Genomic DNA, 56324 nt, shown 5'->3' on the forward strand with positions numbered 1-56324 from the left:
CGCGCCGCGCCGGTTGAGGCGAGATCGCCGGAGACCACGACGGCGTGCCCCCTTGCGTATTTATGACCGTCGATCCGTGGCACCGGAAACGACCATCGCCAGGCCTCCGGGGCATTCTCCGCGGTCAGCGGCTTGATCTCGTCGAGCACCTGCGCGTCGATGCCGATATCCGCAACGCGGACCCGGCCGCAATAGATCCGGCCCGGCAGCAACAGATGCGCGGGCTTCTTGCGGAAGAAGGTAACGGTTTCGGTCGCCTGCACCGCCGCGCCCATCACGGCTCCCGTGGTGCCATTGATGCCGCTCGGCAGGTCGACCGCCAGCACCGGCGTACCGTTGGCGTTGACGGCCGCGATCATCTCCAGCGGATCGCCCTTCACCGGGCGATTGAGGCCTGCGCCAAACAGCGCGTCGATGATCAGCGCCGGCTTGCCGAGCGCCTGCGGGTTGAACGGCAGCACGGGATATTTCCAGCCCTTCGCTGCCAGCGCAGCATCGCCTTGCAGGCTGTCGCGCTCGCAGAGCAGGATCACCGAGACCTCACGGCCGCGCGCGGCGAGCTCGGCGGCGGCGACAAAGCCATCGCCGCCATTGTTGCCACGGCCGGCGACCACGACGATCGGCCCCTCCTCGACCAGGTCCATCGCGGCCTCGGCGACAGCCTGGCCGGCGCTCATCATCAGCGCGAAGCCCGGCGTGCCTGCTGCGATGGTCAGCCGGTCGGCACGCTCCATCTCGGTGGTGGTCAGAACGTCCATGCCGAATCCTCAATCGCTTCGCCTTTTCGAGAGGCAATTCCTGTGACGTTCGCGGGGTTTCTACTGGCCACCTGCATACGGATTGATCTATTTGCCTATTTGTTAGGCTTGGATATCATAGCCCATGTGGTTCGATATCAACCGACTGCCTGTTAAAAGGCTGATAACATTCCAAAATCGGGGACCTTAACAACTTGGCATAGACCCTGCTTTTGAGGAAGCCGCGTACAGGCCGCTCGATGCGACCATTGCGCGTGTTTCCGGCCACCGGCCGGAAGGCTTAACACCAACCAGACTGCGCCCCACGCGCATCGAACTCGACCCTGCAATCTGCAATGCCCGGGAGGCGCTCAGTGAAGAAGATTGAAGCCATCATCAAGCCCTTCAAGCTCGACGAGGTGAAAGAAGCGCTCCAGGAAGTCGGACTGCAAGGCATCACCGTGACCGAGGCCAAGGGATTTGGCCGCCAGAAGGGCCATGCCGAGCTGTATCGCGGTGCGGAATACATCGTCGACTTCCTGCCCAAGGTGAAGATCGAGATCGTGATCGGCGACGACCTGGTCGAGAAGGCAATCGACGCGATCCGCCGCGCGGCCCAGACCGGACGGATCGGCGACGGCAAGATCTTCGTCTCCAATATCGAGGAAGCCATCCGCATCCGGACCGGCGAATCCGGGCTGGACGCTATTTAAGGGCGGTGCTATCCGGAATTTCTGACGCAAAAGAGAAAAAAGGCTGCTTCGGCAGCCTGATTTCGTTTGAGTAGTCACACGAACCCGCCAAAAGCGGGAATAACGTCGCCCACCGCCGGAAACACACCCGCACATCCATAAGGGGTATTCATGAAGACCGCCAAAGACGTCCTGAAATCGATCAAGGACAACGACGTCAAATACGTCGACCTGCGCTTCACCGATCCGCGCGGCAAGTGGCAGCACGTCACCTTCGACGTCAGCATGATCGATGACGATATCTTCGCCGAGGGCACCATGTTCGACGGCTCGTCGATCGCCGGCTGGAAGGCGATTAATGAATCCGACATGTGCCTGATGCCCGACCCGGTGACCGCGACGATCGACCCGTTCTTCGCCGAGACCACCATGGTCATCACCTGCGACGTGCTCGAGCCGACCACCGGCGAGCCCTACAACCGCGATCCCCGCGGCATCGCCAAGAAGGCCGAGGCCATGGTGAAGTCTATGGGCGTGGGCGACACCGTGTTCGTCGGCCCCGAGGCCGAGTTCTTCGTGTTCGATGACGTGCGCTATTCGGCCGATCCCTACAACACCGGCTTCCGCCTCGACTCCTCCGAGCTGCCGATCAACTCGGCCACCGAATATGAGGGCGGCAACCTCGGCCACCGCATCCGCACCAAGGCCGGCTACTTCCCGGTGCCGCCGCAGGACTCCGTGCAGGACATGCGCTCCGAGATGCTCGGCGCGATGGCCAAGATGGGCGTCAAGGTCGAGAAGCACCACCATGAAGTCGCTTCGGCCCAGCACGAGCTCGGCATGAAGTTCGACACGCTGACCCTGATGGCCGACCAGATGCAGGTCTACAAGTACTGCATCCACCAGGTCGCCCACATCTACGGCAAGACCGCCACCTTCATGCCGAAGCCGGTCTACGGCGACAACGGCTCGGGCATGCACGTCCACCAGTCGATCTGGAAGGACGGCAAGCCGACCTTCGCCGGCAACAAGTACGCCGACCTGTCGGAGACCTGCCTGCACTACATCGGCGGCATCATCAAGCACGCCAAGGCGATCAACGCCTTCACCAACCCGTCGACCAACTCCTACAAGCGTCTGGTCCCGGGCTACGAGGCGCCGGTGCTGCTCGCCTACTCCGCGCGCAACCGTTCGGCATCCTGCCGCATCCCCTACACCGCGAACCCGAAGGCCAAGCGCGTCGAGGTGCGTTTCCCCGACCCGATGGCCAACCCGTATCTCGGCTTCGCCGCGATGCTGATGGCCGGCCTCGACGGCATCAAGAACAAGATCGATCCGGGTCCGGCGATGGACAAGGACCTCTACGATCTGCCGAAGGAAGAGCTGAAGCAGATCCCGACCGTCTGCGGTTCGCTGCGCGAAGCGCTGGAGAGCCTCGACAAGGATCGCGCGTTCCTCAAGAACGGCGGCGTGTTCGATGACGACTTCATCGACGCCTATATCGAGCTGAAGATGACCGAGGTCGCCCGTTTCGAAATGACCCCGCACCCGGTCGAGTTCGAGATGTACTACTCGCTGTAAGCTTGCAGCACTGAACGCATGCGAAAGGCGCTTCCACCGGAAGCGCCTTTTGTTTTTGGGGTAGACGTCCGTAGGATGGATGGAGCGAAGCGATACCCGTCCTGCGTCTTGACTGTGTCCCTGCGATTCCTGGTGTCAGCCCATGACCGAAGCCATCGTCCGCTCTGCGGTAGAGCACGAACTGCCCGCGGTGTTGAACCTCTACCGACATCTTCATCCGCACGACCCCGAGCTGGAGACAACCACTGCCGAGCGGGTCTGGTCGACGCTGCTTGCATCCAGCTTCATGACCGTGATTGTCGCACAGGCGGCGGACCTGCTGGTCGCTTCGTGCACGCTCGCGATCGTGCCCAACCTGTCTCGAGGCGGCAGGTCATATGGCGTGATCGAGAATGTCGTCACTCACGCCGACTACCGTCGGCTCGGACTCGGCCGGCGGGTCCTTGCTCATGCACTCGATCTTGCCTGGCAGGCCGACTGCTACAAGGTCCTGCTGGCGACGGGCTCGAAGCGGGAGAGCACCCTCCGCTTCTACGAGGAAGCGGGCTTTCTGCGCGGAGGCAAAACCTACTTCGAGGTACGTCGTCCCTAGCCGCGGTCGCGTGCTTGTCAGACGCATCGAGCTGACGTGTGCAAAAGGCGCCTCTACCGGAAGCGCCTTTTGTCCTGTTCGGCGATTACGCCTTCACTTTCGCAACCCGCCGGCCGCCGGCATCGAGCGCGCCGAATTTGCCCGCGATCAGGTCCGGCGTCGGCATCATGCCGCCGAGCGACCAGCTCGCCGGCTCGCCCTCCTCGATCTTGACCCAGACGTTGCGGCGGAAGTCCGGGTCGCCCTGCCCCTCGACCTCGACCATGAGATCGGTGACGCGCTCAAGCAGCGCCTTCTTCTGGGCGACATCGAAGTTGCCGCGGACGGTGGAAATGGTGACGTAAGGCATGGTCTCTCTCCATTGTAGAGGTGGTGACAACGCAGCGAAGATGGACCGGCACGGCGCGATCAGGCAGTGGCCGATCAGACGGAGATCGGGCAATATCTGCCACCGCCTGATCGCGCCGATCGGGTAGGATGACGGCATCGCCTGGAGGTCCCATGAAGCTTGCGATCCTCGCGCTGGAAGGCTGCATGCAATCGGCGGTCGCCGGCATCGCCGACATCCTCACGCTCGGCAACCATGTGATGGCGCTGCGCGGCGGCAAGGCGCGCTTCAGCTGGCAGACGCTCTCGCTCGACGGCAAGGCGGTGCGTGCCGGCGGCGGCAAGCTGCTCGCCGTCGACGGCGCAGTCAGCAAGCGGGCGGCATTCGACGCGATCATCGTGCCCGGCAGCCTGGTCGATCATCTCACCGCCGAGCGCCTGCAGCCGCAATATGACCGCGCCGGCGCCTGGCTGCGCCAGCAACATGCCAGCGGCCGGCTGATCGGCGCCTTCTGCAGCGGCGTGCTGCTGCTCGCCAATGCCGGCTTGCTCGATGGCCGCCGCGCCACCATCACCTGGTGGCTGCAGAGCGAGCTGCGCCGCCGCCATCCCCGGATCGATCTCGCCAGCGATGCCGTCATCACGCAGGCCGACCGCCTGGTCTGTGCCGCCGGGCCGATGTCGTGGGTCGATCTGCTGCTGCGGTTGATCGAACTGGTCGAGGGCGCTGAGGTCGCGAAAATCTGCGCCGACTATGCCGTGATCGACACCGCGCAGCGCACCCAGGCGATCTTCATGCCGCTCGGCTACATGCTCGGACAAGACCCGCTGCTGATCAAGGCGGACATGCTGGTGCGCCGCACCGGCAAGGCGCCGATCACGGTGCGGGGCCTCGCACAGGCGCTGGGCCTGAGCGAACGCACGCTGAACCGGCGCTTCCGCGAGCTGACCCACGAGCCACCGCAGGCCTTCATCACGCGCCGCCGCGTCGAGCACGCCCGCACGCTGCTGGAGACCACGGCGCAACCGATCAAGGCAATCGCCCGCGCCACCGGCTACGAGGACGAGAGCAGTTTTCGCAAGGCTTTTCGAAAGCTGACGCTGACATTGCCGCAAGCCTACCGCGCGCAGCGATCAATGCGAGCGGCCTAGCCGCGTCGGACGAGGAGCGTGCAGGACGGATAGAGCGTAGCGAGACCCGTCAATTTCGAACCACGCAAAGATGGGTTTCGCTGCGCTCTACCCATCCTAACGACCGCGGCCCGCGCTACACCCTGAACAGCTTCGCGTACCTCGCCTTGATCTCCTCGCTCTGCGCCTGCACCTGGGCCGGATCGGCCTTCAGCATCTTCAGCTTGTCGAGCGGCACGTGCCCGGCCTTCTCCTTCACCCCGGCGTGGAACGAGCGGTGCGCGAATTCGTCGGCCAGCATCTGCTGGGTTTCGGCGCTGAAGAAATAGCTCTGGAACAGCCGCGCCGCGTTCGGGTTCGGCGCGCTCTTGAAGATGCCGCTCGGCACGATGATCAGCGGCGCGCCCTCGGCCGGGTAGACCACCTCGACCGGCTTGCCCTGGTCCTTGGCCAGCACGAGGTTGTAGTCGTTGCCGTCGGCCATGACGGCGCGCTCGCCGAGCAGGATCTTCTTCGGTGGATCGGCGGCCGACTGCACCTGCATCACCCGCTGCTGCGACAGCTTCTCCAGGTACGGCCAGCCGAGATCGCGCGCCAGCACGAAGGTCGCGGTCAGGATCGCACCGGAGTAGCCCGGGTGAGCCTTGACGATCTTGCCGCGCCACCGGGGATCAAGCAGATCGGCATAGCTCTTCGGCGCCTCCTCGCGCTTCACCTGTTCGGTGTTGTAGCCGATCACCTCGAACCAGGCGCATGAGGTCGCCGAGGTGCCGTCGGGATCGATCTGGTCAGCCGGAAAATGTTTTGCGACGGCTTCCGGCATGTAGGCCGCGAGCCAGTCGTTCTTCTTCCAGTCGAGGTAATGCGCGGGATCGGTCGAGTTGGCGACATCGACGGCGTGGATGCCGCTGCCCTGCTCCTGGGCGATGCGCTGGAAAATCCGCTCGGCGCCGGAGCGTTCGACGCGGACGCTGATGCCCGGATATTTCTGCTCGAAGTCGCGCGCCAAGCGCTCGGCCGTGTTCAGCTCCAGCGCGCTGTAGAACGAGATCTTGCCTTCCTTCTTGGCCGCGGCAACCAGTTCCGGCGTCACGGCCTCAGCCGGCGGCGCCGCCGCCCGCAGTGGTTCGGCGAACACCATGCCGGCGGCGGTGGCCGCCGTCACCTTGAGCCAGTCGCGTCTCGACCATTTGCGGTCCTGCATTCCCATGCTCCCTGAGATCGGGCCGTTGACCGGCCGCTCGATTGTCGAGGGAGCATAGCGCGTAGGATGGGTGGAGCGAAACGGTACCCATCATCTCTCCTTGCGACCGAAAGCTGGTGGGTTTCGCTTCGCTCTACCCATCCTACGGACTACAGGCGACCGGTCATCGCCAACTTTGGCGCAACACCCGCATCCAATTGTCAAAGGCGATCTTGCCCAGCGTGGCGTCATCGAAGCCGTGCCCGCGCAATGCCTGGATCAGGCTCTGGAGATGGCTTGCATCCCTGAGCGGACGCGGCATCACCGCACCGTCGAAGTCGGACCCCAGCGCCACGTGATCGTCACCCATCCGCTCGACCAGATAGCCGAGATGGTTGGCGACCGTCTCGATCGGTGCGTCGGGATCGCTGTGCCCGTCCGGGCGCACCTCGGACACACTGAAATTGAAACCAACGACGCCGCCTGACGCCTTGACGGCATCGAGTTGCCGGTCGGTCAGGTTGCGGGTCGCGGGGCAGATCGCGTGCGCGCAAGCGTGGGTGACCACGATCGGCGCCGTGCTGATCGCCGCCAGATCCCAGAAACCGCGCTCGTTGAGGTGGGCTGCATCGACCATGATTCCAAGTTCATTGCAGGCCCTCACCAGCGCCTTCCCGGCGTCGGTCAGACCGGGCCCGGTGTCCGGCGAACGCGGATAGGCGAACGGCACGCCGTGACCGAAGATATTGGGCCGGCTCCAGACAGGGCCGAGCGACCGCAGGCCGCGCGCGTACAGCCTCGCCAGCCCGTCGAGATCGGCGTCGATCGCCTCGGCGCCCTCGAGATGCAGCACGATCGAAAACGCCGCATCCCGCCGCGCCGCCTCGATCTCATCCACGGTGGTCGCCCAACGGATTTTTCCGTCGGCGCGGGCCACCATGGCATCCAGCGCGCTCAGCTGGGCATCGATGGTGCGGCGCGCATAGGCCGCATCGAGCGGCTCGGCAAGACGCACCTCGTACCCGTCGGCGGTTCGCGTGAAATCGCCTTGTCGCGGATGCTCCGCCTTGGCGTACATCGCGAACAGGCCGCCAACCATGCCGCCTTCCCGCGCGCGCGGCAGATCGAGATGCCCCTCCTCGGAGCGCACGAGAAAGTCCCGACCGCCTTCCCGGTACTCGGCGAGGTGTTGAGCCGCATCATTGTGGCCATCGAAGATCGCGATCATGGTGTGGTCCTGCACCGTGCATTCCTCGCGTCGAACTTGCGCCAAGTAGGGTCAGCCCGCGACTTGCGGATTATTGACCGCCAACTGAGCTGCAAAAGCCCGCTTGTAAGCGGGCCGCGCTTCGCCGCGGGCGACATACGCCGCAAGCTTCGGATGTCCGTCGAGCATGCCCGAAGGTTTGAGCCGGAGCAGCACCGACACCATCATCAGGTCGCCCGCGCTGAACGCGCCGTCGAGCCAGTCGGCATCGCGCAGACGAGCCGACAGCTGGTCCAGCCGCTGACGGACACGATCCTCGACCAGCGGCAGCCGTTCCGCATGCCACGGCTTGTCGCGCTCGAACAGCCTTGCGGTCGCGAACTCGAGGATCGGCGGCTCCACCGTGTTGAGCGCGGCGAACATCCAGGCAATTGCGCGCGCCCGGGCATTGGCGTCACCGGGCAGCAGGCCAGCATGGCGCTCGGCGAGGTGGAGCACGATCGCCCCCGTCTCGAACAAGACGAGATCGTCCTCCTCATATGTCGGTATCTGGCCGAACGGGTGAACCGCCAGATGCGCGGGCTCTTTCATCGCAGCAAATGAAACGAACCGGACCGCGTAAGGTTGCCCCACCTCTTCAAGCGCCCAGCGAACCCGCGTATCCCGCGCCAGTCCCTTGCCGCCGTCGGGCGACCGCTCAAAGGCGGTAATCGTCATGGTCACTGCAGGCTTCTCCCCGGCGAACGCGGTGGTTGCGCAGCTGGTTGCGGATCCCGGTGCGCGATGTTCGCGCGGCCGCCGCGCTCGTCAGCGCGTCCGCATCCTAGCTCTTTTCCGGCGGATTCTCGCGCAGGAAGCGTTCGAGATCGGGCTGCACCGAGTAAGGCTGCGGAACCGGATCGCCCTGGAAGTCGACCTGAAGATCAAGGCAGCGTCGCAGCACCCGCGCCAGTTCGCTGCGCCGATAGGGCTTGGTCAGCAGCGGAATGCCATGGCCGCCGCGCCCCTGTTGCGCCGGCAGGACGCCATCGCTGTAGCCCGAGGTGAACAGCACCCGCAGCGCCGGGCGACCGGCCATCAGCGCTTCCGCCAGTTGCCGGCCGTTCATGCTGCCGGGCATCACGATGTCGGTGAACAGGAGATCGAACGCGGTGCCGCGGTTGACGATCTCGAGCGCGGCATCCGCGTTCGCCGCCGCCAGCACCTTGTAGCCGAGGCTCTCGAGCTGGCCGGTGACATAGTCGCGGATCGTGGGGTCGTCCTCGACGCACAGGATGGTCTCGTCGCCGCCCCTGACCGGCAGATCATCCTCCTCGGTCGCGCGTTGCGCGCTGCGTTCCGCCTTGGGCAGATAGATCCGGAAGACGGTGCCGCGGCCCTGCTCGCTCGTGACCTCGATCCCGCCGCCGCTCTGCTTGACGAAGCCGAACACCATGCTCAGGCCAAGCCCGGTGCCCTGGCCGACCTCCTTTGTGGAGAAGAACGGATCGAAGATCTTCTCCAGATGCGACGGCGAAATCCCGGTGCCGGTGTCGGCGACCTCGATCACGAGGTGGTCGCCGGCGCGCTCGACACCGTGCGCCACGGCGTCGGGAATGCCGAGCTGGATGTTGCGGGTCGCAAACGTCAGCGTGCCGCCCTCAGGCATCGCATCGCGCGCGTGATGGCGAGATTGACCAGCGCGGCGCCGAGCTGGCTGCGATCGACGAAGGCGAGCCAGGCGTTGCGGTTGAGCTCCGTCCTGATCTCGGTCTGCGACCCCAGCGTCTGCGACAACAGGCGGACTACTTCGCCGATCAGGTCGTTGACGTCGGTCTCGGCGGGCTGCAGCGGCTGCTTGCGCGCGAAGGCCAGCAGGCTCGAGGTGAGCTGCGCGCCGCGATCGGCGGCATCGCTTATCAGCTTGGCGATCGCGGCAAGCTGCGGGTTGTCCTTGACCCCATCGGCCAGGATCTCGACCGTGCCCGTGATCACCGTCAGCATGTTGTTGAAGTCGTGCGCGATGCCGCCGGTCAGCCGCCCGAGCGATTCCGTCTTCTGCGCCTGGATCAACTGCTCCTCGGCGATGCGGCGCTGGGTGACGTCCCTGACAAAGGAATTGATGATCCAGCCATCGCCGCGGCGCAGCGCATTGAGCGACACTTCGACATGGAAGCGGTGACCGTCGCGGTGCACGGACGCGGTCTCATAGCGCATGCCAATGCCGCCGCCCGCGGCCTCCTGCAGGAAGCGGGTGATGCGCTGCCGGTGCGCAACGCGAAGCTCCTCCGGAAACACCAGTTCGACGACGCGACAACCGACCGCCTCGGAGCGCGTCCAGCCGGTGAGCGCTTCGGCCTGCGGGCTCCAATCGAGGATGATGCCGTCCTGGTCTGTCTGCACGAAGGCGTCGAGCGCGGTCCTGACGATGGCCTGCGCCATCTGCTCGCTCTCCACCAGCGCCTGATGCGCCTGACGCTGCGCGGTGACATCGTGCAGCACGATGACGGCCCCGCGCAGGTTGCCGGCATCGTCGCGCAACGGCCTGGCGTTGACGACAAGATAGACGGCCGGTTCGGGCCGCAAGGGTTTGACGATCAGTTCGCAATCGTCGATGTCCTCGCCGCGCAGCGCGCGCGCCATCGGCGTGTCCGCGATCGGCATCTCGGTGGTGCCGTCGGCATAATAGTTCTGAAAAGTGCGAACGCCGGTCAGGGTGTCAAAACCGGGCTCGACACCGTACAGCCGCCGCGCCGCCGCGTTGACGATCACGATCATCGCGTGCTCATCGGCGACCACCACCGGATCGCGGATGCTCTCGACAGTCTTCTCCAGCAGGTGCTGCCGGCTGCCCAATTGCGCCGAGAGCTCGGCAAGTGTCGCGGCGAGCTGGGCGGCCTCGTCATTGCCGACTGCCCCGCTCGGGACCGGCTGGCCGCGCGACAGCGCGTCCGCCGCCCGCACCAACTGGGCGGGCGTCCTGGCCAGCGATCTCGCAATCAGCTCAGCAGTCATCAACACCACCGCAACCGCGCCACCGGCGAGCGCCATGCCCGGCCAGGTCACGCCATGGATGAAGCCCAGTGTGAGCAGGAGTGTGACGACGGGAAGCATCATCCCGACCGCCAGACGGCCCGACAAATTCATCCCGACCAACTCATCGTGAGCAGTTGCACCGGAAAATGGAAAAGGAAAACAGGAGCAGGAAAGGTATTGTCGGCGCCGGGGCAATATCGGGTGGCTTGCACCCACTTGCTTAGCCGAGTCCGCCGCCGCAATCCGCCACTTTCGTGTCCGTATAAGTACGGAGATATTGTCATTCCCCGACGCCGGTTGTCCGGACCCGGCACCAGAACGCAAGGCGCGGACGGATGACGTCGCGAAGATGCGGATGCATGACCACTGACGACGACACAAACTCGGTGTCGTCCCTGCGAAGCCAGGGACCCATAACCACCGATGCTGCTTGTCGCACGATGGCGGAGCGACGAGTCCCATTCACAACAACCGCCGCGGCCTATGGGTCCCTGCTTTCGCAGGGACAGTGGAGCTTGGGCCCCTACGCCGCCCGCCGCCGCTCGCGCAGCGCGTCGCCGAAGGCCTCGAACAGCGCGCGATTGATCGGGTTGCGCTGCGGATCGTATTCGGCGTGCCACTGCACGCCGAGCGCAAAGCCTGTGGCATCCGCGATGCGGATCGCCTCGATGGTGCCGTCCTCGGCGATGCCTTCGATCACGACGCGCTTGCCGGGCTCGAGGATGCCCTGGCCGTGTAGCGAATTGACGCGAATGGTCTCGCGGCCGAGGATCTTCGCGAAGGCGCCGCCCGGCGTCAGCGCAACGTCGTGACGGTCGGCGAACACCACGGTCGGATCAGGATGGATCTCGCCGTTCTCCAGCCGCGGCATCCGGTGGTTCATGCGGCCGGGAATCTCGCGGATCTCCGGATGCAGCGAGCCGCCGAACGCGACATTCATTTCCTGCAGGCCGCGGCAGATGCCGAAGATCGGCACGCCGCGCGCGACGCAGGCCTCCGACAGCGCCAGCGCGACATCGTCGCGGTGGATGTCATAGGGCTCGTGCGCGGCACAGGGCTCGGTGTTGAAACGGGTCGGATGGACATTGGCGCGGGCCCCGGTCAGCACGACGCCATCGACCACGTCGAGCAAGGCGCCGACCTCGGTGATTTCGGGGCTGCCAGCAAACATCAGCGGCACGGCACCCGAGACCTCGGCAACCGCGCGAAGGTTGCGCTCTCCGACCATCTGGACTGTGAAACGATTTTCAATGCGATGGGCGTTTCCGATCACGCCGACCACGGGCCGTCTCATTATTGAAGTCTCGCGCAATGATTCTTCTAGGTTTGCGACGTTGCGGAGACAATCATGCCTTCGAGTTCCCCAGGGATCAACCGCCTAGTTCTGCACAGGGGGGCTTGCAGTCCTGCACAGGCCAGGTCCGGCGATGCCCAAACGGCCGCCAGGAGCCCGGAAACGCCCCAGCCGGCGGCCTCGCCGCCACAACCGCCGGTCGGCGGCAAACCGGCACAGCGCTCGCAGCTTGATCCCGGCGGAGTTTTCGCCAAAGACTGCTCCGGACACCGTCGCGAAGGGGGAATCACCCGTGACAGACTCGGCTGACAATCGCCTGCAGGCGCGAAACGACATGGCGTGGGCGATCGCCGTCGGCGGTATCGGCATCGTGCTGTTCGCGGCCCTGTTGCTGTTCGCCTGGCAGTTCGCCGCCACCCTGTTCCTGCTGTTCTCGGGCATGCTGCTCGGCGTCGGTCTGAACGCGATGACCACCCTGCTCGGCCGGCTGTTTCCGCTGCCGCATGCGCTGCGGCTTGCAATCGTCTGCCTGGCGCTGGCGGGACTGCTGTCCGGCATCGTGTTCCTCGGCGGCGCCACCATCGCGCAGCAGGCCACGGTGCTGAGCAACACGATCAAATCGCAGCTTGGCAGCGTCAAGGAGTTCCTCGAGCAGCACGGTGTCGACACCAGCTATCTTGATTTCGCCAATGCCGCCGGCGAGGCGAAGCCGGACGGCACCGCCGTGGCGACCACGACGACCACCACGCCGGCAACGTCGCAGTCCCATGGCATCCCCGGCGCCGGCGCGCTGGCCTCCAGCGGCGGCGCCATCATCAGCCAGACGTTGAAGGTGCTGCTCGGCACCGTCAGCGTCGTCGGCAACTTCTTCATCGTGCTGTTCCTCGGGCTCGCCTTCGCGGCCCAGCCGAGCATCTACCGCGCCGGGCTGCTGTTCATGGCGCCGGCAAAATACCGCGCGCAAGCGACCATCATCGTCGACCGCATCGGCGAGACGCTGGAGCGCTGGCTGATCGCGCAGATCATCACCATGACCGCGGTGTTCCTCGTCACCTGGATCGGGCTTGCCATCATCGGCATTCCAAGCTCGTTCATCCTCGGCATCCAGGCCGGCCTGCTCGCCTTCATCCCGACGGTCGGCGCGATCCTCGGCGGGCTGATCGTGGTACTGGCGAGCCTCGCGACGGGGTGGATCGCGGCACTGTCGGCCTTCGTCCTGTTCCTCGGCGTCCATGCGCTGGAGAGCTACATCCTGACCCCGATCATCCAGCGCCAGGCGCTGGACATCCCGCCGGCAACGCTGTTCGCGTTCCAGATCCTGCTCGGCGTCGTGTTCGGCATCTGGGGACTGGCGCTGGCGCTGCCGCTGATGGCGATCGCCAAGGTGATGATCGATCACTTCAAGGCGGAGGACCAGGCGCCGGCGAAAGCAGCCTGATCTCACTGAGGATGACGATGATGGGCTGCGCGATGCTTGATCCCCGTCATTGCGAGCGAAGAATCCAACGCGCGGCGTAGTCGGAAGCATGGATTGCTTCGTCGCTGTTGCTGCTCGCAATGACGGCAGGATTTAGGAGAACAGCAGCACCGTTCCCAGGACCATCAGCATCACGCCGAGCAGCATCGCGATCGGCCAGTGATGCTTCCGCTGCTCGTACCGCCCCTGCGCGCGCCGTTCGGCGATCAGCGCAGTCTCGTACTCCTCGGAATCCGAGAACAGGCAGGCGAACCCGCTGCGCGCCGAAACCGCGTCGGCTTCGAGCGACATCAGGGCTGACTGCGGATTGCGGGTGCGGATCGACTCCATGCCCGAAAGCATGGGATCGAATGGTTAACCAGTCGTTACCACGCTCACGCGCCGACGTTCGCCGGTTTTTGCCGCGCCGATGCCGGCAGGCCCGCGGTCTTGCGCCGCCAATTCTCCAGCGACAGCGGCAATTCCTCCGCCGCCTCGACGCGGTTGCGACCGCCGCGCTTGGCCTGGTAGAGCGCGGTATCGGCCGCGGCCAGCAGCACCTCGAGCTCGGTCCCGGCGGGTCCGCCGGCGACGCCGATGCTGACCGTGGTCTCGACCGCGCCTTCCTCGCAGCTGATGTTGCTGTTCTCGAACGCCTCGCGCACACGCTCGGCGACCAGCACGCCCTCCTCCAGCGAGCACGGCAGCAGTGCCGCGAACTCCTCGCCGCCGATCCGGCCCGACAGATCGCTGATCCTGAGACTGTTGACGACCACGGCGGAGAACAGCTTCAGGATCTCGTCACCCGCCGGATGGCCGAAGCGATCGTTGATCGATTTGAAGTGATCGATGTCGAAGATCATCACCGTCACCGGCCGGCCGCCATCGGCTTCGCGCTCGATCACCCGGGTACAGGCTTCGGTGAATCCGCGGCGGTTGAGCATGCCGCTCAACGGATCGATCGAGGCAGCCGTTTTGTGCACGGCCACCGCGCGGTCCGACACCATCATGAAGATCACGAACACCGTGCCGATCGCGTACAGCACGAGTTCGATCGAGAACAGCGTGACCCAGAAGTTGCTGACGAAGTTCTGGCCGTTCAGCCGCAGCACGTCGCCGACCAGGATCGGCAGCATCAGGACGCAGCCATGGGCGACCGGGATCACGATCGCGATCCAGCGCCGCTGCATCGCACGGCGGCGCTCGCTCCAGAGTTCGGAGGCGGTCAACGCGGCGTAGATCGCCACGATTCCGGCGCCGATGGTCAGGCGCAGCGCCGGATCGGCGACCGTCGTCACCGCGCCGATCCATGCGATCGGGCCGAGCACGAGTCCCGGCAGGTTGGCCTTGCGGCCATGGAAGATGCGCGCAGCATTCCAGACCATGCCGCAGGCGCCGAAGCCGATCGCGTTGAGGCCCAGCAGAACCATCGGATCGAGCGTCGTACTGCCGACCGTCCAGAGCGCGACCGAGGCCGCGCCGAGCAGATAGGCGGTGCCCCACCATTTCAGCGCGGCAATGTTCTCCTGCCTGCCGAACAACCAGAGCATGGCGCCGAGCATGCCCGCGACCATGGTGGCGAACAGATAAAGCGTCGATGGATCGAACGACATAAGTCACCCCAGCCCGGTGTGATGCAACGTCCGCAGGCGCAATTAATACGGTGATGCAGCGCCAGTGCGAGATCGCACGCTAGAAGGCCCGAGTTCCAATTTCGTTTGCACGCACACGCAAGTTTTCATGAAAAACTGCGCTAATTCACGTCGAAGCGCGCGCCGTTGGGCGCAGCAAAAAGGGCGCCTCGCGGCGCCCTCTGCAACTCGATGCACGCGGCAATTGCCGCGAATTTTACAACTCGAATTAGCGCTTCGAGAACTGGAAGGACTTGCGGGCCTTCGCCTTGCCGTACTTCTTACGCTCGACCGAGCGGCTGTCGCGGGTCAGGAAGCCGCCCTTCTTGAGGACGCCGCGCAGCTCGGGCTCGAAGTTCGTCAGCGCCTTCGAGATGCCGTGGCGAACAGCACCGGCCTGGCCCGAGAGACCGCCGCCGGCGACGGTGCAGATCACGTCGTACTGGCCGTTGCGGGCGGCAGCGACCAGCGGCTGCTGGATCATCATGCGCAGCACCGGGCGGGCGAAGTAGACTTCGAACTCGCGGGTGTTGACCGAGATCTTGCCCGAGCCGGGCTTGACCCAGACGCGGGCGACCGCGTCCTTGCGCTTGCCGGTGGCGTAAGCGCGATTGTACTTGTCGACCTTCTTGACGTACTTCGGCGCGTCGGGAGCCGCCGGCTTGACCTGCGAGAGCTGGTCGAGGGACTGCAACGTATCGGACATTATGCGGCCCTCGTGTTCTTGCGGTTCAGGGATGCGATATCGACCTTCTCGGGGCTCTGGGCCTCATGCGGATGCTCGGCACCCGGATAGACGCGCAGATTGCCCATCTGCATGCGGCCAAGCGGACCGCGCGGGATCATGCGCTCGATCGCCTTCTCGACGACGCGCTCAGGGAAACGACCCTCGAGGATCTGCTTCGCAGTGCGCTCCTTGATGCCACCGATGAAGCCGGTGTGCTTGTAGTAGGTCTTCTGGTCGCGCTTGCGGCCGGTCAGCACCACATGCGCGGCGTTGACGATGATGACGTTGTCGCCACAATCGACATGCGGGGTGTAGGTGGGCAGGTGTTTGCCGCGCAGGCGCATCGCGACGAGGGTGGCGAGACGACCGACGACCAGACCCTTGGCGTCGATCACGACCCACTTCTTCGTCACTTCGGCGGGCTTGGCCGAGAACGTGCTCATGTGTGAAATCCGTGAAAAAGAAATCGGCGCCGTATGCGCTGAACTGGCGGCTTTCTAGAGAAGCCGCGAGCGCGCGTCAACGTCGTTGCACGAGAATTAGATCAGCAAAAACATCCACTTATAAATATGGTGCAATAATACCGCGAGAAAGCCTATTGATTTGGAATGGAATAGGTCGCCGTGACATGGGCGATCGGATCCGGCGAGGTGCCGGACAGCAGGTTCACCTCCCCGACTGCCAGCCGCTTGCCGAGCTTGAGCAGCTTGGCGACCGCGAGCACGTCCTGGCTCGGCTGGCCCTTGCGCAGGAAGTTGATGTTGAGATTGGTGGTGACGGCCAGGCCGATCGGCCCGATCGCCGACAGCAGCACCACATACATGGCGAAATCCGCGAGCCCCATCAGGGTCGGTCCCGACACCGTGCCGCCCGGGCGCAACATGCGCTCGCTGAAGCGCTGGCGCAGCAGGGCCGTCTCGCCATCGGCGCTTTCGATCCGGATGTCGTCGTGGGTGAACGCCTGCGGAAATTCCTCGCGCAGGAACTCTTCCAGCTCAGCCACGCTCATTTTCGCAATCGCCATGCGGTCCCTGCCCTCGCTTCAGCCTGCCTGTTACATTAAATTGTCACAGGCACGATAGAGGAATTTCGTCATGTTCGCCCAAGCCGCCCGCGCGGAAGCGCCGCAACATCAGCCGATCCTGCTGCGCGAGACCGTCGGCAGTATCGCGCTACTGACGCTCAATCGCCCGGCGGCGCGCAATAGCCTCTCCGAAGGCCTGATCGGCGAGCTGCACGCTGCGCTGAACGATATCGGCGGTGACAAGAGCATCCGTGCCGTCGTGCTCGCTGCCAACGGCCCGGCGTTCTGCGCCGGCCACGACCTCAAGGAGCTCACCGCGCGCCGTACCGACGCCGACCGCGGCCGCGGCTATTTCGCTGAGATCATGAACGCCTGCAGCGCGATGATGCAGGCGATCGTGCATTTGCCGAAGCCGGTGGTCGCATCCGTCCAGGGCATCGCCACTGCAGCCGGCTGCCAGCTCGTCGCAAGCTGCGACCTCGCCGTCGCCTCCGACGCGGCGGCGTTTGCGACGCCGGGCGTCGACATCGGGCTATTCTGCTCGACGCCGATGGTGGCGCTGTCGCGGAACGTGCCGCGCAAGCAGGCGATGGAGATGCTGCTGACCGGCGAGCCGGTCTCCGCAGCGACGGCGCAGAGCATCGGTCTTGTCAACCGCGTGGTGCCGGCAGGCACCGAACGCGACGCCGCGATCGCGCTGGCCGAGAAGGTCGCGCTGAAATCGGCCTACACCGTCAAGCTCGGCAAGGAGGCGTTCTATCGCCAGGCCGAGATGAACCTCAGCGACGCCTATCGCTTCGCCGCCGAAGTGATGACGGAGAACATGATGGCACGCGATGCCGAGGAAGGCATCGGCGCCTTCATCGAGAAACGCGACCCGAAGTGGCAAGACAAGTAAGAGCAAAATGAACCACGACGCGTACGACGACAACTACATCCGCAGCATCCTGAACAACGTCAAATCGATCGCGATGGTCGGCGCCTCGCCGGTCAACGTGCGGCCGAGCTATTTCGCCTTCAAATACCTGGCGCAGCGCGGCTACGACATGATCCCGGTCAATCCCGGCCACGTCGGCAAGGCGCTGATGGGCAAGCCGTTTGTCGCCTCGCTTGCGGACATCGATCGTCCGATCGACATGATCGACATCTTCCGCAATTCGAGCCACATCATGCCCGTCGTCGAGGAGGCGCTGAAATTGTCGCCGCTGCCGAAGGTGATCTGGATGCAGCTCGGCGCGCGCGACGATGCCGCGGCCGAGAAGGCGGAGTCCGCGGGCCTCAAGGTGGTGATGAACCGCTGCCCCAAGATCGAGTATGGCCGGCTGTCGTCGGAGATCTCCTGGATGGGCGTCAACTCGCGCACGCTGAGCTCCAAGCGCGCGCCGATCCCGACCCAGGGCATGCGGCTGTCGCTCAACCGCACCAGCTTCGGCGGCGGCCAGACTGCGGCATCCGACCGCGCCGCGAAGAACAAGACCGAGACGACCTGACGTTTCGGCGGAATAATCGTCGCGATCATCCGATCAAGCGCAGCATGCCCGTTTCAAACCACGCGCGCGCGCCAACGCGGCTTGACGGCGGGCGCCGCCACCATCAGCATGCCGCGCATTTCGACCAGGCCACAACAGGACACAAAGAATGACCGATCGCCTCCCGGGATTTTCCACCCTCGCCGTGCACGCCGGCGCACAGCCTGATCCCACCACCGGCGCGCGGGCGACGCCGATCTACCAGACCACGTCATTCGTCTTCAACGATGCCGACCACGCCGCCTCGCTGTTCGGCCTGCAGGCGTTCGGCAACATCTATACCCGGATCGGCAGCCCGACCAACGCCGTGCTCGAGGAGCGCGTCGCAGCGCTCGAGGGCGGCACCGCGGCGCTCGCGGTTGCCTCCGGCCACGCCGCGCAGCTCGTCGTGCTGCAACAGCTGTTGAAGCCCGGCGACGAGATCATCGCCGCGCGCAAGCTCTATGGCGGCTCGATCAACCAGTTCACCCACGCCTTCAAGGCATTCGGCTGGAACGTGGCCTGGGCCGATCCCGACGAGATCGAAAGCTTCGAACGCGCGGTGACACCGCACACCAAGGCGATCTTCATCGAATCGATCGCCAACCCCGCCGGTAGCATCACCGACATCGAGGCGATCGCCGCCGTTGCACGCAAGGCCGGCGTGCCGCTGATCGTCGACAACACGCTGGCCTCACCCTACCTGATCAAGCCGATCGACCACGGCGCCGACATCGTCGTGCACTCGCTGACCAAGTTCCTCGGTGGCCACGGCAACTCGCTCGGCGGCATCATCGTCGACGCCGGCACCTTCGACTGGTCGAAGGACAACAAATATCCGATGCTGAGCGAGCCGCGCCCGGAATATCACGGCATCCGGATCCAGGAGACCTTCGGCAATTTCGCCTTCGCGATCGCCTGCCGCGTGCTCGGCCTGCGCGACCTCGGCCCGGCGCTGTCGCCGTTCAACGCCTTCATGATCCTGACCGGCATCGAGACGCTTCCGCTGCGTATGCAGAAGCACTGCGACAACGCCAAGGCGGTGGCGGAATTCCTCTCCACCCACCCGGCCGTGTCCGCGGTCAACTACGCCGGCCTGCCCGGCGACAAATACAACGCCCTGCAGCGCAAATATGCGCCGAAGGGTGCCGGTGCGGTGTTCACCTTCAGCCTCAAGGGCGGCTATGACGCCGGCGTCAATCTGGTGTCGAACCTGAAGCTGTTCTCGCATCTTGCCAATGTCGGCGACACCCGCTCGCTCGTGATCCACCCGGCCTCCACCACCCACAGCCAGCTCGACGACGCCGCCAAGGTGAAGTCGGGCGCGGCGCCCGAGGTGGTGCGGCTCTCGATCGGCATCGAGGACAAGGAAGACCTGATCGCCGACCTCGACCAGGCGCTGCGCGCCTGACCCCATCTAAAGCGCGATGAGATCGCGCTTTAGATTCTTGTTTACGCATGATCTTTTCGGAAAACCGCTCCGCACTTTTCCGGATCATGCACATTGGTTCCGGAGCGGTGCGCCCGCATCGCTCCGGCAATTTCCCCAAACCACGGTCGCGTTAACGCTTAATTCCGACGAGTCTCTCGTTAACGTTCAATCCGGCTTAAAGTGGCAGTGATAGGCTCCGGATGATTCGGGAGACCATTGATGCTGCGCTGGATATTGCCGCTCGCGATTGCACTGTCTGCGATGTCGCCTGCTGACGCCGCCGACGGCCCCGTCCCCCCGAAGAGTGCCGCCGTGAAAGCTGCGCGCCAGCTGCCGGCGGGACTGCCGCGCCGGCACTACGCCTACCGCACCACCATCACAGGACCGACCTATGTGCGGCGGGGACGCCAGCTCGTGGTCGTCGAGCCCAAGGTGATCCCGCTCAATTCAGAGCCGTACATCGTGTTCCCGCCCGGCGAACCGCTGCTCCCTGGATCGGCGGCGCTGCCGGGCTATTACGGCGACCACCGCTCCTACAGCTATCTCGGCCCGTATTACGGCGGCGCCTATGTGACTTATTGGGACCGCCTGCCCTACGCCTGCGGCGTCTACGGCTACTGCTAGCCCGGAACACGCGCGTGGCCAGATCGCCGCAGAAAACTAGCGCACAGGCTTCGGGCAACGCGGTTACCGCCGACCTCGTCGCAGTGCTGGTCGCCGTCACCGACGGCACGCCGAAGATCATGACCATTGCCGGCGGCGCCGCGCTGCCGAGCGGCCCGTTCGAATTCACCCACCGCTCCCTGCAAACCGCGTTGCGGGCCTGGGTCGAGGCGCAGACCGGCCACCCGCTCGGCTATGTCGAACAGCTCTACACCTTTGCCGACCGCGGCCGGTCCGGCGACGCCAAGTCGCCGCACAGCGTCTCGATCAGCTATCTCGGCCTGACCCGCGAGGACCGGGTCGGCGAAGGCTTCGAGGCGCACTGGTCCGGCTGGTACGACTACTTTCCGTGGGAAGATCATCGCGATGGCGCACCGGCGTTCATCGCCAAGACGATCGCGCCGAAACTGAAGGCGTGGGCGAAGGCAGCCCCTTCACCAACCTTGCAGCGCGAGCGCTGGCAACGCTGCACCATCACCTTCGGCCTCGAGGACCGCGACTGGAACGAAGAACTGGTGTTGCAGCGCTACGAGCTGCTCTGGGAGGCGTCGCTAATCCCGGAAGCCAACCACTCGCGCGGCCGCGAAGCATCGGTCGCGCCGGGCAAGCCGATGACGGCGGATCATCGCCGCATCCTCGCGACCGGGATCGCGCGGCTGCGCGCCAAGATCAAATACCGTCCGGTGGTATTCGAGCTGATGCCGGCCGAGTTCACCCTGCTGCAACTGCAACGCAGTGTTGAGGCGCTCGCAGGCCGGCTGGTCCACAAGCAGAACTTCCGCCGGCTCATCGAGCAGCAGGAACTCGTTGAAGAGACTGGCGCAATGGCCGCCGATACCGTCGGACGGCCGGCCAAGCTGTTCCGCTTCCGCCATGGCGTATTGGCCGAACGGGCCGTCGCCGGCACCAAGCTTCCGCTTTCGCGCACTTGACACGCCTTATGCTCAGGATAAGTATAAGCCATCTTATGCTCACGGAGAGTATAAATGGCCTTGCTCGATACCGATCTTCTCACCCGCACCGCGCCGCTCTATGAGCGCGTCAAACGCGTCATCCCGCCGTTCGAATGGGCGACTTTCGCCGAGGACGTCGACGCGATCCTGGAGCTGAAGCGCCGCCGCAATGCGGTGGTGCTCGCGCACAACTACCAGACGCCGGAGATCTTCCATGGCGTTGCCGACATCGTCGGCGACAGTCTCCTGCTCGCGCGCGAAGCGACCAAGGTCGACGCCGACGTCATCGTGCTCGCGGGCGTGCACTTCATGGCCGAGACGGCAAAGCTGCTGAACCCAGCCAAGACCGTGCTGATCCCCGATCTCAAAGCCGGCTGCTCGCTCGCGGATTCCATCACGGCCGCGGACGTGCGGCTGATGCGCGCGCGCTATCCGGACGCGCCCGTCGTTGCCTATGTCAACACCTCGACCGCGGTGAAGGCGGAGTCCGACATCTGCTGCACCTCGGGCAACGCGCTCAAGATCGTGGAATCGCTCGATGCCGAGCGCGTCATCATGCTGCCGGACGAATATCTGGCGCAGAACATCGCCAAGCAGAGCAGCAAGAAGATCATCGCCTGGAAGGGCCATTGCGAGGTCCATGAGCTGTTCACCGCCGAAGACGTGCGCCAGCTGCGCGAGAATTATCCTGACGTCACGGTCCTGGCACATCCGGAATGCCCGCCCGACGTCGTCGCCGAAGCGGATTTCTCAGGCTCGACGGCTGCGATGCAGACATTCGTCGAGACCAAGCATCCGCCGCGCGTCGTGCTGCTGACGGAGTGCTCGATGAGCGACAATATCGCGGCGCGCAATCCCGACGTCGACTTCGTCCGCCCCTGCAATCTCTGCCCGCACATGAAGCGGATCACGCTGAAGAACATCCGCCACGCGCTGGAGACCAATCAGCATGAAGTCACGATCGACCCTGAAATCGCCGATCGCGCGCGCAAGAGCGTCGAAAGGATGCTGGCCATATGAGTACCGATCTTTCCGATCTGAACGGCCGCCCGGTCATCATCGGCGGCGGCGCGGCGGGGCTGATGACCGCGCTGCAGCTCGCGCCCGAGCCGGTCGTGCTGGTCTCGAAATCCCCGCTCGGCGCGGAAGCCTCCAGCATGTGGGCGCAAGGTGGATTGGCCGCGCCGGTCGGTGCGGATGACAGCCCTGCCTTGCATCTCGCCGACACGCTCGCGGCGGTGCCGGCCTCTGCGACGCGGCAGCGGCATCCCGGATCGTCCGTGCGGCGCCCGCCGCCGTGGAGCATCTCGCCGAGCTCGGCGTCGCCTTCGACCGGAATGCCGACGGCAGCTGGCGCCTCGGCCTCGAGGCCGCGCATCGCTGCAATCGCATCGTGCACGCCACCGGCGATGGCACCGGCCGCGAGATCATGCGCGCGCTGATCGCCGCTGTCCGTCGGACACCGTCGATCACATTGCTGGAAGGCGTCGAGGCGCGCCGTCTGCTGGTCGAGGACAATGCGGTCAGAGGCGTGCTTGCGGCGAGCGACCGCGGCGCGCTGACCATCACAGCCAACCGCGTGGTGATCGCGACCGGCGGCATCGGCGGGCTGTTCGCCGACAGCACCAACCCGGGGGGATGCTTCGGCCAGGGGCTCGCGCTTGCGGCACATGCCGGCGCAACACTGTCGGACATCGAATTCGTCCAGTTCCATCCGACCGCCTTCGACGGGCCGTCGCGGCCGATGCCGCTATTGACCGAGGCGATCCGCGGCGATGGCGCCGTTCTGATCGACGAGACCGGACAGCGCTTCATGGCCGATCAACCCGGCGCCGAGCTTGCGGCACGTGACATCGTCGCGCGCGCGGTCTGGCGCCACCGCGCCGCGGGGCATCGCACCTTCCTCGATGCGCGCCAGCATCCAGGCGCGGATTTCGCCAAACGTTATCCCGTGATCAGCGCGTTCTGCAAGATGGCGGGCATCGATCCCGCCACGGACCCGATCCCGATCCGGCCGGCGGTTCACTACCACATGGGAGGCATTGCGGTTGACGGCTTTGGCCGCAGCACCGTGCAGGGCCTGTGGGCCTGCGGCGAGGCCGCACGCACCGGATTGCACGGCGCCAACCGGCTCGCCAGCAACTCGCTGATGGAGGCAATCGTCTGCGCACGCTGGGTCGCCGAGAGCATCGAGGGCGTGGGCGCAGGTCCGCGCGCCATGCTGCGCGACGACGCGACGCCGCCGGCCTCCGATCCATCCGCCGTGCGCCCGATCCTCACCCAAGGGCTCGGCGTCCTGCGCGACCGCGACGGCATCGCACGCGCAATCGGCAGCCTCTATCCGCTCGCGCGCAGCCACGGTACAGCGTCCGACCCGGCGCTGGTCGGCTTGATGATCGCCGTCGCCGCAATCCGGCGCGAGGAAAGCCGCGGCGGTCATTTCCGCACCGACTTCCCGCAGACCGCTGTGTCGGCAGCGCCGTCCACCCTCACCCGCGCCGATGCGCTCGCCGCCGCGCGCGACATCGTTGAATCCAAGCTATCAGCCAGGAGTGCCCTATCATGACCCTCAATCCCCTCTTGCCCCTGCTCTATGAGCCGATCGTGCAGACCGCGCTGCGCGAGGATCTAGGCCGCGCCGGCGATATCACCGCGGACGCGATCGTGCCGGCCGGCCAGCAGGCGCGGCTGGTGATGCGGGCACGGCAGCCCGGCGTGATCGCAGGCCTCGACGTGGCGCGGTCAGCGTTCCAGATGGTGTCACCAGCGATCGAGCTGCGCACCGAGCGACCCGACGGCAGCGCGGTCGAGCCCGACCAGGTGATCGCGATCATCGACGGTCCGGCCCGCGGCCTGCTCACCGCGGAGCGCACCGCGCTCAACTTCCTCTGCCATCTCAGCGGCGTCGCGACCGCAACCGCCACGCTGGTGAAAGCGGTCGCGGGCACGCGCGCACAAATCGTCGACATCCGCAAGACCACGCCGGGACTGCGGGCGCTGGAGAAATATGCGGTGCGCGCCGGCGGTGGCGGCAATCACCGTTTCGGGCTCGACGATGCGATGCTGATCAAGGACAACCATATCGCGCTCGCCGGCGGCATCCGCACCGCGATCGAACGCGCCAAGGCCAATGCCGGCCATATGGTCAAGATCGAGGTCGAGGTCGACACGCTGTCGCAGCTCGAGGAAGCGCTGGCGCTCGGCGTCGACGCTGTTCTGCTCGACAACATGACGACCGAGCAGCTCGGCCAGGCGGTTCAGATGGCGCGCGGCAAGGCGATCACCGAAGCCTCCGGCCGCATCACGGCTGCGACCGCCGCGGCGATTGCCGCCACCGGCGTCGACCTGATCTCGGTCGGTTGGATCACCCACAGTTCGGCCGCGCTCGATATCGGGCTCGACTACCTGTCCTGATCGATCAAAGGGACTGGCTAGCCGGAACGAGGTTCGGCTGGCCAAGTTCCGTTCGGCGCGCGGCAAACCGCGCTGCCTGCAACACCGCGAGCGTCAGCACGACGATCGCGACCGCCTGGTGGGTCAGCGCCAGATCGATCGGGACCTGATGCAGCAGCGTGAGGATGCCGAGCGTCGCCTGCAGCGTGATCGCCGCAACCAGCCACCAGCGCCTGCGATCACGCCACCGGCGGCGCGCGACCGCACGGCATCGATCGCATGCGCGATCGCCAGCGCGAACAAGAGATACGCGGTCATGCGATGCTCGAACTGCACCGTCAGCGTGTTGTCGAACAGATTGCGCCACCACGGCGTCTCGAACCACAGCCGATCGGCGGACGGGATCAAACCGCCGTCGATCGCGGGCCAGGTGTTGTAGACCCTGCCCGCGCGCAGGCCCGCAACCAGCGCGCCGAAATAGAGCTGCACGAAAGTGAGCACGAGCAGCACCGCGCTCGTGAGCTTCAGTCTGGCGGGCGCGATCACGGGCGGACGGTCGGTCAGGCGGCGCAACGTCCAGACGATCGCCGCGAAGATCAGCAGCGCCAGCACCAGATGCGTCGCGAGCCGATACTGCGACACCTCGACGCGCTCCGAGAGGCCGGAGGCCACCATCCACCAGCCGACGCCGCCCTGTAGCGCGCCGAGGCCGAAGATCACCCACAGCCGGCGGCCGAGCTCACCGCTCACCGCACCGCGCCACAGGAAATACAGGAACGGCAGCAGATAGGCGGCGCCGATCACCCGGCCGAGCAGCCGGTGGCTCCACTCCCACCAGAAAATGGTCTTGAACTGCTCAAGCGTCATCCCGGCGTTGAGCTCGCGATATTGCGGGATCTTCCGGTAGCCCTCGAAGGCCTGGGTCCACTGCGCCTCGGTCAGCGGCGGCAGCGCGCCGGTCACCGGCTTCCATTCGACGATCGACAGGCCGGACTCGGTGAGCCGCGTCGCGCCGCCGACCAGCACCATCAGCGCGATCAGTCCGGCGACTGCGAGCAGCCATACCCTGACGGCGCGGAGCTGCGATGTCTTTGCGGAAATACCGGCCATTTCGCCCTGACTTGATTGGATTTTCGAGCCCCTTATAGTCCGGCGCGCCCGCGGCGCAAGCGCCGCTGAAGACGCTCTGGATCACGAGTTACACATCAAGTCATGACCATACGCACCCGCAAACTGCTTGGAACCATCTTCCTGCTCATCCTGGTCGTGGTGTGGTCGCTGCTCGGCATGACGGTGGCCCAGACGCCGTGGCTCGCCAATTCCGGCCTGCTGCAGGCGATCTTCTACGTCGTCGCGGGGCTCGGCTGGGTTCTGCCCGCGATGCCGATCGTGTCCTGGATGTCGCGCCCCGATCGCGCTTAGAGCGCGCCCTGCTCCCGCGCGCTCCGCGTCGGCCGCACCGGCGCGAACATCACGCCCGACAGCAGCACCCGCATGATCCGCAATGAGCGCACGCGGCCGTCCCATGCGATCCGCGGCAGTGCGTGGAGGTTGGTGCGTCCCTGTGCCTGCACCACCCCGGAGATGGTCGACACTGCGCTGGCAAAGCCGGCCTCCTCCGCCATCACGACATGCGGACGGGCGAATGCCTCGCGGTCCCCGAAGGGGTAGGCGAAATGCTTGACCGGCCGCCGCAGCGCACTCTCGGCGACCGCCTTTCCCATCGCCATCTCGCGCTGTGCGTCGCTATCCTTCAGGCTGGTCAACGCCGGATAATTCACCGTGGCGCTGCCGAACGTCACGTTCGGATCCGCGGCGAGCTTCGCCAGATCCTGCCAGTCGAGTGATGCGCCGCGTGACAATTGTGCGGCGTCGGCCGAATAGCGCCGTGCGAGATCGTTCACCGCATAGGACAGATCAGATGGCGACAGCTTGCGCAGCCAGCCGGACAGGAAGTCGAACAGCTCGTATTTGTCCGACCGGGCCGAGATCACGAAATGACGTTCCCGGCCGTCGATGACAAGGCTGATGCGGCCCTCGCGGGCGATGATGTCCTCGAGCACCAGCCACCACGCCGCGCCCACGCCGTCCGGAAAAGCCGTCGGCAGATAGAGCGTGAACGGGACGCGATGCCAGGCAAGCACGGGATAGGCATGCGTGACGATGTCCTTGCTGGCGCCGTCGAAGCTCAAGCAGGCAAAGCGGCGCCGCTCCGGCATGGTCACCGCGCGGCGGCAGGCCTCGTCGATCCCGACGATGTCGTACTTCCAGCGCTTTAGCGCGCGGATCGTGCGGTCGAGGAATGCCGGCGTGATCTCCTGGGATTTCAGCGGCTGGAACCGGGCTCGATGGGCAGGACGGACACGCGCGAAGCGGAGGATCACCCCGGCGCCGCCGGCCTCGCGTTCGCGCAACCTGAAGGCGCCACTGAAATAGGCGAGCTCGGCCCGAGCCCGCCGCAAAATCCCGTTGTCCGGCGCCAAGATCCCGCCACCCGTCCTTGCCGTTCCGGCGGTTCCCACACGCCGCCAGGCACATCCCGAGGCATTGTTATTACTCTTTGTTGACATTTCCCTGCGAAGGTCGGCCCCAGCCGAGACCTGTATATTAATACCTTAAAAAAATTTGGGTTCCGAGATGACCATGGCTGCGGCAATTGAAGGCCAGACGGCGGGCACGCGAACATGGCCGAACGCAATCCGCGTCGCCGGCGTCGACATCTTTCACGATCTCACTGCAGCCGAAGCGACCTGGCGCAGTCTCGAGACATCGCAACACAGCTACACGCCCTATCAGCGCTTCGACTTTCTTGCCTCATGGCAACGCCAGGTCGGCGAGCGCGAAGGCCTGCGGCCCTTCATCGTCGTGGCCCATGACAGCGAACGCCGTCCGCTGCTGCTGTTGCCGCTCGCGGTCGAGCAGCGCCTGGGCGCCAATTGTGCAAGCTTCATGGGCGGCAAGCATGCCACCTTCAACATGGCGCTGTACGACCGCGACTTCGCCGCCAACGCGACCGAAGCCGACATCACGGCCCTGATCGGATCGATCGCCGAGCGGTCCCGCGTCGACGCGCTCATGCTGTGCCAGCAGCCGCTGCGCTGGCAGGACCAGCCCAATCCGATGGTGTTGCTGCAGCATCAGGCTTCGGTGAACGACTGCCCGCTGCTGGTCATCGAGCCCGGCGTGGCACCCGCCGCGCTGATCAGCAATTCATTCCGCCGCCGCCTCAAGGGCAAGGAGCGCAAGCTGCAGGCGCTGCCGGGCTATCGCTACCATGTCGCTGACAACAGCGCCGACGTCTGCCGCCTGCTCGACTGGTTCTTCCGCGTCAAGCCGCAGCGCATGGCCGAGCAGAAGCTGCCCGACGTGTTCGCCGAGCCGGGCATCGAGCAGTTCATCCGCGCCGCCTGCCTCGCGCCGCGCGCCGACGGCAAGGGTTATGCGATCGACATCCACGCGCTGGAGTGCGACGAGGAAGTGATCGCGATCTTCGCCGGCGTCTCCGACGGTCATCGCTTCTCGATGATGTTCAACACCTACACGATGTCGGCCAATTCGAAGTTCAGCCCCGGCCTGATCCTGATGCGCGATATCATCGATCGCCATGCCGGCCTGAACTATCGCGCCTTCGATCTCGGCATCGGCTCGGACGAGTACAAGCGGCTGTTCTGCAAGGACGACGAAGCGATCGTCGACAGCTTCGTTCCGCTCAGCCTGCGCGGCAAGCCGGCGGCCACCGCGCTTTCGGCGATTAGCCGCGCTAAGCGCGCCGTGAAGCAAAATCCGGCGCTGTTCGAGATCGCGCAGAACCTGCGCAGCATGTTCCGCTGAACACGACTTCGGGCGACGCTACGCGGACGAGCCATCCGGCGCCGCACGGCCGCTCGCGACGCCAAGCCGCATCATCGCGTCGAACACCAGCATCGCGGCCGGCGACAACGCCCGCTTGCGCAGCTTGATCAGCCCGTAGCTCTCGAGCATCAGCTGGTCGCGGATGCGAAGCATCTTGAAGCGCTGCGGATCGAGCAGATCGAAGATCAGGAGCGGCACCGGAACGATCGCATCGATGCCCGCCGCAATTCCGATCGACGCGAAGAACGACTCGGTGTTGATGATGCGCTGGGGCGGCGCGATGCCCCGGCTGTAGAACAGCCGCTCCAATCCCTGGCGCATGAAGGATTCCCGCGGCTGGATGATCCATTGCAGGTCGACCGTGTCTTCGAGATTGACACTGTCGAGAGCGGCCAGCGGATGCTCGGCGCGAACTAGCAAGCCGGCCTGCTCGGCGCCGATCTCGTGATAGTCGAACTGTCCGGGATCGACGCCGGCCGGAATTCGCGCAACGACGAAATCGAGCTCGAGCGCCAGAAGACGCGCAACGAGCGGCGGACTGGTGCTGACGTCGAGCGAAATATTCACCCGGTGCAGTTTCTCGCCAAGGTACTGCATGACGTCGACGACAAGGTCGATGCTGGGCTTGGCGACCGTTCCGACCGAGACGGTGCCGAGTTCGCCGGACCGGTAACCGGCGAATTCATTGGTGACCCGGTCGAGGTCGGCCAGCACGCTCCTGCCGCCCCGGATCAGGATCGAGCCATAGGCCGTCGGCTCGACGCCGCGCGCGGTGCGTTCGAACAGCGGAACCCGCGCCACCGCCTCGATCTCGGCCAGCATCTTGGATGCCGCCGACTGGGTGATGTTGAGGCGCTCGGCAGCCAGCTGAAGCTTGCGCTCGCTGTCGAGCGCGACCAGCAGGCGCAACTGGCGCAATTTCAGATTATTGATCACGGCCAGTCACCATCCTGCCCGGCAAGTGCCGTCCGGTCCGATTCAATCGGAACGAACAGAGCTCCAGCTTCTTGTCTCGACGCGTCTTCACGACCCGATGTCCACTTCGCTGAAAACACTCGGGTTCCCGCGATTATACCGCGGTGCATCATGACAGTTTCGCCGTGGCTCCATTCCCAAATGCCATTAGTCACGCGGCCGTTCATTACACAAGAATGAATGCAAGGATTGCAAGGCAACTTGCTAGGGCAAGGCAACGGACCGCTGCGGGTGCACCAGATGCTACCCCGGGCAGCGCAGTCAGCGTACGCCGAATCGAAAACAGAAAGGGATGGGAACGATGAGCGACGATGTCGAGAAGCGCGCGATCGGAAAGATGATGCGACGGCTGATCCCGTTCCTCATCCTGTGCTATTTCGTGGCCTATCTCGATCGCGTCAATGTCGGCTTCGCCAAGCTGCACATGAATACCGCGCTTGGCCTCAGCGAAGCCGCCTACGGGCTCGGCGCCGGTCTGTTCTTCGTCGGCTACTTCTTCTTCGAGGTCCCCTCCAACATCCTGCTCGAACGATTCGGCGCGCGGCGCTGGATCGCCCGCATCATGATCAGCTGGGGCATCGTCTCGGCGGCATTCGCGTTCATCCCGCAGATGTCAGCGGCGAGCGGCCTCTCGAACGAGTGGATCTTCTATTTCCTGCGCCTCTTGCTCGGCGCCTGCGAGGCCGGTTTCTTCCCCGGCATCATTTTCTACCTGACACTCTGGTTCCCGACGATCTATCGGGCCCGCGTCATCAGCCTGTTCATGCTGGCGATCCCGATCTCCAGCATCATCGGGGCGCCGATCTCCGGCCTGCTGCTCAACCTGTCGGGCGCCGGCCTGACCGGGTGGCAGTGGCTGTTCATCTGCGAAGCGCTGCCGTCGGTCCTGGTCGGCTTCGCGGTGCTGGCGATGCTGCCCGACTTCCCGCGCCAGGCAAACTGGCTGCAGCCCGACGAGATCAAGTGGGTGCAGAACACCCTCGAGATTGAGCGGCAGAAGAAGGAAGCCGTGGAGCACATTTCGGTGATGCAGTCGCTCACCGATTCGCGTGTCCTCGCCTGCGCCCTCGTCTATTTCTGCCTGAACGCCGCCAGCTACGGCGTCGCGTTCTTCCTGCCCACCATCATCAAGGCGTTCGGCGTCACCGACACCCAGACCGGCTTCATCGCCGCGCTGCCCTTCGTGTTCGGTGCGGTCGGCATGGTGCTGCTCGGCCGGCATTCCGACAAGACCGGCGAGCGGCGCTACCATGTCGCGGGCGCGCTGGTGCTCGCCGCCGTCGGCATCGGCCTTGCCGGGCTGGTCTCCAGTCCCGTTCTGATCGTCGGCCTGCTCTGTATCGCGCAGATCGGCGTGTCGGCGGTGCCGCCGATGTTCTGGCCGATGCCGGCCAGCATCCTGAACGGCGCCTCGGCCGCAGCAGGCATCGCCGCAATCAACTCGCTCGGCAATCTCTCAGGCTTCGCCGGCCCGTTCGCCATGGGCTATCTGAAGGACCTGACCGGCGGCTTCACGGCAGGCCTGCTGCTGCTCGCGGTCGTCGGCTTGATCGGCGCGCTGGTCACGCTCCGGCTGCGGATCGATCCGGTGCTGGAGCGAGCCGCACGCGAGCCGATGCTGGCGCACTGAGGGTGGCGGTCAGGCCGCCACCACCCGCGGGCCCCTCGCGACCGTTTCCGACGGCGCGCAGGGCTTGCTCAGCATCGTCACTTCGGAGAAGCCGACGGCCCTGAGCTGATCGACCATCTGATGGCGGGCATCCTGCGCCATCGCGGCGTCAGGCACGACGACGGCTTGCGCATTCGCGGTCAGCAGTTCGGCCGGCAGGTCGACGGCCGAGCCGGCGTCGAGCAGCACGTGGTCGTAGACCCGGAGCAGCGCATCGATCGCAAGCGCAAGCCGTGGCGATTGCAGGTGCGCGCGATCGAACCCCGGACGCCCGGCGCTGACGATCTGAACCCGCGACTGCCGATCCTTGGTGATGATCTGCGCGAACGTCGCCTCACCCTGCATCAGCTCGGCCAGGCCGGGCGCAGTGGAATCGACGGTCGCCGCCGTCAGCACCGGCGAGGATGCGACGAGATCGACCACGACGACCTTGGCCTGGCGTGCCATCAGGCGTGCCAGCGTCAGCGCGGTCAACGTGACGCTCTCGCCGGCGGCCGGGCCAAGCACCGTGACCTTGTGGGCGGCGGGACCGGCCGCGACGAGACGCTCGGCCAGCTCTTCGATCTCGTCGACGGTCCGGGCGGGCGCAGGCTGCGGCTCGCTGATGACGGGCTCGTAGGCCATTGCGGGCTCCGGCGCCAAGTCAGACTCAGGCGAAAGGCTGGGTGCGAGCGGCGATGCGAACTCGGGCTCAGGCGGCAGCCTCGGCGCCGGCTCGTCCGCGGCTACGGTCTCCATGACCGGTTCGCGGCGCCGGATCACTGCGGTGGCCGGCGCGAAGGCGCGGCCCACCGCGCCTGGCGCGGAGATGCGCAGCAATTCGCCGGTGATGATGATGCCTGACGACAGCAACAGCGTCGCCAGCGTCGCGATCAGCACGATCGGCAGCTTCTTCGGATAGGCCGGCGTATTGGAGACCGTGGCGCGCGAGATGATGCGGCCGTCGGTCGGCGCCGCCTCGATGTTCTCTCGGGCGGTCGCCTCGCGATACTTGGCGAGATAGGCTTCGAGCAGATCGCGCTGCGCCTTGGCTTCACGCTCCAGCCCGCGCAGCTGCACGTCCTGACCATTGCTCGATGCGGCCTGCTTCTTCGACTGGTCGAGGCTCGCCTGCAACGCCTGGACGCGGCCGTCGGCGACTCGCGCGTCGTTGTCGAGCGAGCGGGAGATCTTGCCGGCTTCCTCGCGTAATTGCCGGTCGAGGTCGGCAATCTGCGCCTTCAATTCCTTGATGCGCGGATGGTTGTCGAGCAGCGTCGACGACTGCTCGGCGAGCTGGGCGCGCAGCGTGCCACGCTGTTCGGCGAGCCTGCGGATCAGCTCGGAATTGAGCACTTCCGAAGCCTCGATCGGCTTGCCGCTCTGAAGCATCTCGCGGATCAGCCGCGCCTTGGTTTCGGCATCCGCCTTCAGCGCACGGGCATTGTTGAGCTGCGTGTTCAGCTCGCCCATCTGCTGGTTCGACAGCGGGATGTTGTTGGTGCCGACGAACAGGCTCGACTTGGAGCGGAATTCCTCGACCCGAGAATCCGCGTCGGCGACCTTGGTGCGCAGCTTGTCGATCTCGCCGAGCAACCACGTGCTGGCGGATTTGGCCTGGTCTTGCCGTGCGGCCTGCTGCAGCACGAGATAACCGTCCGCAATCGAGTTGGCGACACGGGCGGCGAGATCAGGATCCTCCGACTGGAATTCGACCACGATGACGCGTGACTTGTCGACCGCATAGGCCTGGAAGCGCTCGTAGAAGGCGTCGAGCACCCGCTCTTCCGGCGTCAGGCTGAACGGATCGCGGCCGATGCCGAACAGCGCAAGCAGCGACTTCAGCGGGGAGAAGCCGCGCAGCACCGGATCGAACTCCGGACGCTCGGCGAGCTTGTTCTTCTTGATGATGTCGCGCGCGAGATCGCGCGACATCACGAGCTGGACCTGGCTCGTCACGGCCTCGGCATCAAGCGAGGTGCGTTCGAGGTCGCGCTCGCCATTCGGGCGCAGGAAGGCATTCTCGCGATTGTCGATCAGGATTCGCGCTTCCGACTTGTAGCGCGGTGTCACGACGTTGACGGCAGCGAGCGACAGCGCAAATACCAGCACCGTCGGCACGACGATCCAGCCTCGCTTGCGCGCCAGCGCGCGTCCGAGCACATGCAGATCGAGATCGGTTGCCGGCGCCGTACGCGGCGGTTCGTCAGGAGCTGACATCGGCGAAGCCGGCTGCGCAACGACCTCGTCGGCGACGGGCGCAGACCTCGGCAGCGCCCGCTGCACGACGGCCTTTTCCTTGCCTCTACGCCAGAATGCAAAACGCATAACGAACTCCCGCGGACGCCGCGATTCCACCTCAATGCGGGCGATTACAGTCCATTAAGGTTGCTGCTGGGTTAATCGGCGCGGTTGACGGATGCGACCGTCACCCCCGTTCCGTCATGCTTTGTTAACCATGCGTGCCGTTAATCGGGGCCGGTAATTTCGTGGGATTCCTCAAATGCGCGATTTGCGCGCTCCCCTTGTTTGTCTGATTGCTGCGCTCGCGCTGTCGGGCTGCATGGGACGGACCTCGCCGTTTGCCGGCGACCCGGCCCTCGATTCGATGGCGTACGGGCAACCCTCCTTCGCCGGGCCGGTTGCCTATGCCGAGCCTGCCCCGTCGCGCGAGGCCTATAATCTCGGCCCCGGCGACAAGCTCCGCGTCGTCGTCTATGGCCAGGAAGGCTTGACCAATTCCTATGCGATCGACGCCGCCGGCGCGATCACGATGCCGCTGATCGGCTCGGTACCGGCGCGTGGCCGCACCCCTGCCAGGCTCGCCGCCGAGATCACCGCAAGGCTGCGCAACGGCTTCATCCGCGAGCCGTCGGTGGCGGTTGAGATCGAATCCTACCGGCCGTTCTTCATCCTCGGCGAAGTCCAGGCCCCGGGCCAATATCCCTATGTGCCCAACATGACGGTCGAGAGCGCGGTGGCGATCGCCGGCGGCTTCTCGCCGCGCGCGAGGCGCGACGAGGTCATCCTCACCCACACCGATGCATCGGGCGCCGGCCGCTTCACAGCTCCCCTCGGGACGCCGATCGGCCCCGGTGACACCGTGTTCGTCGGCGAACGCTGGTTCTGATCGATGGTGCAGGATCACAATCAAGACCAGCCGCTCCGCATCCTGCACGTCGTCCGTGCGCCGGTCGGCGGCATCATCCGTCACATCCTCGACGTCGCCAACGGCCAGATCGAGCGGGGCCACCATGTCGGCATCGTCGCCGACAGCCTGACCGGCGGCACGCGTGCCGACGCGGTCCTCGCCGAGATCGAGCCCCGCCTCAAGCTCGGCGTCCACCGGGTCGCGATCCGCCGCGAGCCGCGCTTCGCCGACTTCATGGTCTGGGCGCATATCGCCGGCCTGATCCGAAATCTGAAGCCGGATGTCGTGCACGGCCATGGCGCCAAGGCCGGCGCCTATGTCCGGCTACGGCGGCGGTCGAACAAGGTGATCCGGGTCTACACGCCGCATGGCGGCTCGCTGCACTACCCGCTCGACACCTGGAAGGGCCGCTTCTACAGCCAGCTCGAGCGCACGCTGATGAACAGCACCGACCTATTCCTGTTCGAGAGCGCATTCGCGCGCGACACCTATCAGCGCACCGTCGGCAAGCCCGCAGGGCTCGTCCGCTGCGTCTTCAACGGCGTCACCTCGGAGGAATTCGAACCGGTTGCCAGGGCCGACGACGCCACCGACGTCGCCTATGTCGGCGAGTTCCGGCGCATCAAGGGCGCCGATCTGCTGATCGACGCGGTGGCAAAACTGCGCGCCGACGGCAAGCCGGTGACGCTGACGCTCGGCGGCGACGGCGAGGAGTTCGAGCGGCTCAAGGAGCAGGTGAAGCGGCTGTCGCTTGGCGATGCCGTTCGCTTCATCGGCCACGTCAAGGCGCGCTTCGGCTTCTCGAAAGGCAGCCTGCTGGTCGTTCCCTCGCGCGGCGATTCGATGCCCTATGTGGTGATCGAGGCCGGCGCTGCGGGAATTCCGATGATCGCCGCCAATGTCGGCGGCATCCCGGAGATCTTCGACACCCACGCCGACGCCCTGTTCGCGCCCAGCAATGCCGCCGCGATGGCCGATGCCATCAAGGCCGCGCTCGATAATCCCGCCGCGACCGCTGCGCGCGCGCAAAAGCTGCGCGAACGGATTTCCGAACATTTCTCGCAGAGCGCCATGGTCGAAGGCGTGCTGGCCGGCTATCGCGACGCATTTGCCAAACGTTAACCACTTCTTGCACCCGTAACCGTTTCTTCCGATTTGTCCCCTTAAGTCACGTCAAGGGGAATTTCGCTGCTGCGCGCGGATGCCCATCTGCATGCGCAGGAATGGACGTGGACTCGTGGAACCGTTTAACGCACGCTCGATGCTGGATGCCGCTGCGTCTGCGACGGCTGCTCAGCCGCAGGTCGAACGCCGCCGCCGCCTGTCGCCGGCCGCGCTCGCCGTCACCAATCAAAAAGTTCGCGGCGCCTACTCGCCGGTCGTGATCGCAGGCGTGGTTCGCCTCGCCGATTTCGTGCTGCTCAGCCTGGTCGGCGTCGGGCTCTATCTCGCCTATGTCAGGCCGCTTGCCGGCGGCGACATCCACTGGGGATACATCGCATCGATCCTCGGCATGTCGGCGGCAGCCGTGGTCTGCTTCCAGGCGGCCGACATCTACCAGGTGCAGATCTTCCGCGGCCAGCTCCGCCAGATGACGCGGATGATCTCGTCATGGGCTTTCGTGTTCCTGCTGTTCATCGGCGTCTCCTTCCTGGTCAAGCTCGGCGGCGAGGTGTCGCGGGTCTGGCTGTCGTCGTTCTTCTGCGTCGGCCTCGCGGTCCTGATCGCCGAACGGCTGCTGCTGCGCTCGATGGTGCGGGCCTGGGCGCATGACGGCCGGCTCGACCGCCGCACCATCATCGTCGGCGCCGATCAGAACGGCGAGCAGCTGATCGAGGCGCTCAACGCCGACGACGACACCGACATCCACTTGCTCGGCGTGTTCGACGATCGCAATGACGCACGCGCGATGGAGACCTGCGCCGGTTCCCCGAAGCTCGGCAAGGTCGACGACATCGTCGAATTCGCCCGCCGCACCCGCGTCGACCTCGTGCTGTTCGCGCTGCCGATCTCGGCCGAAACCCGCATCCTGGAAATGCTGAAGAAGCTGTGGGTGCTGCCGGTCGACATCCGTCTGTCGGCCCATACCAACAAGCTGCGCTTCCGCCCCCGCTCCTACTCCTATGTCGGCAAGGTGCCGACGCTCGATGTGTTTGAGGCGCCGATCACCGACTGGGACCTGGTGCTGAAATGGCTGTTCGACCGCGTGGTCGGTGGCCTCGCTCTGCTTGCGGCGCTGCCGGTGCTGGGGCTGGTGGCGCTCGCGGTGAAGCTCGACAGCCCCGGCCCGGTGCTGTTCCGCCAGAAGCGCTTCGGCTTCAACAATGAGCGGATCGACGTCTACAAGTTCCGCTCGCTCTACCACCACCAGGCCGATCCGACCGCCTCCAAGGTCGTGACCAAGAACGACCCGCGCGTCACCCGCGTCGGCCGCTTCATCCGCAAGACCTCGCTCGACGAGTTGCCGCAGCTGTTCAACGTCGTGCTGAAGGGCAATCTCTCGCTGGTCGGCCCGCGTCCGCACGCCGTGCAGAGCAAGCTGGAGAACCGCCTGTTCGACGAGGCCGTCGACGGCTACTTCGCCCGCCACCGCGTCAAGCCCGGCATCACCGGCTGGGCCCAGATCAACGGCTGGCGCGGCGAGGTCGACACCGACGAGAAGATCCAGAAGCGCGTCGAATACGACCTCTATTACATCGAGAACTGGTCGGTGCTGTTCGACCTCTACATCCTGCTCAAGACCCCGTTCTCGCTGATTACGAAGAACGAGAACGCGTACTGAATTCGATTGCCGTCACTGACGCCCTTACTAAAGCGAGCGTCATGTTGTGTCTGTTGCGTTGCGTGAGTATCCGATGGCCTATGCGGCAACAGCCGGGACGTCCCAATCGCTGACATCGCGCCGCCGGGCGTGCTCGCGCTGCAGCGGGCGCTGATATGGCTCGCCGGCGCGTCGATCGCCATCGTGTTCATCGAGCCGAGCCCGTATGAACTGGTCACGCTGACCGCTTGCGTGCTGTTCTTCGCCACCGGCCTGCGCGTGCAGCTCGTGTTCATGCCGCTGTTGTTCGCGCTGATCGTGGTCAATGTCGGCTACAGCATCGGCGCGGTGCCGTTCCTCGACAAGCCGGAGGTGGTGAACTGGATCCTCACGTCTTGGTACATGGCCGTCACCGTTATCTTCTTCGCGATGGTGATGTCGGAGGACACCGAGGCGCGGCTCGACATGCTGCGTCGCGGGCTGATCGTCGGTGCGATGATCGCCTCGCTCGCCGGTATTGCCGGCTACTTCCATCTGGTGCCCGGCGGCTATGATCTGCTGACGCTGTATGACCGCGCCCGCGGGACCTTCAAGGATCCCAACGTGCTGGGCGCATTCCTGATCCTGCCGGCGCTGTTCACGCTGCAAAGCGTGGTTTCCGACCGCTTCGGCAAGGCGCTCCGCAACGCCATCGCCTTCGGCATCATCTCGCTCGCGATCTTGCTGTCGTTCTCCCGCGCCGCCTGGGGTGGCCTGATTGTCACCGCGGCCTTCATGCTGGCGCTGATGGTGTTCACCAGCCGCTCGCAGGCGCAGCGCTCGCGCATCATCGTGATGACCCTAATCGCCGTGATCCTTGCCGTTGCGCTGATCGCGGTGCTGCTGTCGATCGGCACGGTCGCCGACATGTTCAAGCAGCGCGCGAGCTTCGACCAGAGCTACGACGAAGGCCGCTTCGGCCGGTTCGGCCGCCACATCCTCGGCGCCCAGATGGCACTGGAATTGCCATTCGGCATCGGCCCCCTGCAGTTCCACACCTACTTCCCCGAGGACACCCACAACTCCTTCCTCAACGCCTTCATGTCGGGTGGCTGGATCTCGGGCATCTGCTATCCGGCGCTGGTGTTCGTCAGCGCGATCATCGGCTTCCGCTACGTCTACTGGCGGGTGTCGTGGCAGCGCGACTATCTGGCGATTTTCTCGGCGTTCCTCGGCATCGCAGGCGAGAGCTTCATCATCGATACCGACCACTGGCGGCACTTCTGGATGATGCTCGGCACGATGTGGGGGATGTACGCGGCGGCCGAGCGCACCCGCGCGACATCGCTCGAGGTCAGCGACGAGACTTCGGCGGAAGCTTGAGACTGGCGCGCTGCTCCGGCGGCGTGTCGATCACCGCCTTCAATGCCTCGGTCGCCGCCAGCACGCCCTTGTAGCCGTCACTGGCAAAGCGCAGCAGCAACCGCAACTCGTCGTCGCTGTAGCTGCCCCACAGCTTGAGCATCGCCTCCTGCATCGGCACGTAGAACTTGCCGATCTCAGCCGCCTTTTCCTCCACCACCGAGATGAAGACCTTGCGGCGGTCGCTCTCGTCGCGCTCACGGCGCACGTAGCCGGCCTTCTCCAGACGATCGACCACGCCGGTGATCGCGCCGGTCGTCAGCCCGGTGACCTCGGCGAGCCTGCCTGCGGTCACCCGCCCCTCAAGGTGCAGAATGTCCATGCATTCCATGTCGGAATTGGAAATTCCAGCCATGTTTGCAACGGCTTGGCCATACATCACGCCCTGCGCGGACGACCGGCGCATCGCCTCCTCGAGCTCCTGCATCAACGCTTCGCGCGACTTCGCACTTGACAAAGCTGCTCCTATATCTTACTCGCCTAATATCTTATATGCTAAGATAATTAGCAACTAACCTTTCGTAGCCCACACGGATGCATGGAGCAAGGCATGACGAGACGTCCCCGTAAAGCTTTGATCATCGGCGCCGGCATCGCAGGTCCGGTGACCGCGATGTTCCTGACCCGCTCCGGCATCGAGGCCGAGCTCTATGAAGCCTGGCCCTACTCCACCGGCATCGGCGGCGGCTTGCAGATCGCGCCCAACGGCATGCACGTGCTGGCGGAGCTCGGCCTCGCCGACGAGCTGATCCGCAGCGGCTCGATCGCGGAATCCTTCGACTTCTATTCGCAGGGCGGCAAGAAGCTCGGCTCGCTCAACCAGAACATGCAGCAGCGCTTCGGCCAGCCCGCAGTGAACATGTGCCGCGCGACGTTGAACGAGACTCTGATCGACAAGGCCTGGGGCTCCAACGTCTCGGTGTTCTTCGAGAAGAAGCTGGTGAAGATCGAGGACCGCGGCGACCAGCCGGTCATCGCCTATTTCAACGACGGCAGCACCGCCGAAGGCGATTTCGTGATCGGCGCCGACGGCGTGCACTCGGCGGCGCGGCGGCACGTGATCCCGGACGGACCGACGCCGTTCGACACCGGGCTGATCGGCTTCGGCGGATTCGTGCCGCGCGCCATGTTCGAGCGTCTCCCGATCGGCCAGAGGGTGGAGACCACGTTCGGCCAGAGCGGCTTCTTCGGCTACGGCCTGTGCAGCCCCGATCCGGACACCGGTGCGATGTGGTGGAGCACGCAGCCGTCGCACGGCATGACCGCGACGGCCTGGCGGCGGCAGGGTCAGGACGCGATCAGGCAGCATCTGCGCGATTTCCACGCCGGCTGGCATGCGCCGATCCCCGAGATCATCGCGACCGCCGAGAACATCGTGGTGACCGACACGCTCGACGTCGCGACGCTGCCGACCTGGTCGCGCAAGCGCACGCTGCTGATCGGCGATGCCGCGCACGCCACCAGCCCGCATGCCGGCCAGGGCGCATCGCTCGCGCTGGAAGACGCGCTGCGGCTCGGCATGCTGATGCGCGACGGCCAGGAGCTCGGCCTGACGTTCCAGGCCTTCGAGCACGAGCGGCGCCCGCGCGCCGAGAAGATCGTGGCGATCGCCCGCCGCAACGGCAACAGCAAGCGCGAGTTCAGCCCGACCGGCGCCTGGCTGCGCGATCACATCCTGAAGCTGCTGCTGCCGGTGTCATCCAAGGGTATGGACTTCATGTACGCGTACAACCCGCGGGCGGCGGCGTAGCCTCTCACTGTCATGCCCCGCGAAAGCGGAGCATCCAGTATTCCAGAGGCAATCATAATTGAGCCGATGGGCCGCGGCGTACTGGATCGCCCGGGCGAGCCGGGCGATGACGCTGGGACAAGCGGCGAGAGCCTACTTCTCCACCTCAAACGTCAGCCCGGCGTGATCGACCAGGCGCTTGATCAGTTTGCCCTTCATCGCAGCGCCCGGCGTCCAGAAGCCCGGCGCGACGTCGGGCGTGTCGCGCAGCAGGCAGATCGCGCATTCCGAGATCATCTTCGAGGTCGAGCCGTAGCCGGGATCGCGATCGCCCTTGATGCCGGCGCGGACCATGCGGCCGTCGGGCGCGACCGCCAGATAGAGCAGATCGTAGCGGCCGTTCTCGCGCTCTTCCTTGGACGGCCCCTCGCCCGGCTTCGGCGCGCTGGGACCGGTCTTCTCGGAATTCAGCGCCATCACCTTCTTGGCATTGGCCTCGCCCTTCTCGCCGGGGCCGGTCAGGACCATCTCGTCGTAGACGAAGTCGCGCCCGTACGGGAAGCCCATCAGCATGTTGGAGCGGTGGACGTTGCGCGTGTTGATCAGCGCCATCATGAACGGCGCGGTCCATGAGTGCAGATCTTCCTCATAGGCCGGCTTGCTGCCGCGCGGCTGCTTCGCCCCCTCGAATCCCGGCGTCAGCGCGAACGGATTGTTGAGGATCGCGACCAGGCTCAAATCCTTGGCGACCGCATCAAAGGTTGCCTTGGCGCTCGCGGCCGTGCCACCCGACAGCGTGCCGCGCATGTCGCGCACGCGGCCCTTGACGCGTTGCGCCGGCGCGCCGAACACGCGCTTGGCTTCCTCCTGCACGAAGAATGCGCCGAGCTCGAACGGCACCGAGTCGAAGCCGCAGGAGAACACAATGCGCGCGCCACTGGCCTTGGCGGCGGCCTCATATTTGTCGATCATCTGCCGCATCCAGACCGGCTCGCCGCAGAGATCGAAATAATCGGTGCCGCTTTCCACGCAGGCCGCGATCAGCTCGTTGCCGTAAAGCTGGTACGGACCGACCGTCGAAATGACAGATTTGGTCTGCGCCAGCATCGCCTTCAGCGATGCGGCATCGCTAGCATCGGCGACGATCAGCGGCGTGTCGGCCGGCGCGCCGATCGCGTCACGAACCGAGGCGAGCTTGTCCTTGCTGCGCCCGGCCATCGCCCATTTCAGGCTGCCGTCGCGATAATGCGCCGCGAGATACTCGGCAACGAGCTGGCCGGTGAAGCCGGTCGCACCGTAGACGACGATGTCGAGTTTCGACGAGGACATGGATCAGGCTCCCACACAACGAAATTGCCCCGTTTTGTCATCGCGAGCAAAGCGAAGCAATCCATTTCACCGCGTAAGCGGAGCGATGGATTGCTTCGTCGCTATCGCTCCTCGCAATGACGCTAGCCGCTATTTCTTGTAGGACACCCCCATGCCGGCGCGGACGTCGGCCTGGATGCCATAGGGCGCGATCGGATAGCGCAGGCCGTTCTTGGCGAGCTGCTTCATCCCCGCGATCGCCTTCACTAGATGGGCCGGCGGCAGCGCCATCAGCATCTCCTCGTCGGGCACGCCACCGTAGCGGCGCTCGGCAAAGCACGGCAGCGACAGGCTCGGCTCGCCGGTCTTCAGCGCCCGCCCCCACGAGTCAGCGCAAGCGGTCTCGCCGACCACACCCCACTCGAATTTCTTGTATCCCGTATACTGAAGCCCGTTGATCAGGATGATCATCTGGCCCGGCGTCGCGTAGACGAGGCAGATGTCCGGCGGATTGAGACGGCCGCTGGTCAGCGGGCTCACGACCATCGCCTGGTACTGGCCGTACGGCACCACGTCGAGCGCCTCCTGGCGCTTGCGCGCGTCTTCGGCGGTGCCGTGCCAGACGCCGACGTAGCTCTCGCCGGCAAGCCACTTCTCGTCCTGCGGCGCGAGCCCGATCACCGCACGGCATTGCGCGCCGACCAGGTCGTCGCCGGTGATTCCGACGGTCCAGCCGAGCCGCGAGGCCATGCTGACGATCTGGTCCGTGGTGTGAACTGCCGACGGACGGCGGATCTTCGGGATCGCCTCCATCTCCTCGACGCGCGCAAACATCTTGATGCCGATGACGGTGGTCTTCAGCCGCAGCAGATTGTTCAGATCGGCGACGATCGCGGCGAGATCGAACTGTTCCGGCGGTGTCTGCTGTTGCATGGCGTGAACTCCCGTGATCGGCGGCTTGGCGCCGCCTGTTGTGTCGATGTTAGCCGGATTGAGCGGCGGAAGCGACAAGCTCGTGTCGCAGGTCAGTGAGCCGCCGGTCCCGGCAGCAAATCGTCGGTCTTGCCGGCCAGATGATAGGCCACCAGCCCGATCCATTCCCGCGTGCCGAGATCGGTGCGCGACAGGCCCTCGATCGCAAGCGTCGCGAAGCTGAACACATTGCCGACGCGCCAGTCGACCGGATAGGCCTCGACGTTGAATCCCGCCTTGCGGAACAGGCCGACCGAGCGCGGCATGTGATAGGCCGAGGTGACAAGCAGCCAGCGCTCGCCCGGCTTGGGGTCGACCAGCGCCTTGGAGAACTCGGCGTTCTCCACCGTATTTCGCGAACGGCGCTCGATGGTCAATCGCGACCTGGCAATGCCGAGGCTCTCGAACATCTCGGCTGCATAGTCAGCCTCGCGCGCATCATTCGAGATCAGGTTGGCGCTGCCGCCGGTGAACACGAGGCGCGCGTTCGGATACCTGCGCGCCAGCGCCGCCGCCGCGATGACGCGATCGGCCGCACTGCGCACGACAGGTGTGCCATGCACGACCGACAGATCGGCATCGATCGAGCCGCCGAGCACGATGATGCCGTCGGGCGCGCCGCGCGAGGCGTCCCATGGCGGAAAGCGCTGCTCCAACGTCGATATCAGGACATTGCCGAGCGGCGAGAAGCCGCAGATCGCGAGCAGCAGCAGCGAGGCCACCGTCAACCTGCGGCCGAGACGGGCAAACCGCGTCAACAGCAGCACGGTGCCGATCACGCCGAACCCGATCAGGAAATTGATCGGCAGCAGCATGATGCCGAGCGTCTTGGAGAGCACAAAAAACAAGGGAAGCCTCTGCGAAGTTCTGCTACAGCGTCATACGCTGCTGGGAAACTAATCAAAAGCCGTCACATGACCCATCATCAGATGATGCAGGATTTTATCCCTTAACTATCATCAACTAAATCAATAGCTTATCTACCATTTCTCTCAGTCGATCACCCCCGCAAAGTTAGGTCGAAGTTAGGTCTCGGCGTTCCCCGAAGGTTCGTCGTTTGTCGTTTTCCCAGAACGCGGAGGATTTCATCGCGAAGACGTCACAGGGAGGCCCCCGCGTAATCGCGCTGGGAGCGGGCTGGAGCGGTGTCCCGGCGGGCCAGAGGGCCGCGACATAGGAGAGCCCTGAAACCGTGTCCAGGCTCCGTTGCTGGGACCCGCGGATAGGCCCCCCGTTATCAGCCACTCGGTCATACGACCATTTGACAAGTCGCCCGAACGCACAGAGTACAACGAATCATTGATTATGTAGCTACCTTTAGTTTTGTAGAGATATCCCCCCAATTTTTGGTTTGCAGATGTTCATCCAGACCGAAACGCTTGATGACGCACTTTTGCAGCTGTATCCGCAACTCCTTGCCCGTAGCGATGGGGTCGTTACGGCATCACGTGGCGATACAGTTGAAGCCATCGGCGCACTCATCGAAATTACAGACCCACGTGCAAGGTTGAGCAGGTCTGAGACCAGAGGAAAATTGTTTAGCTCGTTGGGCGAACTGCTTTGGTATCTAACCGGCGACAATCAACTGGATTTCATTCTCCCTTACGTTAAACGATACAAATGCGAGACCGAGGACGGGAAGACGGTCTATGGAGGCTACGGACCCAGACTGTTTGGTCCTCCTGATCAGATCGCGAATGTCATTACGCTGTTGAAGCAGCGCCCCTCTTCCCGCCGAGCCGTAATTCAGCTCTTCGACAAGAGTGACATCGCTGAGCCTCATAGGGAGATTCCGTGCACCACGAATCTTCAGTTTTTTGTACGGGATGAAAAGTTGGACATGATCGCTACCATGCGGTCGAACGATGCCTATTTTGGTCTGCCTCACGATGCATTCTGCTTTACGATGCTTCAGGAGATAATTGCCCGCACATTGGCGCTCGAGGTCGGCACCTATCGGCATTTTGCTGGAAGCATGCATATCTACCGAGAGCGTTGGGCAGACGCACAGCACTTCGTTGACGAGGGTTATCAATCGCGTGTAGCCATGCCCGAAATGCCGACGGGAGACCCGTGGCCTGCCATCGCGATCTTGCTAGACGCTGAAAAGCGCATTCGTTCTGGTGAGCTGCTAGACGTAACCACCCTGGGCCTTTCTGACTACTGGTTAGACCTAGTTCGGATTATTCAAATCTTCTTTGCAAATGGCGATCAGACAATCCTCCCGTCCATCGCAGATCAATTCTCATTCAAGCGTTTCCGTCCGTACGTCCTTGGGCGCATTCGGTCGGAAAATGGAAACTAGACAGATGTGGCCGACGCGTTCGGAGAGAAGAGAAGAACTGGCTCAGGCACTTCTTGATTTTTCAAATCGCCACGTAACCCTAGCCGGAATCACGGATGATCGGCATCGCGATACATTAGCGATGCAGATGGTTGCCAGCCTGCGACGTATCGACTACACGCGCGCCATAAAATCGCGCGACATTGCCAGCGATCGTACCGCCCCCAACTCCAGCCTGTTCGAGCCCGAACGAGCAGCGGCGCTCTTGGCTCGAAATGGGCAGCTTGACGAAGCTATCTGGCTCATATTTCTCGCGACACACTTCGGCCAGCACGGTCGTCACAAGTGGCGAATGCTCCGAGACGTGTATTCTGGGTTGGGGAGACGGCCGTGGACGTGGGGTCGCGTCTCATCAAATCCGCGACTGTTCCGTGATTGGCTCCAAAGCAACTTCCATCGCATAGGTGGCGCGTTCGGCAATCACAGAAAATATGAAACGCTAAATCCAGCATCCAACAACGGCACAGCTACGGTGGTCGAAAGCTTCGTAACCTGTTTTGCGCCAGCGCCGTCGCGATGGTTTTCCGATCTCGTCCGATCGGAAGGCAACGATCCGCACAGGCTCTTTGATGCGGCGTATCGCAAACTAACGATCGCTAGATTTGGCCGATTGGCCAAGTTTGATTTTCTCGCGTTACTTGGCCGACTGGACTTGGCGCCAATCGCGCCTGGCTCTGCCTATTTGGCTGGAGCTACTGGCCCTCTTCGCGGCGCGAGACTCCTCGTAGATGGCAACGTCAACTCCACTAGAAGCGCATCGGAGCTCGAGGGCATACTTCAAGAGCTGGATCGATATCTCCATGTCGGAATGCAGGTCATGGAGGATTCGATCTGCAACTGGCAAAAGAGCCCCGCGACGTTCGTTCACTTCCGAGGCTAGCCAAGCGCTGCGCCGATCTCGTCCCACTTAAATCGTCGCTTAAGATAGTTCATTTTCTTTGGGCTAAGCAAATTCCGATGCTGCATCTGCCCCACGACAATGCCTGCCGACACGCCTATCGAATAAGCATAACGAATGATGCGCTCACTCTTTGCCGAAAGATCCGTGAGTTCGTCTCGGCGGCTGGGAGGGATGAGCACATCGGCAGCAAAGGCGTTGGCTTCCGCTTCCAGCTCTCCCGAAATGCCTGGCTCGCCATCGACAAACGTCATGGACGATTTGTGCAATAGAAGGTGGCCGAGCTCATGGAAAAACGTGAACCAAAAGTGATCGTCCGAAAGATACCTGAAGCTCAGTACGACCATGGCCTTGTTGCGCGAGATGAACCGAGTAGCCCCACTTGCCCTACAGCCTGCCGGAGCGCGAACAAATACGACCGCGACGCCAGCATCGGCGCACATCTTCCTAACACGCGGCAGAAAATAATCCGGCGACTTGGCCTTGGTCAGAATCCTAATCTCAGGCAAGAGCTTTCGAAGTAGATCGGGCTGCCAGCTCGCGCATGAAATGGCGGCCGCCTCAATTTCTCCTCGTCGAAGCCAAGCCGATATCGCGCCGACCTTCGAAGTAAACGACGGCGACGTTCGGAACGCCGTTTCCTTCATCGACTGCTCGTACCTGTCGCTCCATTCTTGCGGCGTACTCACACCGAAGTACGCGAGATATGCACGAATAAGTTCATCTTGCTTTGTGTGGCGGCCCACCCAACCATATTGAGCCATGTCCCGATGGGGGAATAGCTTGATCCAATCCGATCCCCTCTCCCTCGGAATCGCATTGGCGGCACGCGAGAGCGCTTCGAAATACTTGACCTGACGGGCTCGCCAAAACGATGGGGTTGCCCCAACGTATCGCGACAGCCCCGTCGCCAGATGCTCATCGACGGCCACGCTACCTGATAAGAGTCCGTGGATCGTTGCTGTGTCGCAGCCGAGCAATTTCGCCAACGTCTCCGACGTGAGCGCACGCTCCTCCATCAAGCTCAAAAGCGTGTCGCCAGGCTTAGAGAACCAATCGGGCTGGAAAGATGCTTCAGGCATCAGCTCTCTCAATCGCTGTAATCATCAACCTAGTAGTGCTCGACCAGTCAGGAGGGACAGCATTGGCCCCGAGGTTACGAGGATGCCCCGACCTGAAAACTAGCCAATAACCTAACCCCAAATCAAAACACTTCTCGTATTCCCCGCGATCCGCTATGCGACTGCCAAACGTCGCCGCGAAGTCGGGGAAATTATCGAAAGCCTCGATGTCCGCCAAAACGCGTCCGAGTTCCAGCGCAGCGTCGTCGCCCAATTTGGCCCTTGCTTCGCTGCGCTTCTCGCAGATGTCCCGCAATTCGGGGGTGAACGATGAAAGCTCCAAACAAATGCCCTTGAAGTGGGATAAAGCCGCATAATCCTGCTCGCGCAAGAGCTTCGGGTGGAGATGTTACCATATATCTGATTCGTGCAACCCATGCGGGTATGGTGCCCGCCGTCGCCGAGGAAGGCGAACTCAAAACGACGGCGGGCTCTCAATTCCGCGCTTGCCCCCCGCACGGAAGAGATCGAAATGGTGTCGGCCACGCCGTCGTGCGCCGGCTGCCGACTCTAGGAATCTCAAGCTTCCCAGCCCACCCCGTGAAGCACGGGGATCGAGCCGCGTCGGCTGGAACCGATGACCGAACCGACCGCCCGGACTCGACGACTGACTCAACCCCAACAGCCATCGAGGATCGAAATCATGCTGCGGCCGCCATCGAACGCACGGTGATCCCGAGCACAGCTTTGGGGTCAGCGGTCGGACGTCGGGCGATGACCTGGCCCTCATCTTCGGCCGCTACGATGATCGCCTCCTCGAGTTGCTCCAATTCGTACAGACGTTTGGCGATGCTCCGCAATCGTTCGGACTTATCCGAACCTGTGAGCGCGAGTCTGGGAGGCGGCATTGCGTCGATCAACTCATCGAGCCTTTCGCCAAACCGTTCCGGATCGAACCACGCGAGAGCCGCTGCGATGTCGAGAATGGGTGCTGTCGCGTCGTCTAGATACCCCTCAAACCTGATGCTGAACTTTTCGTGGGTCGCGGTGATCAACGGCCGTGCGAGCCGTCTGCGCTGCTCGATCCAGCTTCTGACATTCGCCTTGATCTCCTCGATTGGAGGGCCGGACTGGCTGACCTGAATTCGCTCCGATACGAGTCCAGCGATCTCGCGCCGTATCCGGTCTACGGCAGTGGTGTAGTTTTCGCCATCCTGTAGCTTGAGCCGGACGGGCTTCGCATCGGCGATATCGACATTCGGAGGCAGCCGCTCCAGATAACGCCGCAAGCTTGCATTCAAATCGGCGCATTCTCGATGCCGATCCTGATGTTGCTGATGCGAGGTTCGGAGAGTGGTCAGTTCCCGTCTGAGAGCTCTGACCCGGTCGCCATCGGCCGGATTGATCGCGATCGCCTTTTCGACGTCGCTGATGCGACCAACTGTCGAATGCATCAACACGAATGCCTGCTGCTGCTGATCGGCAAGCCGGAACATCTTGTCGTGGGCCTTTGCCGGAAGCCCCATATTGCTATTACTCATCATTTACATTCCTTTGGTGATGAGGCCCGTCAATCGCTCGACGGGCCTCAGTTGGTTTCAGCGTTTCCACGCCGCTTCTAGGCGGCGGTCCCTTGCCGCAATGAGTTCATCGTGAGTCAGCGTCGTCTTCGTCGGTGGTGCATGGTGCGGAGTCACCTGATCGACGACCGGAGGCGGATTGCGCCAGGCATTCGACAGCTTGGCATTCCGCGCATCACGCAACCGTTCACGTTCGGCCGTCGCGGCATCGGTCATGACGGCGACGCTGGGCCGGTGGCCCGCATGCAATGCGTCGAACTGCTCGATGCGCCTTGCAGCCTGCGCTTCCGCTATTGCCGCCATCAGAGCCGGATCGCCGTTATCCATAAGCGTCATCCTGATGGTCGTGCGGTCACCATCCTGCAAGATGCCGTGGCGGCGAACGCGAACCCCTCGCTTATCAATCACGTCGATGTAGTCGTTAGTCGTGGTCATGATTCAAAGTCCTCGTGATGTGAGAAATCCGGATAGTCTCTGTGCAGCAGGGCTGCTCTCCGAGGGACCGCCGACCCAAGAAAGATCGGCGACATACCTATATTTGCGGATGCCCATCGATGTCAGGACGCCAGCGACCGCATTGGCTATATCGTCATGGCCGTTGGGAGCGTGGTCGATGCTGTCCTTGCCGGATCGAGCGGTGCGGCGTTCAAGACCGCACAACTGGTTCAACAACTTGGGATGATCGAGGAGGTCGCATTTCCGCGACATCATCAACGGCAGAAACTCGCCGTAGATGATGCTCTTCGGATTCACGGCCGGATCGTATTTGATGCCGCGCTCTAGGAACTGCTCTCGCGGCCATTCCCCAGCGTAACGGTCGCCTTTGACTTCGGTGATGCTGTAGGATTTGAGTAGCGCCGAAAACTGATCGACGACATCGCGAGGACTGAAACTCGGTTTCACCTCGCGAATTACGTCCAACACTGAGATGCCGTTCTCGACGTGCCCGATTGCGAGCGTCGCGCTGTCTTTGCCCGAGCCGCCGCCGGCAAGGTCTGTGAAGGCGTGATACTTGAACCCGGCGAGATACGGCCGCTCCCGTTCTTCGGAGGTCACGGCCTCGACAGCCTCGCGAGCGATGAACGTCTCGACATCAGAGCGGAATTCCGCACCATACTCTGCTGCTGCGGAAACGGGATCGTTTTCGTACTCCTTCGCGATCTCCTCCTCCGGCACGTTGGGGTTCATCACCAGCGTGGGGGCTTTCCAGACCAAGGACGGGTCGTGTTCCTTGCCGTAGTGCTCCCGATACGCGTTGAACAACACTCCCTTCTTCGCGTAGGGGCTGGAAGCCGCGAGAATCATGCTGTTCGGGATGGTAAGAAGCCCGGGCCGGAGTGCCCGCAGTATTTCCTCATCAGGAGAGGATGAATCCTCGGTCGCGAAAAATGCAACTTCGTCAAGTAGCACCGCTACCAGCGTAAAACCACGGGTTGATTTAAATGAAGCCGTGGCGACTTCGATGGTCACGGAATTGTTGAGGTCAAAGCCCTCCTGCCATTCACGCTCGACCATCTGGGAAAGCAGTTTGACGCGTGTCAGAAGCGCTCGAATATATCGGAGGATTGTGCGAGCCTGCTTACGGTCAGTTGCAATTACAAAAACTGTGCCACGTTCGCCGGGTGTGAGATACTGTCGATAATCGTGGAAGCAAGCCAAAAACACTGCGCAGAGAGCGAGCACGAAAGACTTCCCAGCGCGACGTCCGCAGATCAACCAGCCTTCTTTTGCGGGCTCAGATGGAGGCTCGTTTCGTCCGGTGCATTTCCGATAGATCGCAAGCTGCTTCGCCGTCATCGGCAACGAAAAGAGCGCCGCAATGAAGGCGAACCAAGAAATCCAAGTGTTCTGGTCTTTGAACCACGGCTTGAAGAGCTGCCGATCGTTGATGCAGTCTAGCAGCGTCGGGTGTGCGGATGATTCTCGTTTTCGAGGTGTGGCGGTGGTCTTAGTGTCGTCAAGGCGCTCACGATGACGACGAGTGCCCATCAATCCTCCGTGCCTAAGATGAATGCCATCACCACAGCGTTGTCATGTTCGATAGCCTCGGTCTCTGCCATGCCCTGATCGGGCAGTGTGGCAGTGCCCGGCTGGAGCTTGATCGACGCTTCCATTACGGCACCCTGCGCAAATGCATCCATTTCAATCGTCATCCTCGTGATCGATGGTGAGCACTTCACGTCGCGGCTTGGATTTGGACGCCAAGTACTCATGCAGACTGGGCGTTACGTCACGAGGGCGACGTTTCAAGCCGACGCTCTCTAGGAGCCTGCGCATGCTGTTCGCCAAACGCTGGTATGATTCCAGCGCCGTTGGGCTTGCGTCCTCGACTGCGAACTTCGCTTCCATCTGTTCAAGCTGGACAATGAGCGTGGCCGCACGCCGCACGATGGCGAGTTCGGCCTCTGATGCAGTAGGCCCTAATTCATCAGTGTGAATCTGCAGCACGTCCCGGAAGCGCAACGCGTACGACGTGCGCATGTCGAGCCCTTCCGTTTTCAAGAACAGCTTGCGGCCCGATGTGACAGCAGACTGCCGCTTACGGTTTTGACGCCCTTTTATCTGGCCGTGCATCGCGTTTTCACATCCTGTTTCTGCGCCTCAATCAGAGGAACGCAAAATGCGCCTGATTTGGGCGCGAAACGTAACCTCCGAACTAACCTCAAGACTAGCCCCTTGGCAGAAAGCCACTAACGACAGGGCTTTCTGTGAATCGTTCCGTGATATCTAGTCATGAGAACCCGCCGCATTCGATCAAATCACGCGTCATCAGGAGGCCTGTCGAGAAAATATCGAGGCGTTGGGATGCGTGGTTCGCACCAAAAAACGGGGGATGTATTCGCGCCCGATCCAGCTCCCTATCCATCATCGATCACGGGCACGTCGACGATTACGCTTGCGGCGTTCAAGCGCGCGTTCGTCGATTAGGCCTTCGTCTCTCAGGAGCCGGATGATCGCGCGCATTTCGGCTCTGACGGCGCTGACCAGAATACCAGTGGCCGCGATGTTCTCGCGCTCCGATTCGTCGCAGACATCCCTGTAGGTTTCGGTCAGGATCGTCAGAAGCCGAATTCGTGTTTTCAAATTTCGCGCGCCGATCTCCTTCATTTCCCTTTTCGGGGTTCTTTCGGAGGGGGATTTTGCGGCAGCGTTGTGCTTCCTCGGTGTGAGCGCGTTTGGGATTTCTTGCAGCGCCAGTCGTTCCCGGCGTTTCCGACCTGGGCCGGCGTATTCGAACGTGTTATCCCAATCGGACATGTTGGGTGTCGATCTCCTCATATCATCATTGTTGAGAGGGCATCTGGATGGCAGTTTCCTGAGCAGCAGAGCGGTTTCTGGGGGCATTTCGTCGTCTCTGCGATCCCCTGCCCCCGTGCTGCTGAAATCGCCCTGTGCTGCGGTTCATTTTCCGGCGTGCGTCCGGTCCGGCAGTCGTTCGCGGACAATCGTCCGTCCGGTCGCGAGATAGCTGCTCAGCAGCGACCATGCGCGCTCATCTTCATTTCGACGCTCGGAGATCGCTTTCATCAATTGGATGAATGTGGCGTCCGCGGGTACCAGTGATTTTGGAGCGGCCAGCTTGCAGCGTCGTTTGTACGAGCGCCTGCGGTCTGCGGCCTTACGCGCTTCTCTCTGTGCCGGAGACTCCGGCTTGTAAGTGAAGCGAAACGGCTTCCTCTGACGAGGACGCTTGGCTTTAGTCTTTACGAGGGTGTGATCCTCTTCTAGCTTTTCCCGTTTCATTCTAGGTTCTCCTTCAAGCTTGATCCAATCAACGAAGTGGGATGGGCGCGCGAGCGCCTATTCTTTTAAAGCTCTGTCTGAAATCATGTTCTTTCTGATATCTCTTTCTAATAGGGCACCTCGATTTTGGCAGTAAGCGTTGCGGCACAGGCGTTTCTTCGATCTTGAGGCCGACAGATGTACGAGCCTCGCCATCCAGATGTACGAGCCGGATTGCCCCAAACCTCCCACATGTACGAGCCGAACTGCTCCAAACCTCCCAGATGTACGAGTTTTCGATGGTGCGCGGCTGGATCGTCATTCAAACTCGCCAAATTGCATTCGCGCTTCAAAATTGCGCCAGAGCCTAGCTTTCTTCTCGACATCATCAGCAGGCGGCCTGTCGTCCAGTCGCTCACGCTCGATGCGATTTTTCGGCTTCGGCTTCTTCACACGCTTCCGCATTGCGCGGTCGTATGCGTAGGTGCCGGCCTCAAGCGGGACAAATCGAACGCGCGTGCCGTCCGGCTCGATCTCGAAGCGCGAAGGCATGTGGATTTTGTGCTCCTTCTGCAACAGACCGAGATTGAGCTTGGGCAAATAGTGTTCATTGAGATAGTTCAGAGCGCGCTCGATGGCTCGATTGGCGAGCCATGCGCGGTCGTAACCGAACTTCTCCGCCAGTTTCTTGTAGTCGCTATCGCCTTTGCTACGGTAGATATTGATATACTGAAGCCACAGCAGCAGTTCCGTCGCGGGCGAGGATTTGATCGGGAGAGGCAATGGCACCTTCTCGTATTGCAAGCCCAGCCACTCGCCCGAGATCGATAGCAACAGCTTGCCTTCGAATTTCTCAACCATGCAAAACGGCGATATCTCTTGGCCGTCAATCTTGATCGGGCGGCTCAACGTCGTCAGTGCCTCGTCAAGCCGCGCAATATTTCGTGCGCCAAGTGTCAGGCCCGTAGCTTGCAACAGTGCTGTCCGGGCGACGTCAACAACGATCCAATCTGGCATTGGCGCTCGTCGCAGTCGTTTCTTCGCTTGCCGATAGGTGTGCTCGCCCGCATCCCGGAGCGCTTTCCCGCGCTTCACGGGTTTGTATCGCGGAGCCGTTGAGCGCCCCTCTTGCAGCGTGAAGGTTGGAGCCACGTGCTGTCGCATCGGAGCTGGAGCTGCTTCGCCCTTTCTGCGAAGCGCTTTCACCTCCGCCCAGTCATCTGTGAACATTTTGTCAAATGCCAACTCGCGTTCGACACCTTTGGCTCCAGCCGCGAAGGCACGCTGGTGATTGTTTTCGCCGTGTTGCTGACGAGCCAGCGACATCAGCGTACCCAACACCGCGATGGTGAACGGAGGAAGCCGGTGCGAACGTGGGTCCGCGCAAATGCTCTTCGGGACGCACGCGTAGGCTGGTCGCGCAACCTCGCGCGATCTTGCTTTGATCTTCATTGAAATGAAATACTCCGTGCGGCGCGGCTACGACGTCGAGGTTTCGACGGTTGCAGTCGAGACTCCACCGTAGCTTTTCAGGTCTGCGAGCTTGTAGAAGACCGTGCGCCCTTTCGGATGCAGTCGGATCACGTCGAGTTGTCCGCCTCGACCCTTCTCCATCTTTTTGACCGTGTCGGGATGACATCCAAGGATGACAGCGGCCTCCTTACGCGAGACGAGCTGTCGAACTTCAGTGATCGGCTTGGGCTGATTTGGACCGCGCGGAATTCCCTTGCGGGGCTTCTTCGATTTCGTCATTGGTCAATCCATTCATCGCTACCGCACTCCCCGTTCTCACTGAACGGAGGTCATGCATTGGTTTGCGATGCGGATCAGGACCGGGCTTGCCTGATTGGACGGCAGAGCACCACACGACGGGCCTCTGACTTCATTCCCCGGGTTTGCATCCTGCCCGGTTACGACGCGGTACCCTGACCAACGAGCACTCAGTCTCGATGGACGCCGCAGGAACATCATTGCAGATCGATCATGCGCAATCAACGGTGAATAAGCACGATGTTACAAGGGCTTCTTCCAGTTATGATATCTCGTTAGAGAAAAACGCGCTGGGGAGCAGCATGAGAGCGGTTTCCGGGGTCCCCCGTGTCTGGGACGCATCCGCGCAAATTTCCGCACGGATGCTGCTCCTGCTGCGCTGGACGTCATCGCGAGATGGGCACGACGTTCCCGGAACGGCGGGGCTCCAAGATGCGCGCGATCAGCATCGAGAGGGCGACAAGGGCCTGTGCTCGCTCGTTGTCGTAGGTGTGGCGATCGTAAATGCCTTCTACGCCCTTGATCACATGGCCCAAGACGCGCTCCGCGAGATCGGGCCGGACCTTCGCGCGCGACATCAGCGAGCGCGCTGTCCGCCGGAGATCGTGCAATATCCACCAATGACGTTTCAGTTCAGCTTTCAGCTTCTTCTTGGCCTTGTCGTCTTTCTCAGCCGCTATGTCCGCGAACAACGCTCTAATCTTCGCGACGAATGCCAACATCGATTTATCGTTGCGCTGAACTGCGACGGAATGCAGTTCTTCCAACATCCGCTTATCTAGGGCCGCTTTGCCCTGACTGAACGCTGTCAGTGAGCCGAAGTATTGCCCCGGCTTGTCGCGTTCTGCGACAGTCGCTGCTGGGAAAACGAAGTCATTGAGCAGGAGTTCGCGTTGCGCCTCGATGATCACAAGGGCGGCCTTGGGCAGCTTCAATCGCTTGGCGTTACCCTTCTCCCTCGTCTCGGTCGCGATCGTCCAGGTATCGTCGCTGAGATCGTCCCACTTCATGGTGCTGACCTTGGTCCGGCGCTGGGCAGTCAGGAGCAACATCTTGCAGAAATTTCCAAACGTCCCCTGCCCCTCGCACGCCTTCCACAGTGCCCTGACTTCATCATCAGTCAGGATGCGCTCGCGGTCGTGTTCGCTCGGGTTTTCGATCCGGGCCAAGCCGGGTCGCATGGGGGAGTTATAATCATCGTGGCCGGCGCTGTGCTTCGACATCATCCGACGCAGCACTGCGAGCGTGAGGTCTGCGGTCCTTTTTCCCGCGTCTCCTCGATCTCGTCGAGAAGGTTCGCGATGTCGGACCGTCGGATGGACTCGAATGGTTTTGTTCCCCAAGCCGGATAGACCTTCTCGACCATCCTGCGGATTTGGGAGGCCGTCCGGAGTTTCCCGTCAACGTACTTCCGCAAATAACGCTCGGCGACGACCTCGAATGTGTCGGGACCCGTCGCAACTTCTACCTTGGCCGGGATGTTATCTCTGTCGGCCTTGAGCTTTGCGGCTTCGTCGCGAGCGGTCTTGAGCGCCATGTGATCCGGAGCACCGGGTCGGAAATATCCAAGATGCCTCGTTCGCATCTTGCCGAGTGCCTTGTGATAAAAGCTGACACGCCAAGCCTTGGAGCCAGACACGTTGAGCACCAAGAGGAGTCCGGGTTGTTTCTTGTCCCGATAGGTGACCTGCGCGGTCTCCCCCTCACGCAATTTGAGCTTTCTGACGCTCATATCCGTGAACAGGCGGCTGCGTTTCTTATCCTTAGAGCGATCCCTAACCTTGCTAGGAGACGGATTGTCCGGGTCAGTCATGGGGGGCCACGATGCTAGGTTGAAGTTACGTTTCGAGGGCGCTTTGACGATCCCGGACGATCATCCGCGATCCCTCAAATTTTAGGCTAACTCCTTGATAAGTTGAAGGTTATAGTTCTACCAATCATCGTCAATCAACGCCAATCAACGAGCCTCATGGATGAGTAATCCGCCCCATCATCACCTGAAGTCCAGTCCCGAAACCTGCCATTGGGGCTTCTTTGAAGCCAAGCTGAAGCCGGTCCTTAACGTCACGAGCGGCGACGAGGTCACGATCGAGACCGTCAGCGGTGGTGCCGACGTGGTGCCCGACCGAAGCAAATTCCATGTCCCGCCGGAGCTCGACGACATCCATGCGAAGAACGAGCGGATGGTGCCCGGGCACATCCTGACCGGTCCGATCGCAGTGGCCGGCGCCGAGCCCGGCGACGTGCTCGAGGTCGATATCCTCGACGTCCAGCTGCGCCAGGACTGGGGCTACAATCTGATCAAGCCGCTGTCCGGCACCCTGCCCGATGACTTCCACGAGACCCGCATCCTCAACGTCCCGCTCGATCGCGGGCGGATGGTCGGCCGCATGCCCTGGGGCCTCGACCTGCCGCTGAAGCCGTTCTTCGGCGTGATGGGCGTCTCGCCGCCGCCGGCCTGGGGCCGCATCTCCTCGCTGATCCCGCGCGCGATGGGCGGCAATCTCGACAACAAGGAGCTCGGGGCCGGAGCCAAGCTGTATCTGCCGGTGTTCGTGCCGGGCGCGCTGTTCTCCTGCGGCGACGGCCATGGCGTGCAGGGCGA

55 protein-coding genes and 3 pseudogenes (1 of these 58 running past the window's edge) are annotated in these 56324 nt (G+C 63.4%); 24 read left to right on the plus strand and 34 right to left on the minus strand.

Going from position 1 to position 56324, the window contains the following annotated elements; translation table 11 throughout:
- Positions 1-758: NAD(P)H-hydrate epimerase (locus ALC15_RS11605; RefSeq protein ID WP_063781808.1), on the minus strand; the 758-nt coding region annotated here is incomplete at its 3' end.
- Between the two features lie 353 nt (positions 759-1111).
- Between ALC15_RS11605 and ALC15_RS11610 the strand changes: the two genes are divergently transcribed.
- From ALC15_RS11610 to ALC15_RS11620, 3 genes are all read left to right on the plus strand, one after another.
- Positions 1112-1450: a P-II family nitrogen regulator gene (locus ALC15_RS11610; protein ID WP_011441447.1), complete on the plus strand. Its 339-nt coding sequence runs from the start codon at positions 1112-1114 to the stop codon at positions 1448-1450.
- Positions 1451-1600: 150 nt separating this feature from the next.
- A complete protein-coding gene (gene glnA, locus ALC15_RS11615) occupies positions 1601-3010 on the plus strand; it encodes a type I glutamate--ammonia ligase (RefSeq protein WP_050627332.1) in 1410 nt (469 codons plus the stop codon).
- Positions 3011-3152: 142 nt separating this feature from the next.
- Positions 3153-3602, plus strand: a complete 450-nt coding sequence (locus tag ALC15_RS11620; RefSeq protein WP_050627333.1) for a GNAT family N-acetyltransferase — start codon at positions 3153-3155, stop codon at positions 3600-3602.
- An 85-nt stretch (positions 3603-3687) separates the two neighbouring features.
- Here the strand turns inward: ALC15_RS11620 and ALC15_RS11625 are convergent, their stop codons facing one another.
- The gene (locus ALC15_RS11625) at positions 3688-3951 is read right to left on the minus strand and encodes a tautomerase family protein (RefSeq protein ID WP_050627334.1); all 264 of its coding nucleotides are present in this window, start codon (positions 3949-3951) and stop codon (positions 3688-3690) included.
- 152 nt (positions 3952-4103) lie between these two features.
- On the opposite strand from ALC15_RS11625, the gene ALC15_RS11630 reads away from it, so the two are divergent.
- Entirely contained in the window at positions 4104-5081 is a 978-nt protein-coding gene (locus tag ALC15_RS11630; protein ID WP_050627335.1) for a GlxA family transcriptional regulator, read from the plus strand.
- A 115-nt stretch (positions 5082-5196) separates the two neighbouring features.
- On the opposite strand, the gene ALC15_RS11635 is transcribed toward ALC15_RS11630, so the two are convergent.
- From ALC15_RS11635 to ALC15_RS11660, 6 genes are all read right to left on the minus strand, one after another.
- Positions 5197-6264, minus strand: coding sequence for an ABC transporter substrate-binding protein (locus ALC15_RS11635; protein ID WP_050627474.1), 1068 nt, complete (start codon positions 6262-6264; stop codon positions 5197-5199).
- Between the two features lie 163 nt (positions 6265-6427).
- A complete protein-coding gene (locus tag ALC15_RS11640) occupies positions 6428-7486 on the minus strand; it encodes a dipeptidase (protein WP_244486037.1) in 1059 nt (352 codons plus the stop codon).
- A 36-nt stretch (positions 7487-7522) separates the two neighbouring features.
- Complete coding sequence (locus ALC15_RS11645) at positions 7523-8173, minus strand: glutathione S-transferase family protein (RefSeq protein WP_050627337.1); 651 nt, start codon at positions 8171-8173, stop codon at positions 7523-7525.
- 100 nt (positions 8174-8273) lie between these two features.
- Positions 8274-9098 (minus strand): ATP-binding protein, encoded by an 825-nt coding sequence (locus tag ALC15_RS47575; protein ID WP_050627338.1) that lies wholly within the window; start codon positions 9096-9098, stop codon positions 8274-8276.
- Positions 9077-10576 (minus strand): PAS domain S-box protein, encoded by a 1500-nt coding sequence (locus tag ALC15_RS47580; protein ID WP_050627339.1) that lies wholly within the window; start codon positions 10574-10576, stop codon positions 9077-9079. Before ALC15_RS47580 ends, ALC15_RS47575 begins: the two co-directional genes overlap by 22 nt.
- A 412-nt stretch (positions 10577-10988) precedes the next feature.
- On the minus strand, positions 10989-11759 hold the full coding sequence (locus ALC15_RS11660; protein WP_050627340.1) for a gamma-glutamyl-gamma-aminobutyrate hydrolase family protein: 771 nt from the start codon (positions 11757-11759) through the stop codon (positions 10989-10991).
- Positions 11760-12051: 292 nt separating this feature from the next.
- Between ALC15_RS11660 and ALC15_RS11665 the strand changes: the two genes are divergently transcribed.
- The gene (locus ALC15_RS11665; RefSeq protein ID WP_050627341.1) at positions 12052-13197 is read left to right on the plus strand and encodes an AI-2E family transporter; all 1146 of its coding nucleotides are present in this window, start codon (positions 12052-12054) and stop codon (positions 13195-13197) included.
- A 132-nt stretch (positions 13198-13329) separates the two neighbouring features.
- Here ALC15_RS11665 and ALC15_RS11670 read toward each other — a convergent pair whose 3' ends face one another.
- The 5 genes from ALC15_RS11670 to ALC15_RS11690 form a co-directional block, all read right to left on the minus strand.
- Positions 13330-13566 carry a hypothetical protein gene (locus ALC15_RS11670; RefSeq protein ID WP_050627342.1) on the minus strand — a complete coding sequence of 79 codons (237 nt, stop codon included), beginning with the start codon at positions 13564-13566 and terminating at the stop codon, positions 13330-13332.
- A gap of 44 nt (positions 13567-13610) precedes the next feature.
- Positions 13611-14828, minus strand: coding sequence for a GGDEF domain-containing protein (locus ALC15_RS11675; RefSeq protein ID WP_050627343.1), 1218 nt, complete (start codon positions 14826-14828; stop codon positions 13611-13613).
- A 247-nt stretch (positions 14829-15075) separates the two neighbouring features.
- Positions 15076-15552, minus strand: coding sequence for a 30S ribosomal protein S9 (gene rpsI / locus ALC15_RS11680; protein ID WP_028333930.1), 477 nt, complete (start codon positions 15550-15552; stop codon positions 15076-15078).
- On the minus strand, positions 15552-16016 hold the full coding sequence (rplM, locus tag ALC15_RS11685) for a 50S ribosomal protein L13 (RefSeq protein ID WP_021079117.1): 465 nt from the start codon (positions 16014-16016) through the stop codon (positions 15552-15554). The genes rpsI and rplM overlap by 1 nt, the downstream gene beginning before the upstream one ends.
- A gap of 152 nt (positions 16017-16168) precedes the next feature.
- On the minus strand, positions 16169-16597 hold the full coding sequence (locus ALC15_RS11690; protein WP_050627344.1) for a PaaI family thioesterase: 429 nt from the start codon (positions 16595-16597) through the stop codon (positions 16169-16171).
- A 70-nt stretch (positions 16598-16667) separates the two neighbouring features.
- Between ALC15_RS11690 and ALC15_RS11695 the strand changes: the two genes are divergently transcribed.
- From ALC15_RS11695 to nadC, 8 genes and pseudogenes are all read left to right on the plus strand, one after another.
- Positions 16668-17495, plus strand: coding sequence for an enoyl-CoA hydratase (locus ALC15_RS11695; protein ID WP_050627345.1), 828 nt, complete (start codon positions 16668-16670; stop codon positions 17493-17495).
- A gap of 7 nt (positions 17496-17502) precedes the next feature.
- Positions 17503-18087: a CoA-binding protein gene (locus ALC15_RS11700; RefSeq protein ID WP_050627346.1), complete on the plus strand. Its 585-nt coding sequence runs from the start codon at positions 17503-17505 to the stop codon at positions 18085-18087.
- 148 nt (positions 18088-18235) lie between these two features.
- Positions 18236-19516: an O-acetylhomoserine aminocarboxypropyltransferase gene (locus ALC15_RS11705; RefSeq protein WP_050627347.1), complete on the plus strand. Its 1281-nt coding sequence runs from the start codon at positions 18236-18238 to the stop codon at positions 19514-19516.
- A 240-nt stretch (positions 19517-19756) separates the two neighbouring features.
- The gene (locus ALC15_RS11710; protein ID WP_050627348.1) at positions 19757-20161 is read left to right on the plus strand and encodes a hypothetical protein; all 405 of its coding nucleotides are present in this window, start codon (positions 19757-19759) and stop codon (positions 20159-20161) included.
- Between the two features lie 14 nt (positions 20162-20175).
- Positions 20176-21132, plus strand: a complete 957-nt coding sequence (locus tag ALC15_RS11715; RefSeq protein ID WP_094193839.1) for an NUDIX hydrolase — start codon at positions 20176-20178, stop codon at positions 21130-21132.
- 54 nt (positions 21133-21186) lie between these two features.
- Positions 21187-22173 carry a quinolinate synthase NadA gene (gene nadA, locus ALC15_RS11720; protein WP_050627349.1) on the plus strand — a complete coding sequence of 329 codons (987 nt, stop codon included), beginning with the start codon at positions 21187-21189 and terminating at the stop codon, positions 22171-22173.
- Positions 22170-23719 (plus strand): annotated as a pseudogene (locus ALC15_RS11725) (L-aspartate oxidase). The gene nadA and the pseudogene ALC15_RS11725 overlap by 4 nt, the downstream one beginning before the upstream one ends.
- Positions 23716-24567 (plus strand): carboxylating nicotinate-nucleotide diphosphorylase, encoded by an 852-nt coding sequence (nadC, locus tag ALC15_RS11730; RefSeq protein WP_050627350.1) that lies wholly within the window; start codon positions 23716-23718, stop codon positions 24565-24567. Before ALC15_RS11725 ends, nadC begins: the two are co-directional and overlap by 4 nt.
- 142 nt (positions 24568-24709) lie before the next feature.
- Here the strand turns inward: nadC and ALC15_RS11735 are convergent.
- A pseudogene (locus ALC15_RS11735) lies at positions 24710-25656 on the minus strand (COX15/CtaA family protein); the annotation flags it as partial.
- A gap of 102 nt (positions 25657-25758) precedes the next feature.
- Between ALC15_RS11735 and ALC15_RS11740 the strand changes: the two are divergent.
- The gene (locus tag ALC15_RS11740) at positions 25759-25968 is read left to right on the plus strand and encodes a DUF2842 domain-containing protein (protein ID WP_050627351.1); all 210 of its coding nucleotides are present in this window, start codon (positions 25759-25761) and stop codon (positions 25966-25968) included.
- Here the strand turns inward: ALC15_RS11740 and ALC15_RS11745 are convergent.
- Positions 25965-27029: a polysaccharide deacetylase family protein gene (locus ALC15_RS11745; RefSeq protein WP_050627352.1), complete on the minus strand. Its 1065-nt coding sequence runs from the start codon at positions 27027-27029 to the stop codon at positions 25965-25967. The two genes, ALC15_RS11740 and ALC15_RS11745, sit on opposite strands and share 4 nt — an antisense overlap.
- A gap of 154 nt (positions 27030-27183) precedes the next feature.
- Here ALC15_RS11745 and ALC15_RS11750 point away from each other — a divergent pair, with 154 nt between their 5' ends.
- Positions 27184-28377, plus strand: coding sequence for a GNAT family N-acetyltransferase (locus ALC15_RS11750; protein WP_050627353.1), 1194 nt, complete (start codon positions 27184-27186; stop codon positions 28375-28377).
- Positions 28378-28395: 18 nt separating this feature from the next.
- Here ALC15_RS11750 and ALC15_RS11755 read toward each other — a convergent pair whose 3' ends face one another.
- Positions 28396-29334: a LysR family transcriptional regulator gene (locus ALC15_RS11755; protein WP_050627354.1), complete on the minus strand. Its 939-nt coding sequence runs from the start codon at positions 29332-29334 to the stop codon at positions 28396-28398.
- A gap of 331 nt (positions 29335-29665) precedes the next feature.
- Between ALC15_RS11755 and ALC15_RS11760 the strand changes: the two genes are divergently transcribed.
- Positions 29666-31003, plus strand: coding sequence for an MFS transporter (locus ALC15_RS11760; RefSeq protein ID WP_050627355.1), 1338 nt, complete (start codon positions 29666-29668; stop codon positions 31001-31003).
- A 9-nt stretch (positions 31004-31012) separates the two neighbouring features.
- Here the strand turns inward: ALC15_RS11760 and ALC15_RS11765 are convergent, their stop codons facing one another.
- Complete coding sequence (locus ALC15_RS11765) at positions 31013-33349, minus strand: GumC family protein (RefSeq protein WP_050627356.1); 2337 nt, start codon at positions 33347-33349, stop codon at positions 31013-31015.
- Between the two features lie 175 nt (positions 33350-33524).
- Between ALC15_RS11765 and ALC15_RS11770 the strand changes: the two genes are divergently transcribed.
- The 4 genes and pseudogenes from ALC15_RS11770 (at position 33525) to ALC15_RS11785 (ending at position 38295) form a co-directional block, all read left to right on the plus strand.
- Positions 33525-34151: a polysaccharide biosynthesis/export family protein gene (locus ALC15_RS11770; RefSeq protein WP_050627357.1), complete on the plus strand. Its 627-nt coding sequence runs from the start codon at positions 33525-33527 to the stop codon at positions 34149-34151.
- A 3-nt stretch (positions 34152-34154) separates the two neighbouring features.
- Positions 34155-35294 (plus strand): glycosyltransferase family 4 protein, encoded by a 1140-nt coding sequence (locus ALC15_RS11775; protein ID WP_050627358.1) that lies wholly within the window; start codon positions 34155-34157, stop codon positions 35292-35294.
- 115 nt (positions 35295-35409) lie between these two features.
- Positions 35410-36954, plus strand: a complete 1545-nt coding sequence (locus ALC15_RS11780) for an undecaprenyl-phosphate glucose phosphotransferase (RefSeq protein WP_050627359.1) — start codon at positions 35410-35412, stop codon at positions 36952-36954.
- A 73-nt stretch (positions 36955-37027) separates the two neighbouring features.
- A pseudogene (locus tag ALC15_RS11785) lies at positions 37028-38295 on the plus strand (O-antigen ligase family protein).
- Here the strand turns inward: ALC15_RS11785 and ALC15_RS11790 are convergent.
- Positions 38267-38761: a MarR family winged helix-turn-helix transcriptional regulator gene (locus tag ALC15_RS11790; RefSeq protein ID WP_200914664.1), complete on the minus strand. Its 495-nt coding sequence runs from the start codon at positions 38759-38761 to the stop codon at positions 38267-38269. The pseudogene ALC15_RS11785 and the gene ALC15_RS11790 sit on opposite strands and share 29 nt — an antisense overlap.
- Positions 38762-38884: 123 nt before the next feature.
- Here ALC15_RS11790 and ALC15_RS11795 point away from each other — a divergent pair, with 123 nt between their 5' ends.
- A complete protein-coding gene (locus ALC15_RS11795; protein ID WP_050627477.1) occupies positions 38885-40084 on the plus strand; it encodes an FAD-dependent monooxygenase in 1200 nt (399 codons plus the stop codon).
- Positions 40085-40216: 132 nt separating this feature from the next.
- Here the strand turns inward: ALC15_RS11795 and ALC15_RS11800 are convergent, their stop codons facing one another.
- From ALC15_RS11800 to ALC15_RS11810, 3 genes are all read right to left on the minus strand, one after another.
- Entirely contained in the window at positions 40217-41392 is a 1176-nt protein-coding gene (locus tag ALC15_RS11800; RefSeq protein ID WP_050627361.1) for a saccharopine dehydrogenase family protein, read from the minus strand.
- Between the two features lie 129 nt (positions 41393-41521).
- Positions 41522-42304 carry a DUF169 domain-containing protein gene (locus ALC15_RS11805; RefSeq protein WP_050627362.1) on the minus strand — a complete coding sequence of 261 codons (783 nt, stop codon included), beginning with the start codon at positions 42302-42304 and terminating at the stop codon, positions 41522-41524.
- 92 nt (positions 42305-42396) lie between these two features.
- Entirely contained in the window at positions 42397-43191 is a 795-nt protein-coding gene (locus tag ALC15_RS11810) for a YdcF family protein (RefSeq protein WP_094193842.1), read from the minus strand.
- A 509-nt stretch (positions 43192-43700) separates the two neighbouring features.
- Between ALC15_RS11810 and ALC15_RS11815 the strand changes: the two genes are divergently transcribed.
- Together ALC15_RS11815 and ALC15_RS43305 are read left to right on the plus strand one after the other, a co-directional pair.
- Positions 43701-44648, plus strand: a complete 948-nt coding sequence (locus ALC15_RS11815) for a thymidylate synthase (RefSeq protein ID WP_050627363.1) — start codon at positions 43701-43703, stop codon at positions 44646-44648.
- 4 nt (positions 44649-44652) lie between these two features.
- Positions 44653-45567: an alpha-glutamyl/putrescinyl thymine pyrophosphorylase clade 3 protein gene (locus ALC15_RS43305; protein ID WP_128089499.1), complete on the plus strand. Its 915-nt coding sequence runs from the start codon at positions 44653-44655 to the stop codon at positions 45565-45567.
- On the opposite strand, the gene ALC15_RS11820 is transcribed toward ALC15_RS43305, so the two are convergent.
- The 13 genes from ALC15_RS11820 to ALC15_RS11870 form a co-directional block, all read right to left on the minus strand.
- Positions 45564-46667: an ImmA/IrrE family metallo-endopeptidase gene (locus ALC15_RS11820; protein ID WP_050627364.1), complete on the minus strand. Its 1104-nt coding sequence runs from the start codon at positions 46665-46667 to the stop codon at positions 45564-45566. The genes ALC15_RS43305 and ALC15_RS11820 overlap by 4 nt on opposite strands.
- A complete protein-coding gene (locus ALC15_RS11825) occupies positions 46660-47037 on the minus strand; it encodes a hypothetical protein (RefSeq protein WP_050627365.1) in 378 nt (125 codons plus the stop codon). Before ALC15_RS11825 ends, ALC15_RS11820 begins: the two co-directional genes overlap by 8 nt.
- Positions 47038-47347: 310 nt before the next feature.
- Complete coding sequence (locus ALC15_RS11830; protein WP_128089500.1) at positions 47348-48187, minus strand: hypothetical protein; 840 nt, start codon at positions 48185-48187, stop codon at positions 47348-47350.
- Between the two features lie 57 nt (positions 48188-48244).
- Positions 48245-48661, minus strand: coding sequence for a hypothetical protein (locus ALC15_RS11835; RefSeq protein WP_050627367.1), 417 nt, complete (start codon positions 48659-48661; stop codon positions 48245-48247).
- A gap of 3 nt (positions 48662-48664) precedes the next feature.
- Positions 48665-50215 carry a hypothetical protein gene (locus ALC15_RS11840; RefSeq protein ID WP_050627368.1) on the minus strand — a complete coding sequence of 517 codons (1551 nt, stop codon included), beginning with the start codon at positions 50213-50215 and terminating at the stop codon, positions 48665-48667.
- Positions 50215-50379: a hypothetical protein gene (locus tag ALC15_RS44130; protein ID WP_157860902.1), complete on the minus strand. Its 165-nt coding sequence runs from the start codon at positions 50377-50379 to the stop codon at positions 50215-50217. The genes ALC15_RS11840 and ALC15_RS44130 overlap by 1 nt, the downstream gene beginning before the upstream one ends.
- Positions 50369-50800, minus strand: coding sequence for a hypothetical protein (locus ALC15_RS11845; protein ID WP_050627369.1), 432 nt, complete (start codon positions 50798-50800; stop codon positions 50369-50371). The genes ALC15_RS44130 and ALC15_RS11845 overlap by 11 nt, the downstream gene beginning before the upstream one ends.
- A gap of 291 nt (positions 50801-51091) precedes the next feature.
- Positions 51092-51484, minus strand: a complete 393-nt coding sequence (locus tag ALC15_RS43310) for a hypothetical protein (protein ID WP_128089501.1) — start codon at positions 51482-51484, stop codon at positions 51092-51094.
- A 144-nt stretch (positions 51485-51628) separates the two neighbouring features.
- Complete coding sequence (locus tag ALC15_RS43315) at positions 51629-51970, minus strand: hypothetical protein (RefSeq protein WP_128089502.1); 342 nt, start codon at positions 51968-51970, stop codon at positions 51629-51631.
- A gap of 297 nt (positions 51971-52267) precedes the next feature.
- Positions 52268-53401, minus strand: a complete 1134-nt coding sequence (locus ALC15_RS43320; RefSeq protein WP_128089503.1) for a hypothetical protein — start codon at positions 53399-53401, stop codon at positions 52268-52270.
- 27 nt (positions 53402-53428) lie between these two features.
- Positions 53429-53701: a hypothetical protein gene (locus tag ALC15_RS11860; protein ID WP_050627372.1), complete on the minus strand. Its 273-nt coding sequence runs from the start codon at positions 53699-53701 to the stop codon at positions 53429-53431.
- A 404-nt stretch (positions 53702-54105) separates the two neighbouring features.
- The gene (locus tag ALC15_RS11865) at positions 54106-54942 is read right to left on the minus strand and encodes a site-specific integrase (RefSeq protein WP_210168587.1); all 837 of its coding nucleotides are present in this window, start codon (positions 54940-54942) and stop codon (positions 54106-54108) included.
- Entirely contained in the window at positions 54942-55532 is a 591-nt protein-coding gene (locus ALC15_RS11870) for an Arm DNA-binding domain-containing protein (protein ID WP_050627374.1), read from the minus strand. Before ALC15_RS11870 ends, ALC15_RS11865 begins: the two co-directional genes overlap by 1 nt.
- Positions 55533-55692: 160 nt before the next feature.
- On the opposite strand from ALC15_RS11870, the gene ALC15_RS11875 reads away from it, so the two are divergent.
- On the plus strand, positions 55693-56324 hold the 5' portion of the coding sequence (locus tag ALC15_RS11875) for an acetamidase/formamidase family protein (RefSeq protein ID WP_050627375.1). 319 nt of this gene lie beyond the right edge of the window; 632 of the gene's 951 nt are visible here — the first part of the coding sequence; it begins with the start codon at positions 55693-55695; the stop codon falls past the right edge of the window.

It is taken from the genome of Bradyrhizobium viridifuturi (genome assembly GCF_001238275.1).
In the GTDB taxonomy this organism is placed as follows: Bacteria; Pseudomonadota; Alphaproteobacteria; order Rhizobiales; family Xanthobacteraceae; genus Bradyrhizobium; species Bradyrhizobium viridifuturi.

Excerpts from the sequence above, each read along its gene's own strand:
- glnA (WP_050627332.1), top strand. The coding sequence starts at position 1,601 with ATGAAGACCGCCAAAGACGTCCTGAAATCGATCAAGGACAACGACGTC.
- ALC15_RS11620 (WP_050627333.1), top strand. The coding sequence starts at position 3,153 with ATGACCGAAGCCATCGTCCGCTCTGCGGTAGAGCACGAACTGCCCGCG.
- ALC15_RS11625 (WP_050627334.1), bottom strand. The coding sequence starts at position 3,951 with ATGCCTTACGTCACCATTTCCACCGTCCGCGGCAACTTCGATGTCGCC.
- ALC15_RS11630 (WP_050627335.1), top strand. The coding sequence starts at position 4,104 with ATGAAGCTTGCGATCCTCGCGCTGGAAGGCTGCATGCAATCGGCGGTC.
- ALC15_RS11635 (WP_050627474.1), bottom strand. The coding sequence starts at position 6,264 with ATGCAGGACCGCAAATGGTCGAGACGCGACTGGCTCAAGGTGACGGCG.
- ALC15_RS47575 (WP_050627338.1), bottom strand. The coding sequence starts at position 9,098 with ATGCCTGAGGGCGGCACGCTGACGTTTGCGACCCGCAACATCCAGCTC.
- ALC15_RS47580 (WP_050627339.1), bottom strand. The coding sequence starts at position 10,576 with ATGAATTTGTCGGGCCGTCTGGCGGTCGGGATGATGCTTCCCGTCGTC.
- ALC15_RS11660 (WP_050627340.1), bottom strand. The coding sequence starts at position 11,759 with ATGAGACGGCCCGTGGTCGGCGTGATCGGAAACGCCCATCGCATTGAA.
- ALC15_RS11670 (WP_050627342.1), bottom strand. The coding sequence starts at position 13,566 with ATGGAGTCGATCCGCACCCGCAATCCGCAGTCAGCCCTGATGTCGCTC.
- ALC15_RS11675 (WP_050627343.1), bottom strand. The coding sequence starts at position 14,828 with ATGTCGTTCGATCCATCGACGCTTTATCTGTTCGCCACCATGGTCGCG.
- rpsI (WP_028333930.1), bottom strand. The coding sequence starts at position 15,552 with ATGTCCGATACGTTGCAGTCCCTCGACCAGCTCTCGCAGGTCAAGCCG.
- rplM (WP_021079117.1), bottom strand. The coding sequence starts at position 16,016 with ATGAGCACGTTCTCGGCCAAGCCCGCCGAAGTGACGAAGAAGTGGGTC.
- ALC15_RS11690 (WP_050627344.1), bottom strand. The coding sequence starts at position 16,597 with ATGGCGATTGCGAAAATGAGCGTGGCTGAGCTGGAAGAGTTCCTGCGC.
- ALC15_RS11695 (WP_050627345.1), top strand. The coding sequence starts at position 16,668 with ATGTTCGCCCAAGCCGCCCGCGCGGAAGCGCCGCAACATCAGCCGATC.
- ALC15_RS11700 (WP_050627346.1), top strand. The coding sequence starts at position 17,503 with ATGAACCACGACGCGTACGACGACAACTACATCCGCAGCATCCTGAAC.
- ALC15_RS11705 (WP_050627347.1), top strand. The coding sequence starts at position 18,236 with ATGACCGATCGCCTCCCGGGATTTTCCACCCTCGCCGTGCACGCCGGC.
- ALC15_RS11710 (WP_050627348.1), top strand. The coding sequence starts at position 19,757 with ATGCTGCGCTGGATATTGCCGCTCGCGATTGCACTGTCTGCGATGTCG.
- nadA (WP_050627349.1), top strand. The coding sequence starts at position 21,187 with ATGGCCTTGCTCGATACCGATCTTCTCACCCGCACCGCGCCGCTCTAT.
- nadC (WP_050627350.1), top strand. The coding sequence starts at position 23,716 with ATGACCCTCAATCCCCTCTTGCCCCTGCTCTATGAGCCGATCGTGCAG.
- ALC15_RS11740 (WP_050627351.1), top strand. The coding sequence starts at position 25,759 with ATGACCATACGCACCCGCAAACTGCTTGGAACCATCTTCCTGCTCATC.
- ALC15_RS11750 (WP_050627353.1), top strand. The coding sequence starts at position 27,184 with ATGACCATGGCTGCGGCAATTGAAGGCCAGACGGCGGGCACGCGAACA.
- ALC15_RS11760 (WP_050627355.1), top strand. The coding sequence starts at position 29,666 with ATGGGAACGATGAGCGACGATGTCGAGAAGCGCGCGATCGGAAAGATG.
- ALC15_RS11765 (WP_050627356.1), bottom strand. The coding sequence starts at position 33,349 with ATGCGTTTTGCATTCTGGCGTAGAGGCAAGGAAAAGGCCGTCGTGCAG.
- ALC15_RS11770 (WP_050627357.1), top strand. The coding sequence starts at position 33,525 with ATGCGCGATTTGCGCGCTCCCCTTGTTTGTCTGATTGCTGCGCTCGCG.
- ALC15_RS11775 (WP_050627358.1), top strand. The coding sequence starts at position 34,155 with ATGGTGCAGGATCACAATCAAGACCAGCCGCTCCGCATCCTGCACGTC.
- ALC15_RS11790 (WP_200914664.1), bottom strand. The coding sequence starts at position 38,761 with ATGCAGGAGCTCGAGGAGGCGATGCGCCGGTCGTCCGCGCAGGGCGTG.
- ALC15_RS11795 (WP_050627477.1), top strand. The coding sequence starts at position 38,885 with ATGACGAGACGTCCCCGTAAAGCTTTGATCATCGGCGCCGGCATCGCA.
- ALC15_RS11800 (WP_050627361.1), bottom strand. The coding sequence starts at position 41,392 with ATGTCCTCGTCGAAACTCGACATCGTCGTCTACGGTGCGACCGGCTTC.
- ALC15_RS11805 (WP_050627362.1), bottom strand. The coding sequence starts at position 42,304 with ATGCAACAGCAGACACCGCCGGAACAGTTCGATCTCGCCGCGATCGTC.
- ALC15_RS11815 (WP_050627363.1), top strand. The coding sequence starts at position 43,701 with ATGTTCATCCAGACCGAAACGCTTGATGACGCACTTTTGCAGCTGTAT.
- ALC15_RS43305 (WP_128089499.1), top strand. The coding sequence starts at position 44,653 with ATGTGGCCGACGCGTTCGGAGAGAAGAGAAGAACTGGCTCAGGCACTT.
- ALC15_RS11820 (WP_050627364.1), bottom strand. The coding sequence starts at position 46,667 with ATGCCTGAAGCATCTTTCCAGCCCGATTGGTTCTCTAAGCCTGGCGAC.
- ALC15_RS11830 (WP_128089500.1), bottom strand. The coding sequence starts at position 48,187 with ATGAGTAATAGCAATATGGGGCTTCCGGCAAAGGCCCACGACAAGATG.
- ALC15_RS11835 (WP_050627367.1), bottom strand. The coding sequence starts at position 48,661 with ATGACCACGACTAACGACTACATCGACGTGATTGATAAGCGAGGGGTT.
- ALC15_RS11840 (WP_050627368.1), bottom strand. The coding sequence starts at position 50,215 with ATGGGCACTCGTCGTCATCGTGAGCGCCTTGACGACACTAAGACCACC.
- ALC15_RS44130 (WP_157860902.1), bottom strand. The coding sequence starts at position 50,379 with ATGACGATTGAAATGGATGCATTTGCGCAGGGTGCCGTAATGGAAGCG.
- ALC15_RS11845 (WP_050627369.1), bottom strand. The coding sequence starts at position 50,800 with ATGCACGGCCAGATAAAAGGGCGTCAAAACCGTAAGCGGCAGTCTGCT.
- ALC15_RS43310 (WP_128089501.1), bottom strand. The coding sequence starts at position 51,484 with ATGTCCGATTGGGATAACACGTTCGAATACGCCGGCCCAGGTCGGAAA.
- ALC15_RS43315 (WP_128089502.1), bottom strand. The coding sequence starts at position 51,970 with ATGAAACGGGAAAAGCTAGAAGAGGATCACACCCTCGTAAAGACTAAA.
- ALC15_RS43320 (WP_128089503.1), bottom strand. The coding sequence starts at position 53,401 with ATGAAGATCAAAGCAAGATCGCGCGAGGTTGCGCGACCAGCCTACGCG.
- ALC15_RS11860 (WP_050627372.1), bottom strand. The coding sequence starts at position 53,701 with ATGACGAAATCGAAGAAGCCCCGCAAGGGAATTCCGCGCGGTCCAAAT.
- ALC15_RS11865 (WP_210168587.1), bottom strand. The coding sequence starts at position 54,942 with ATGTCGAAGCACAGCGCCGGCCACGATGATTATAACTCCCCCATGCGA.
- ALC15_RS11870 (WP_050627374.1), bottom strand. The coding sequence starts at position 55,532 with ATGACTGACCCGGACAATCCGTCTCCTAGCAAGGTTAGGGATCGCTCT.